The organism is Leptospira yanagawae serovar Saopaulo str. Sao Paulo = ATCC 700523 (assembly GCF_000332475.2).
Classification (GTDB): Bacteria; Spirochaetota; Leptospiria; order Leptospirales; family Leptospiraceae; genus Leptospira_A; species Leptospira_A yanagawae.
This window is the reverse complement of record NZ_AOGX02000032.1, coordinates 114,443-157,545: the sequence shown is the minus strand read 5'-3', so window position 1 is coordinate 157,545 and position 43,103 is coordinate 114,443. Positions and strand designations below refer to the sequence as shown.

Sequence of the window (43,103 nt, the reverse complement as noted above, 5' to 3'; positions counted from 1 at the left end):
CATTTATAGAAAGTTTCAATGGTAAACTTAGAGATGAGTGTTTGAATCTACACTACTTTAAAAATCAAAGAGAGTTAACCGATGCTTTGCGAATTTTCCAAAAGGAATACAACGACGAGCGTCTTCACTCTTCATTGAATTACTTGACTCCTTCAGAGTTTAAGCGATCTTATGGTTGAAATGTTTAGAGAAAACTAACTTATCCATTGGTACTGAAAATGGGGGCAGGTCATTGGCTGTCCGAGGGGAACAGGTATCTGATTTTCCATTGAATAACAAGTCGTTTAATTTAAGTTATGTTGGTTTTGATCTATGAGAGTATTATTAGAGATTCTGAATGTTTTTAGAAAGAAAAAGGTTATGGATTTTAATTCTGCAACCTATGTACATCCCAACCAACGTGGGATTCCCACTCCAACAAAGGAAATGCAATCGGGCTGTGGTACATGTAAGCTTTGTGAAATCGATTGCCCAACGAAAGCAATTGAAAGAAAGGGAATAGATGAACTCCATATTGATTATGGCAAATGCCTACAATGTGGACAGTGTGTGACAATTTGTCCTGATGGGAAATTGACTAACTCTGGATTTATATACGTGATCGCTTTACACAGAGAGGAATTTTACACTCAGTATAAAAAAGGAGTTAAAGAAACACCTCCCATCCTTCCATTCTCTCTTACTGAAAATCAGAAACGATTTCGGAAACTTACACAGAAACGAGGATTTTTATATAGGGAAGTGGCCGCTGGTGGGAACAATACGGTTGAATCGGAATTAAATGCCAGCTTCAATTCCGTTTTTGATTCGGAAAGAGAAGGGATTCGTTGTGTTGCAAGTCCGAAACATGCAGATGCCATTGTGTTTTCAGGCCCAGTGAGCCAAAATATGGAAGCCCCTTTACAAACTGCCTGGGATGTGATGAGTGAACCGAAGGCATTGATTGCCTGCGGGACGGAAGCGGTCAGTGGTGGGCTTTTTCCTAAGGGTAAACTTCCACAAGAACCAGACCTTTTCATTTCAGGAGATCCCCCTAGACCAGATGTCATTTTACAAGGATTTCGGTTATTACTTGGAAGATTTTCTTTCCAATTCCAAGAGGCGCTTCACAAATTTTTAGAGAGTGAAAAATAAGGCGCGTGGATTTAGAAAAAGAAGAAATCGTTCGTGTCATCGTCTTAGAACCTCAGAAAAAATCGTATGAAACAATTTCTGAATTACTCAAAGAATGGTTTGGAGATTATATTGATCTGACCTGGCGCTCTGTTTTTGAAAATGGTGCGGAAGAAATTCGGAAAGTCCAATATGATTTACTCATCACCGAAATCCAATTTCCCGAATTGGAAGTTCCTCCAGAAGAAGTTTTGGAACAAATTATGGATTTAGCAGGACCATCTGAATTACCAGTGGTTGTGTTTACGAAAGCAGAAGGGAAACAACTTCCAATTCATGCATTCCAATTAGGAATTAATGAATACTTCAGCAAACGTCGGTTAAAGAAAAATATTCTAGAACATCGATTCCGAAATTTATTCAGAGAAATTTATCGTAAAAAAGTTGTATCGATTCAAATGGACGATAGCCTAAAACGTTTTCAAGATTTATATGGAATGAACCAATCAGAAATCCAAGATCTAAATACGATGGTCAAAAAATTCAAAAAAGAGTTAGAGAAAGAATACGAAGAAAAACTAAATTTAGAAAACGAAAAGAAAAAAATGCAAAACGTATTTGGGATGTATGTGGATCCCATTATTGTTGAAAGTTTGATGAATAATTCACTTTCTCTGGATCAGAAAGGTAAAGAACAAGAAGTATCTGTTTTGTTTTCAGATATCAGAGGTTATACAACATTATCTGAAAAAATGAAACCGGAACAGGTGATTTCGTTTTTAAATGAATACTTTACTGCAATGACAGAAGTTATCTTAGGATATGGCGGTATGATTGATAAATACATTGGAGATTCCATTATGTGTTTGTTTGGTGCCCCAGTTTTTCAACAAGATCATAGACAAAATGCTTTAGACTGTGCAGTTGAAATGATACAAGTATTTGAGTTATGGCAACCCAAATGGGACCAAATTTACGGATTCACTCCGCAAATCGGGATAGGTGTGGCATCAGGAAAAGCCATTGTTGGGAACGTTGGTTCATTTCAAAAATTGTCTTATACCGCTGTCGGTGATACGGTGAATATGGCTAGTCGTTTGGAATCCATGGCCAAACCAATGCAGGTATATGTATCAGAAGGATTGTATAACCATCTTCCTGAAGAGTATGCAAAAAAATATAAATACGAAGAGTTGGAACCTGTTAAAATCAAAGGAAAAGAAGGTTTACATCGTATTTTAAGCGTAAAGCCTAACTAAAGTTATAGTGTGCTACAGAACTGATACAATTCATTGGATTTCAATTTCTCATCTTTTGCCGATAGGTATTCTTTTGTATCTTCAATGACAAGGCTTAAAGATGATTTATACTCCTCAAACTTTTCAAGGGAATTTGGTTCTTGTTTTCCATGCCCAGTGAGTTTTGCAATTGTTCCTGCAAAACCAATGATTTGACCGAGGGAACTTTGTTCCACTACCGGTTTTGATAAATCTTCGATCGTAGTAATGATAATTGCTGGCATTTTCCAAAGTTTCGCAGCCGCACTTCCCATTTCATAAGAATCAACACCAAACGCTTGTTTTTCTAAGGTAACTAAATTTGTATCGGAGGTTTGGAATTCAGTGAGTACTTCTACATATTTTTTACGATCAATTGTGTTTAATACAATTCTACCTAAGTCTTGCATGAGTCCACATGTGATTGCAAGTTCTGCTTCTTTTTTGAATTTTTTTTCTTCGCAAAGGATTTGAGCAAAAATCCCTTTGGCAACGGAATGATCCCAAACTTCGTCGCGGAATTTTTTATAATTCCCTTGGCTGAATAGGGAATCTGTCATCGACATAGCAACCATACTTCTTACGGTTTTAAAACCCAAACGAGTGATTACTTGTTTCATATTGGCAACAGGGTTTCCGCGAGAGAAAAAAGGAGAGTTCGCTAATTTTAAAAGTCTAGCAACTAAGACCTGGTCAGATTGGACTTTTTTTTCTAGTTCACCAAAGGATAGTTCATTGTCATCATCTAGTGAAAGTACGGATAATAAGACTGGCGGAACAATCGTCAGATCTTTGATTTGGGATAAGTATTCTTCCAGTGTTGCCATATGTTTTAGAACCTAAGGACAGATTCTAAAACTATCTGGCGAGGGAAACTAAAATCTAGGGGTTATTTTGAGACGATTCTTGCGAATTCGATCCCTTTAAAGTAATGTTGTAATATTTCTTTGTGGTTAAATTGGTTTTTTGCCATTGCAAAACTTCCCCATTGAGACATACCTACACCATGTCCCGAACCAAGTCCTTTTACATAGAATTCTCCTGAGTCTTCTTTTCGAATCCCAAAACGAGTTGATTTTAATTTAGTGGCACCAATTTTTTTGCGAAACTCAGTGGCTTTGATTTTTTTGATTCCTGAGGTTCCGATGATTTCTAATTCATTCACTCGGGATGTAGGAAAACGATTCGCAACAACAATGTCTTGCACTTCACCAATTCCTAAATCACTTAATCTTTGGTTTACATAATCAGTTTTCCATTTTTCTTCCCACGAATATTGGTCTCCATCTTTATCATACTCGGATGGAACAGGTTTTAAGTATTCCACTGGGTTTCCCCATACATTGGCAGGATCTTCTGTATATCCACCTGCATTGGAATGGAAAAAACTTTGAATGGGTTGTCCCTTATGGATGAGAATTAATCCTTCTGTTTCAAACACAGCTTCTGTAGTATTTTTATGTTCTTTGTTTTTACCCTTATATACTTGAGTGTTCGTTGAAGTATCAACATCAAACTCTTGTTTTTTGCGATTTAACATCTCTTTTACAACGTACGTTCTCGCACAAACCGCTTGTGCTTTTAATGCTTCTTTTGGCCAAGAGGCACTGACCTCAGAAGGAACAACGGAGAGTAGATATAATTCGATTGGAACCAAATTGATGATATAAACTTTACCATCAATCGGTTTGAGTAGTACTGTGCCCCGGTAACTTGTGCCTTTGTATTCGATCCATTCCGAGTTACTATGAATGGAGATCGGTGCTTTTAATGCCATTGGATTTAAAGATAAAAAATCATAAGCTCTTTTGATTGTTAAGTCGTTTGCATCTTTAACAACAAGTTCACCTGCCGTTTTGAAAATCTCTTCTTCACTCGCATAACCAAGTAATACGCGAACAGGTCTTTCTTTGAAATTGGAATCATCTGGAATCCAATTGGTCACCATCACACTCGCACAACCAATTTGCCAAAAAATGGCTAAATAGAAAAATAGAATTGATGTCCGTTTTTTCATAGTTCCCTCCTTTTCAATTTCGGCCAAATGGCAAAAACGGTGAAGGGAATTATCGTCCTTTTCTTCGAAAGTGAAGCACGGATTCGGTATGCGGAGTGTGCGGGTATGGATCGATGATGATTCCATCTACGTACTGATAGGCTTCTAAAAATAACCGTACATCTTCTTTTTGAGAATAAGGATTGCAGGAGACATAGAAAATATCTTTTGGGCCATTGTCTCGGATCCAATGGTTCACCAATTTCCCGGCTCCAGCCCGAGGTGGGTCTAGGATGAGTGTGGCTTTTTCCTTTGACTGTAAATTTTCAGTGGATAAAAACAAATTGGTTACTTGAAAGGAGTGGGTTTTTGAAGGGTATGCATTGGCAAAGAGAGTTGAGGCAATCGCAATGGAAGACTCGGTCAATTCATAACCATCCACATGTTGGAAATATTCGCCGTATAACAAAGAGAAGAATCCATTCCCACAAAAAAGATCCATGAGCACTTCCTTTTCTTCGGGTAGTCTTTCCTTGATAAAATGTAGGATGGGTAAAAATCCATTGGGGTTCGGTTGGAAAAACGAATCAAATGGGACTTCAAAACTTTGATTGAGGACTGTTTCAGTGAATGTAAGTTTTCCTCGTAAGATTTCCGGGCGACCTACGGCAGAGACTTCCGATTTCGGTCGGTTGTAACAAAAAATAAGTGAGTTTTGGGTCAGTTTCTCCAAACACAACGTTCGGAATTCATCCATCAATGGATGGTTTTCAAAACCTTCCGTAAATGTAAAAATCAACATTCCGTCATTGGTATTCTGAGCCTTTCGTATGGTTAGGTACTTGAGCCCACCGAATTCCGATTTTCGATCCCAAATCACATTAGGCATTTCCTCAAGTACAGACCGTACGCTTTGCAATGCAAAGTTTGCCCACTCCGATTGGATGGCACAGGTTGTGATGGGAACTACCTTTCGGAAATTTCCCCTTTGCCTTTGGCCAATGATGGGGCCTGGGAAAACAGAAAAATCCATCCGGGAACGATAGGCATAAGTTTGGGATCCGAGAACTGGTTTTATCGTAATACCTAAATCTTTTTGAAAGGATGTTAGGATCGGATCAAATTTTAAATTGATTTGTTTAGGATAGGGGATGTGTTGCCCAGTACATCCACCACATTCCCCAAAAACTTGGCATTGGACTAAATCCCATGGATGGTTTCGGATGATTTCGTGGACTTTTAATGACCTTTGCCTTGGCCTTCGTTTTACATATTCAACGACAAGTTCGTCTCCCGGGTGGACATAGAAAATATCCACCTTTTTTCCGTTAGGTGCAGTTACAATTCCTGAAAAATCAGGATTCAGTCCTTCGACTTTCACTTTGTCCAATGTTTTCTTCTTGCCAGTTCCACTACTTTTGAATACGATTTCTGACATGGTTTTTTCGAAAAGATACTTTTCACTCAGTGTAATTTCTTGCCTTTCCTTCTTTTCCCTAAACTCCCTCTCGGCACAGGTTCTATTGACGAATCAAATTTTGGATTTGAGGTCCGAATCCTCTTTTGGACAAAACATTCACAAATGGAGTTTTAAACCAGGTGATTCCCCAAGGATCACTGAAATGACAGAAGATGATGTCTATTTAGATGAAGATGCTGGCGAAATCAAAGCTCATATTTTTTCATACGCGCAACCAACATTAGAAGAATCAGTCAGGACCGGCTGGATTTCGGGATTCCAAATCCAAACAGGTTGGGATAAAGTCACAGATGGGGACGGTGAATTGTATTATCCTGATTTTTCAAAGTACATGGAAAAATACAAAGGGTATGGTTGGTATCGAACTGAAATTGTAATTTCGAATGATGACATTCAAAATAAATTTAAATCTAAAAATTTAACGGTTCGTTTGGGCCAAATTAGCCAAGCCGACGCAGTTTATTGGAATGGAAAATTCATCGGAGGAACTGGTTTGCATTTAGATACTGACACCAATAGTCAGTTAGATGATAAATCCTTATATAGTGACAAAATACGATTTTACCGGATCCCTTACCACCTTTTAAAAATTGACGAACCTAATGTTCTAGCAGTGCGAGTTTATGCAAAGTATCCACTCAGTCCAGGTTTATCTCACGATAAATTTTATGTTTCATCTAATAAATATTCAGAACGAGCTGAGTATTGGAATGATTTTAAGAAAATTTTCGTAATTGTTTTAACACTATTACTTGGAAGTTTTTACTTGTATTGGCAATTTTTGTTTCGAAATGAAGAACACGCGACTATCTATTTCGCGTTAGGTTCTATATTTATGGCTTTAAATACTTTGTTTCAAAGCCAAATCATTTATTCGATACTAAACGATGGTTTTTTGATCAAAAAACTTGAATATATGACTTGGATTGCTCTTGTGCACTTCTTGTTTAATTTTATTGTACGATTTGCACATGTGCGAAGCGGTTGGATCAAACTCACCAATCGATACATTGATGCCGCAGGTTTGTTATCTGCACTCATTGTGATTTTTGCTCCGAATTTATTCTTTTTATCTAAGTTTTTCTTTTATTGGAGTTTCGTCACAATTTTATTAGGTGCATCACTCTTTTACATCATATTCCTTGGTCGCAAAGTACCGTCTATGGGCACTGTGTCCTTTGGATTTTTTGCCTTTATCATGTTAATGTTAAATGATGTGTTCGTGGAAATGCAGTGGGAATGGTATCCGAGCCATACATTTGTAAAAGATTATGCATTTGCGGCATTCACAGTTTCTGTTGCATTATCCATTGTTAAAAATATGATCGATTCTCGGTTACTTGTTGAAAAACAAAAAGAGGAAAAAGATAGATTGTCTCGCTATTTTTCGCCTGCAGTGATGGAGACGATCGTCACCGATCAGATTAAGTTAGGTGGAGAAGAAAAGGATATTGCGACTCTTTTTTCTGATATCGTAGGATTCACAACGTTTGCAGAAAAAAATCCACCCGGTGTCGTCTTAAATCACTTAAATACAATATTTGAATCACTATCTGATTTGATATTTCATTATTCTGCCACCTTGGATAAGTTTATAGGTGATGCCATCATGGCCTTTTGGGGAGCTCCCAAACAAACTGAATTGGATGCATACCATGCAATTGCATGTGCTGTCGACATGCAAAAACGGATGGCGGAAATCAATCAGGAACTCGGGCTCGAGCCTGGCACCTTTCGTTTGCGGATTGGAGTCAATTATGGGGAAGCCATTGTTGGAAACATTGGATCTGTCAAACGAATGGATTATACCGTGATTGGGGATGCCGTGAATACCGCAGCGAGGCTTGAAAGCCATGGTATCCCTGGTAAGGTGGCTGTATCCGAAGCTGCTTTTCTTGCGGCAGGTGGTGAAACCTACATTGAATACGAAGATACGAAAGAATTAACACTGAAAGGAAAATCTGAGCCAGTCAAAGTATACTTTGTTACCAAGGTACACCCAAGAACTTAAATTTCTTTTTTGTAAGATAACCATTTTTTCCTTTCTTGGTCTTGTAGTTTTTCGATCGCATAACGTAACATTGTTCGAGGCATCTTTGTTACGTTCTGTTCCAAAAATTGAATTAAAACTTTTTTATCGCGGTTACCAATCTCTCTCAGCATCCAACCTGTGGCTTTATGGATCAAATCATGGGGATGGGATAAAAAAAATTCGCAAAGGTAAATGGTTTCTGCAAATTGGCCTTTCCGAATCCAATCAAAGGAACTAAGGATGGCGATTCGATTTTCCCAAAGGCTTTTGGAATTTTTTAGATCCAGAACCTTTGTTTTATCCTTTGGAAAAAAATAGTCTCCTAAGATTTTATCAGCACTGGCGTCCACCAAATCCCAGTTATTGATGTACCGAGTGTTTTCGAAATAAAAGGAAACAATCTTTTGTTTTTCTAAATCGGATATTCCTTTTGCCTTATACTTTAAAACCAATATTAAAAGGCAAGTGAGCCTTACTTCATGAAAGGGTGATTGGATCATGACTTCAAGATCATCTAAGGATAGTTTGTTTGCGTATTGTTTTGCGATTTTTCTTTGGTTGGGGACTGTGATTCCTAAAAACTTATCTCCTTCGCCGTATTCACCAGGACCTGTTTTGAAAAATCGGGGAAAAAAAGCGGCTTTTTTGGGATTTTTAACTTTTTCTAAGTCCTTTAAAAAACTCTGATTCAAACCACTCATATACCAAAACTCACAGTTAAATTAGCTTCTGTCATATGTTCTGCCACTGTTTCACATTCTTCCATACTACCTTGGAAACAAATTGCTTTTCCATTGGCATGTGCTTCCATGGCAATTTTTTTTGCCTCTCGTTTTGTTTTGAAACACAATCTCATAAGGCAATCCTCTACATAGGAAAACTGATGAATCGAATCATTAAAGAGAATGACAAAATACGAATAAATCGAATCAACTTTTAACTTGGTATCTTCTTCATAAATTGGTTTTGTTTTGTCAGTCATTGGAAGAGTGAGTTGGATTTTCCACTCAGTTCACCAATATACTCCAAATACGAATTCATTTTAAACTTCTTTTTTGTAGAATCGGACGACATAAAACGTACGTTTCCAAATACATTTCGTTCGGGAAACCATGGCCTGTCAAATAAACCAAAACACCATAATATCCCCGTATAAGAATTCGGATTTCTGCCATCATAAGCGTATTTATTATTGAGATGTTCTAAAATGGAGAATGCTTCTTCATATGAATTTGTCCATTCGATCACTTTTTTACCCCATAACATTCTCATGTAATTATGCATTTTTCCTGTTTTCACAAGTTCGATTTGAGCAGCATTCCAAAGTTCATCATGTGTATTTGCCGATTCAAATTGTTCGAGAGTGTAGGTATACTCTCTGTGATCCATTTTGTGTTTTTTGAAATTTTCTTTCACCCAATTCGGCAGATCATTTAAGTCAATTTTTTGGGGTTTATCTTTCCAAAAAAACAAATATCCTATATCCCTCCAAGTGATGAGTTCATCTAAAAAATGATTCGCTGCATGAGAGGGAGAATAAAAATTTTCGCGATCCCCTGGTTTTTGATGGCTCATTCGCTCAGGGTTCCATTTGCCTTTTGTGGATTGCTGTAAAACAGCATAAAAAATTTCTTCAAGTCCAATCCAACCAAAATGTAGATACGGTGACAATCCACTTGTAGCGGTTAACTCAGGCCGATTGGGTTCCGAACGTTTCGTCGCATAAAGGTCTAACTTCTGTTTAATAAATTCGTTTAATAAACGTAATGCTTCGCTTCGGCCTCCTTTAACACCTTTAACAGGAGAGACATCGTTTTGGAATGGAATCGTTTCTAGAAGCTCCAAAACATTTTTGGGTATTCCGATTTTTTGTGGGATTTTTCTTTTCCCATTTAATGTTAGTAAGTCTTCTTTTTTCCAAATGATTGTATTTGATTTGGGAAGATTGCGAATCAACTCTTTATGAATCCACAACCGAAGGATCCTTGCGGCACTTGCAGGTTTTTCAAAACTTGAAAAGGGGAGTAAAGAATTCCCGTCGACGGAAAGCAATTGGCATTGGATTTTTCCTGCCAGTTTTTTTGTTTGTTCGGGAATGATAAAACAAGGAAAATCATCTGTCACCACGACTGCGGCTCCTTCACAAATTTCCTTCAAAAGTCCTTTGGCCGGATTTTTTGGTGTTTCCAAATAAGGCCAATATTGGACCCCAAGTTCGTCTGCCCTTGTTTGGTTCTCTAACATTCCTTCCACAATGAATTGGTGCAAACGTTTGGAATTCCATGGGTAATCCATACGAAGTCCTTCGTATACGATAAGTTCTTTCTTCAGTTCCTTTGCGAGTTTCACCGCATGCGAAAAGGCATGGTTTGCATCGAATCGGCGATAGGCTTGCATCCAATACAAGACATAGGGTTTGTTTAACAAAACTTCTTTATCATTACAAATTCGAATGCGGGAAGGTGACACGACTATTAGAGGGGCACACCCATCTCTTTTCTCGATTTTTTTTAAAACCGAAAGATGAGGAAAAGCGATCTGCTTAATCTGTACGCTATTTGCATCGATTAAAGTCAATATGAGTATAGGAATGCGTGGATACGGCGATGGATTCAAGAAGTCAATATGGGTTTTTAAGGCAATATGGAGGGTTTTTAGGCAGTCGGGGATTTTTTTTATCTAAATTCCTTCGATTTTTTTACCTGGGTACCAATCTTGCATCGTTATTCAGCAAATAACATGGAAAGGATACATGGCAGTATGAAAAACTATTTCAAATCAATCGCCTTCCTTCTCCTGGTTGTTCCGATGTTCCTTTTTGCAGAAGAAGCTGCAACCGTCGCGAACCCAGCAGAAGAAACAGCAAAAGCAATCCAAACTCTTACAGTAGGACTAGACACTTTATGGGTGTTAGTTGCGGGTATGTTGGTATTTTTTATGAATGCTGGTTTTGCACTTGTTGAATCAGGATTTGCACAATCAAAAAATACCGTAAACATTTTAGCAAAAAACTTTATCGTTTTTGCTGCTGCTACTTTTTCCTACTGGGCAATCGGATGGGGATTAATGTTCGGTGATGGAACTCCATTTTATGCAAAGGACGGTATCTTCTTTTTAACTGGTCTTGATAACTCTCCTGCACTTGGAGATGATTACAAGGGAGTTTATTCTTCCATGAATTGGACCGGTGTTCCTCTACTTGCAAAATTTTTCTTCCAGCTAGTGTTTGCTGCAACTGCTGCGACAATTGTATCGGGAGCAGTAGCAGAAAGGATAAAATTTCATTCCTTTTTAATTTTCTCATTCATTTTAGTTGCTGTAATGTACCCGTTCACTGGTCACTGGGTATGGGGTGGTGGATGGTTAGCTGAGCTTGGTTTCCATGACTTTGCTGGTTCTACTGTGGTTCACTCTGTTGGTGGTTGGGCAGCTCTTGCTGGTGCTATCGTTCTTGGTGCAAGAAAAGGAAAATTTTTACCAGATGGTCGCATAAAACCAATCCTTGGTCACAATATGACTTCAGCAGCTCTTGGAACACTTATCCTATGGCTTGGTTGGTTTGGATTTAACCCAGGTTCCACTATGGGAGTTGGTGATGGTGTAACTATGGCACACGTGATAGTAACGACTAACATCTCTGCTGCGTTAGGTGCACTTGCTTCCACAGTCACTGCTTGGATCATCTTAAAAAAACCTGATCTTGGTATGATTTTGAACGGAACTCTTGCAGGACTTGTTGGTATCACTGCTCCTTGTGCGATTGTTAGCCCAACATCTGCGGCAATCATTGGCGCTGTGTCAGGGGTTCTTGTAGTATTGTCTGTTTTATTCTTTGATAAAATTAAAATTGATGATCCAGTTGGTGCAACTTCAGTCCACTTAGTTTGTGGTATTTGGGGAACACTTGCGGTTGCGATTTTTGGATACGAAGGCTCACCTGCAGGTGTAGATGTTCCTTCCATTTTAACGCAACTTTATGGAATTTTAGCTATCGGTGGATTCACTTTTGTTGTCTCTCTTGCACTTTGGTTTGTATTAAAACTAGCTGGTGGAATCCGAGTGAGTGAAGAAGAAGAACTTAGTGGATTGGATCTTGGGGAACATGGTGCAGAAGCTTACCCTGATTTCAATATCCGAGTTCGCGGTTAAGGTAATAGGAGTTAAACATTATGAAAATGATCATTGCAATCATCCAACCACATAAGTTGGAAGAAGTAAAAGCGGAACTTACCAAAAACGAAATTTATCGTTTAACAGTATCGGATGTTCAAGGTTACGGACAACAAAAAGGGAAAACGGAAGTTTTCCGTGGCCATGAGTATACAGTTAACTTACTTAGAAAAGTAAGACTCGAAATTGCTGTAAACGATGAATTTGTGAAACCAACTGTAGATGCAATCTTGAAAGCAGCGAAAAGTGGTGACGGAAAAATTGGAGATGGTAAAATTTTTATCACTCCATTGGAAGAAGTGATTCGCATCAGAACTGGCGAAAAAGGCAAAAGCGCCATTTAACATTCCTTACTTAGAGGAAAAATCGGAAAACGTACGGGTGAAACATCGCTCGTACGTTTTTTATTTGATGAACACCTCTAAAACATTTTCAAATTTATTTTGAAATGTTACTAAATCTATTTTTAATACCATAAGACCAGCTTTTCTATATTTATTTTCCATACGTTTGGTTGGAATTTTACTTCCATTCCATAAGATGTGTTCAATCAAACCTTTGTTTGTATGGACATGGTATACGATCTTTGTGGGCATACCAAAAATTTGTGTCTTGATTGTTAATCCATTTAATGATTTGGGTAATATCGGATCTATGATCAGTTTAGAATGGTAGAGTTGGATTCCAAGAAGGTGTTCTCGAAACAATTTCAAAAATATTCCAGGGCCACTGGAATACACCCTCCATCCACCTTCTAACGTAACTTTACCTGTTTTCACAGATTCATAGTAGGTTTCCGCATCATATCGATTTAAAAATGTTGCATCAGAGCTTGAAAAATAACAATTGGATTGCCTAACGTTTGCAGATGGGATTCGTTTCGAAATTCCAATTGGATTCGTTCGATTGAGTTCTATAAAAAATTCATCCGATTTTCCCATATATGCCAAGGCTTCACAGTAACGCAGATGAGCATGTGTGTACATCAAACCAATTTCTCTTCCAAAAAAACTTGCAGTTTCTGCACGCCTAAAAAACCTTTCTTGTCCATGAAAGTATGAAACAGGTTTATCAAATAATCGTACCCCATCTGGACCTGTTAAGTGGTCATTAATGAGTGTTATGTGTTTGTTTGCTTCTTCCAGGCTAAAAGCATTTGATAATATTCCATATATCATGGGTAGAACACTGTAATGGATCGAAGTAGTTTTGTCCAATGGGTGGAGTAGGTAGGTATTTGCAGACGACTCATTAAATTTTACAAGGCCTGCGGCAATTCCATTTGGCATACAAATGGAATGGATTTCATCTTGTAGTTTTTTTGCCAAAAGTTTGTATTGTTTCGTAAGTGTTTGATCACCTAATGATTCATAAAACCATTCTAACTTTTTATAGAGGATGTATTGTAATTCTGCAGTCCAAACACTCACTGCTTTTTTCCGGAATTCTTCTTCTTTGGGTTGCATGGAGTCATTCCAATCACCATGTCCATACATTGGCAAATTTGTATTGGGTATAAATCGGTTTTGAATTTCTTTTAAACTCGTCTCCAAGGCATCACGAACGGTTTTCTTTTTTTTTGAAACAAAAGTTGTGAAGGTTTCATTTAAAATAGAGAAATTTTCGGTTCGTTCTAAGTAGGTTAAAAGAGAAAGGATCGGCCAATAGAGAATGTCTCCGTGCGAATCATTAGCTCGGATATTTTTATCCCTTTCGTATAACATAAACCACTGTGGCCAATCTCCATCTTCATTTTGTTCGCTGAAGACATGTAAAAGAAGTTCTCTGATTACGAGAAAATTTCCATGGGCCAAAAGGAATTCGAATGCTCCCTGGCAAACATCTCTTGTCCCCCATCCGCCTCCAGAAAATTGTTCCAAACCTCTTGGATTTAGATAATGGATTTCGGCATTTTGATTGTACCAGGGAAGGATAGTCACCATTTCTAAAAAAGTTGGGTCTTTCAAATCCATTGCTGAGGAAAGTAGGTTAGGGAAACTTATATCGTCCTCGTTAGGTGGGATTTCCATTTTAGGTGGAATGGTTTCCAAATCACCTTTGATGGTGAAAAGGAGTTTCCCTTGGACTTTTGTTTGGATGGTTAGGTAGGAATTAGATAAAGATGGTTCATTCGCAAAAAAAACACTTTCATCTGATATGTGGAACTTCTCTAAGTGATCACTTACAATCTGAAAACCTTTTCCGTGGAGTCTTGTAAAAAGAGGGCTATTTGGATTGGGATTGATTTGGATTTTGTTATCCAATTTTTGGACGATAGGGGGGAGATTGTTGTCTCCATTATCACCGTCTAAACCAATTGAGAAACTCAGTAGGATCTCCAATGGATTGATTTCATCATTAACGATCGTTAAATATAGTGAGTCATCATCATTTGCGGTGATGGAAATTTTTAGTTCCTTGTTTTGGTTCCAATACACCCATTCTAAGTATTTTGGTTGGAATCGCATATAAGATGGTGTTTCAAGTAAAAACCAAGTATCCTTTTCTTTACAAAAGATCCGAAGGCCTTTACTCATTTGTTTTCCCAAACGATTTTGATTTCTTGTAAGTAACAAATTGAGGCTCGTATGGCCTTGTGTGAGTTGGGATAGGAAAATACCGGAAAAATAGGAAGTAAAAGTCAGAGACGATTCCGAAGGAATTTGATCCTTTCCTGTGCGAGTCACTTGGCCTTCGGGCCTTAGACAAAGTTTTTCTTTACGAGAAAGGCTAATATAAGTTTCATTTTCAGTAAAGAAAGACAAAAGATTTCCGTTTTTGTCTCGCTCCACTGCACGCCAGTGATTTGGAAATGTTTTTTGTAATTGGCTTTCACCAAATTCCTCTCCATTACGGAAACTTGGATTTTCAAACAAAGATTTGTTTGATTTCTTTTTATCAAGTTTAGGCAAAACTTCCATTGGAAACCCATTCCAATAGGAAGGATTGAAATCAATGTTGTTCGGATAGGAAGGGATCGCATCTAGGTTTGGAAAAAATACAGAGACAATTTCAAATGGGTAACTTTGATTTGGATTCATCGAAATGGATTCTGTTCCCAAGGCAATGACGGAATGTTCGCCTTGCCTTTGGCGATTGGGGAGAGAAGTGAGCATTCCATCCTGATAGATGTCTAGTCCATCAGTCGCATACTGGATCATCTTTTGTTTTGCTATATGGAATATTGATGGATGGTTTCCGAAAACTGATTCGTTTTGTCTTGATAGAATTTGGATTCCAAACGAAGGATCTTCCATAATTTGGTGGTGGATGTATTGAGAGACAAAGGCTTCATTCAACCTTGCCGCTTGGTAATCGCATAGTCCCAAGTCTAATACAAAAATCAATTCACAAACAATGGGTATCTCTTCTTTGTTTAAAACGTTCACTCTATATTTCCATCGATTTTCTTTGGGATGGAGTTGGATCGAACACTCGAGTTTTATCTTCTGGAAAACATGAGTGATGCATAACATCCTTTCGGAAGATTGGATCGTAGTTTGGTCCATTATGGAGAATAGCGGGATGGTGTGGCGACTGGAGTTAAATTCCAAACGTAAAAAAAGATTGGAAACACTTGTTTCCAAACGATTTCCGACGTAAAGGTTTACAAAGGTATTTTTATGAAAAATGGAATGGAGTGAGAGATTGGGATGATACTTGATGACAAGCCCTGATTCATTTTGTAACTGGTACATCATTCTCCTTTCGGAATGGATTTAGGGTTGTTACATTCCATTTTCCTAAATGATCCAAATTCAAATGGTAATCATATTCCAATGCTGTTTCTTCTCCCTTTGCCAATACAATGGTAGTGATTCCTAAACTGTAAAATTTTTTAAGGAATTTGGAAATTTCAAATTTTCCCACGCTGGATGTAGGCCTATCGATCACAAGGAATTTTGGTTTTGCATATTGGATGCGAATTGTAGAAATTTTGAACTTTTCAGCTAACGACAGTTCATCGTCCCATTCTTTTAGGGCTGAAAGTCCACCTAGTCGTTTGACTAAAGTATCCAATCCATGATTTTTTAATTCTTTCATGACTTGGGAATCGGATACTGTGTTTCCAAGGAAAGCAGGTACAATTACATTTCGTAATCTACCTGGCGGTAAATAAGGTTGTTCTGGTAAAAAAAAGATTTCGTCTCGATTGGGTTTGAATAATTTACCCTCTTGATGATTCACAATCCCTGCAAGGGCACGAAACAAACTGAGTTTGGAAGTATCATCAATTGCTGTGACAAGCCATCTTTCTTTTGTATGAATGGTCACATTTAAATTTTCTATGATGAATTTTGACTTATCGTTAGCATAGATACTAAAGTTTTCAAATTTGATTTCATTGGAGAGATAATTTGTTTTTGATATTTCTTTCATTTTCTCTTCAGAGAAAACCATGGCTGTATCTAAGGTTTGTAGCCGTTTGACTACGGCTGTAAAGGAAGAAATGGACTGAAATTGAGTGACAATGAGAGAAAATGCATTGAGTAGAGTTGTGAATGCAAGCCCTGCTTGGGTGATCACCCCAAATTCAATTTCACCTTTCATATAACTAGGTACAATGAGAACCATGGGAATGATTTGAATGAAATAATTGTAACTATTGGTAAACAAACTCAATCGTAGATTGACCGAGATCAATTTTTTAAAGTTCGTCACTAGTTTTTTTAGTTTTGATTTTAATCGAACGGACATTCGTAGTTCTCGATGTGTTAATGCAATCGATTCTGCATGTTGTTTGATATGCAATAAATCAGATCGATAATTCGCTTCGAGGTCCAACTGGTTGTAGTTGATTTGGATCAGTTCCTTACCTAAAAAAATTGTCGCCAAAGTTCCCAAACTTGCATAGAGAATGGCTACCAAAAATAATAATGGATTGATTGTCCATAAAACCCCTGCAAAGGAAATGGCAGAGAATAAACCACCAAGAAACAAAAGGATAAAAGACAATGTGGTTGTAGTAAATGTTTTCACATCATCCGTAATTCTTTGGTCTGGATTTTCAATTCCTTTTTGATTTAAAATCGTATGATATGTTTTTTCACTTAAATAAGATTCTGTAAGGCGCCAAGTCAATTGTTCTCGCCATAAAATCCCTAATCTTTCTTCGATAAAACGATAGATGGAACCAATTCCCGCTGAAATGAGAAAAACCAAACCATAAAGAATTGCATTTTGGTAAAAAGCAGTTTCATTTTTTTGTTCGATAGAGGAGATAAAATCCCTTCCTACAAAACTATTATATACGTTGAAGCCGTTAAAACCAATGACAAGAAGGATGAGAAAGATCCCATAACGAATCGCAGATGGACCTTGTTTTGAATGAATCAATTGGCCGATGATTTTGAGTAAATGTTTACCTGTGGATTGTTTTGAATCTTTTTTCGCCATGTAAACTAATATCCAACAGAAGAAACGATTCTTCAGGAAAGGCAAGGCTTATTTTAATACTTCTCATGGTTGGCTTCTGGTATGAGTTCCAAGATGTTCGTTATCTTTCTCATTCTTTTTGTTCCATCCTATACCTTCCACTATAGGAGATTTTCAAGGGAAGGTGTTGGTTTTTAGATGGAAACGTTCAAAACGAGTAAAAAATTTCCTTTTTTAGTTTTCAAAATGAAAAAAATTCCATTCTTCTGAAAAAAACTAATTGCATTAGTTAAAAAACTAACTATATTAGTTTTATGAAATTCGTTACCCATTATTTCCCTTACATTTTTGCGATTTTTTCCCCAATGTTTCTTTTTGCTGAATCAATTCATTTCACACAAAAAATAGAAACCTCCTTTTTCCAAACCAAAGAAGGAAAACTTGCTTACACAAAGTTGGGTTTTGGAAATAAAAAATTCATTTTACTCCCAGGCATCGGAGATAGGAAGGAAAGTTATCTCCCTTTAGCAATGTTACTGGCAAAAGAAGGAACCGTATATTCATTTGATTTGCGAGGTCTTGGCGAATCGGATACCAGTTTTACATCATATGGACCCAAGGAAACCGCTTTGGATACCATCAGTTTTATCCAAGAGAATCGATTAGAAAATATCTACATCATAGCCAATTCTATGACAGCGGCATCGGCAGTCTACATCCAATCACATGAAAGGAAACGTGTGTTAGGTCTAATTTTATCGGGTCCTTTTGTCAGAGACAAAGAACCTATGTCCTTTGGTTTAAAATCAATGCTCCAAATAATGTTTCGTGGACCTTGGGGGCCAAGTGCCTGGGTCAAATTTTACGAATCACTTTTTCCGATCCAACCACCCAATGATTTGGAAGAACGAAAGGATAAACTCAAAGAAAATTTAAAAGAAGAGGGAAGGATGTTTGCCCTACGTTCTATGTTATTTGCTCCCAAAACTGAATGTGAAGTTGAGTTATCCAATGCGAAAGGGAATCATATCATCATCATGGGATTAAAAGATCCTGATTTTCCATCACCTGAAGAGGAAGCACTTTGGATCCGTGATACAATTGGTGGGAAAGTTTATCTCTATGAAAATGGGGGGCATTATCCATTTGTGGAAGAACCAAATCGTTTTTTCCGAGACATCCAAACTTTATGGCAAAAAAAGTAAAAAATAAAATCGGAAGGCCTAAAAAAGGGCAAGTTCAAATCAACCGTAATTTGGTTCTCGATGTGGCATGGGATACGATTCAAAACGTTGGATTTTCGGAATTCAGACTATCAACTGTCGCAGAAACGTTAGGAATCAGAACCCCTTCCTTATACAACCATATTACGGATACAGAAGATATCTTCCGAGAAATGAAAATTAGGGCCTTGCGGTTATTAGGTGATAATCTAAACGAAGTGTTGAAACAAAACCAAGTTAGGTCCAAACGAATTTCCAATTTTTTACAAACCTATAGAAGGTTTGCAAAAGAATACCCACATTTGTATCCACTTGTCATCTCCTCCACTGAGTTTGATCCTGAACTCAAACGTTTTGGAGATCGAATTTTACAACTTTGTTTGGATGCGTTTCATTTTGTCAATTTGGACAAGGAAACAGTTCACAAGATTCGAATCATACGTTCATTCGTCCATGGATTCATCGACCTAGAAAGGGAAGGTGGATTCGGGAGAAAGGAATCTGTAGATGAAAGTTTTCAGAAATTAACAGAATCTCTCGAAACAGGAAAACTCTGGTAAAACTTTACTTTTCGGGAGAATGCGCGTGCGAAAACCTGGGAATACACTTATGGCAGCACTAACGATTACACTACCCGATGGAAGTTCCAAAGAACTCGAATCAGGAAAGTCATTTTCTGATTTTATCCAAAACCAACTGCCTTTCTTAAAAGAGAAAGCTCTTGCCGTTGTTTTGTCCAATGGACGAACTGTTGATTTATCTTTTGTTCCGACCGAAAACACCACTGTAAAATTTCTCACCTTTGATGACAAAGAGGGGAGGGAAGTATTCCACCATTCATCAGCCCACTTACTGGGGATGGCGGTCCAAAGGTTATGGCCTCATGCAAGGCTAACTGTCGGTCCTGTCATCGAAAATGGTCCTGGGTTTTTCTTTTATGACATCGATTTTGGAGACACCGTCATCACAGTGGACGACCTTCCCAAAATTGAAACTGAAATGGGAAAAATTGTGAAAGAAGACCTAACAGTGAAACGTTGGGAGCTTTCCAAGGAAGAAGCCATTCAGAAATTCAAACAAGAAAACGAACCTTACAAAGTAGAACTCATCCAAGGTTTTGATTCCGCATCGGTTTCGTTATACGGACAAGGGGAATGGTATGACCTTTGTCGTGGGCCTCATGTTGCCCGCACAGGCCAACTCAAAGCCTTCAAACTCACGGCGATTTCAGGTGCGTATTGGAAAGGGGATTCCAAAAACAAACAACTCACTCGGATTTATGGAGTTTCATTTCCCTCAAAGAAACAGTTAGATGAATATATATTTCTCATCGAAGAAGCAAAAAAAAGAGACCACAGAAAACTTGGGAAAGAACTTGATCTGTTTAGTTTCCAAGAGGAAGCACCTGGTTTCCCCTTTTGGCATCCAAAGGGTACTGTGCTTTGGAACACCCTTGCTTCTTTCATTAGAGAAGAATGTTTTCGGCGTGGGTACCAGGAAATCAAAACACCTGCGATTTTAAATTCTTCTCTTTGGAAAAAATCAGGCCACTGGGATAATTTTAAGGAAAACATGTACTTCACTGACATCGATGAAAGTGAGTTTGCGGTAAAACCCATGAACTGCCCCGGTTGTTGTTTGATTTACAAATACCATATGCACTCGTACAGGGAACTTCCTCTCCGTTTTATGGAGCTTGGTAACGTACATAGGCATGAAATGTCTGGAGTATTGCATGGCCTCTTTCGGGTTCGTGCTTTTACGCAAGACGATGCCCATATCTATGCTCCTTTGGAAAAAGTAGAATCAGAAGTGGAAGACATCATTGACTTTACATTTGATGTGTATAAAAAATTTGGATTTACGGAATTCAAAACCTTCATTGCCACAAGACCTGAAAAATCACAAGGAAGTGATGAAGATTGGAATCTCGCCACACAAGCATTACACGATGCCTTAAAGAAAAAAGGAATCGAATATGGAATCAAAGAAGGGGACGGAGCGTTTTACGGGCCAAAAATTGAATTCAATATCAAAGATTCCCTGGGAAGGCTTTGGCAATGTGGAACCGTTCAAATTGACTTTTCCATGCCAAACCGATTTGAACTCGACTTCACTGCATCTGATGGAAAAAAACATGCACCCGTTATGATCCACCGGGCAATTTATGGTTCCTTGGAACGTTTCATCGGGATCCTCATCGAACATTTTGAAGGAAAATTTCCACTTTGGCTCAACCCAACACAAATTCGTGTTTTGACTGTGGCAGAAACTCATAGTGAGTACGCGAAGGAAGTATACCAAGATTTGGTAATGCAAGGATTTCGTGTCGAACTGGATGTCCGAAACGAAAAGATTGGAAGTAAAATTAGGGATTCCATCATGAAGCGTAGCAGTTACACTCTTATCTTAGGAGATAAAGAGAAAGAAGCTGGTACTATCTCGTATCGTCGTATGGGCGAAGAAAAAACGGAAACAGTTTCACGTGATGGATTCCTATCACTCCTCAAAGGGGAACTCAATTAAAGAAATTTCTTGACTAAGTTGTGAGGGAAGTTATCCTTCCCTCCAATGTCCAAGAGTCAAGTGTTGTCCACCTCACAAGAACCAGTGACTCTTCATCTGGATCTTCCCATCCACCCACCGTATGATGTCTGTGATGCGTATGATGCCATTCCTATGCAAAACCTTCCCATCACTACGGGAGTCACACTTGGTTGGAAGGTGAGTCGGATGCAATTTGTGGATGGTTTGGGAAAAGATGTCCATTTTGATTGTCCTAATATTGTTTTCGCCGGTGGCCAAAACGAAACAAACCAATCCGTATCTTTTTATGTTGTGGCTGCTTTTTACGATGCCAATGATCGGCTTTTGTCTTGCCAAACTTCCGAACACTCTGTCCATCCATGGGAACGTTTCGATGTACCTGGACTTTGGAGTCGATTTCCCTTTTCGATTTCTGAGATTGCCAAAGTATCCCTTCGGATCACAATCTCTGGCCCCTGTACTGATCTCATTTTACCCCATCCGAGTCCAACGCTTCCGAAAAATGCCAACCGAAGGGAATCCAAACGAGAGTGGAACCGGGCAAACCATGTCGTGGGCATCCATGGTTGGCAACACTGGAATCCTGGAAACGGGGAACTTTTGTATGCCACAGAACCCCTTACCAAACAGAACCGCCTTCGGTTCCGACTGGAACGGAAACAAAACCAAGGATTCCATTACCTAGCACTTGTCCAGTCACTCGATCCCATCCGAGGGGACAAAAAATGGGACAACCTCATCCAATATGTTTTGTATGACGGCAGTGGAAGGATTTGCCATGGTGGTTCGTGTATGGGGATGGGAAATCACGGGGAATACCGATCCCTTGTTCCTATTTTGCCAGAAATTTTAGGAAAAGGATCCCTTTCCATTGAATATGTGGTCTGGGAAGGCCCTTCCGGCACGCTTTAGCTCCAGAAGCTTTGCATTTGCAAAGAAATGTACTTGCGTGCCTAGTTTTTCATCCGAAATTGGAAATTGAAAGAAATTTCGGAGACTGAATGCAGAAACGGCCCAACCCTAGAGGGAACCCAAACCAAGATAAATTCGCCCACATCAGAATTAACGAACAAATTACCAATGTAGCATCGATCCGACTCGTCTCAGACGAAGGGTCTGATATCGTTACTCTGGACGAAGCTCTGAGAAGAGCTAAGGAAGCTAACCTTGATTTGGTGGAAGTCTCGGGAGACCAAGATGTTCACGTCTGTAAGTTGATCGATTTTGGAAAATACAAATTCGAACTTCTTAAAAAAACAAAAGAAGCGAAAAAGAAACAACACGTTGTCACGGTGAAAGAAATTAAAATCCGCCCGCGGATTGATAACCATGACTTCGAGATTAAGAAGCGTCATGCTTTAGAATTCTTGCAAAAGGGTGATAAAGTAAAAGCGACTCTTCGATTCCGAGGCAGAGAGATGGTTCACTCTGAAATTGGAATGAATATTGTTAACCGGTTTGTCGAGGACCTAAAAGAGCATGCCTCTCCCGAAAAAATGCCGGTACACGACGGAAAGACGATAGTGGTCGTGATGAACCCAATTGGTGAAAAACCTAAAGGATAAAAACAACTATGTATAAACTAAAAACAAACAGGGCAGCAGCCAAACGTTTTAAGTTTACCAAATCAGGTAAAATCAAACGCGGATGTGCGTTCCGTAGACATATCTTAGAGAAAAAATCTCCTAAGATGAAACACCAAAGCCGTGGAATGCACCTCATCCATGAAACCGATTACAACCGTGTAGAAAAACTTCTACCTTACGGAGGTTAAACGATGCCACGCGCAGTCAACGGAACCATCCATAAGAATCGTAGAAAAAAAGTTCTCGCTAAAGCAAAAGGTTTTAGAGGCGGACGTTCAAAACTTTTCAGAACAGCAAAATCTGCTGTGATGAAAGCGGGTCAATGGGCATACCGTGACCGTAGAAAGAAAAAGTCTGAATTTAGAAAACTTTGGATCACACGTATCAATGCCGCAGTCAGAGAAAATGGAATGTCATATTCAAAATTCATCCACGCTCTCAAAACTCACGGAATCAACTTAGACCGTAAGACATTGGCTGACCTTGCATACAACCACAAAGAAGTATTCAACGCCATCGTTGAAAAAACCAAAGTCGCTAAGTAAATTAGTGCTTGATTGGAATGGAATAGCTCGTCTATTCTATTCCATCGGATTGTTATCATGTTAAAAATCGAAACCATTGAAGAGCTAGAAAGTAAAGTTGTTAAGGCCCTTGAGCTAATCCAAGACCTTAGAACAGAAAACGCACGCCTAGAGACGGAAAATGAATCCCTCCGCGCGGAAAATGACCAAATGAAGCTCGCAATGGAGGAAAAAGAACGCGAATTAAAAACATTGCGTTCGCAGCTCCAAGACGCGACGGACGAACTCAACCAACTTCGTGAAAGGGAAGGTTTACTCGAGTCCAAAGTCCACCAACTCCTTGGAAGATTAGATGGACTTCCAACAACGGGAAGTTCCACTCCCAAATCCCAAACTCCACCAGCTACGGAAAGCCCTGTGGCTCCGGTAGCAGCGGCAGCAGCAGTCGCTCCTAGTCTTACCTCAGAAGACGACGATGAAATCATTTTACTTGATGAAGACGAATCTGAATTCCAAGTGGAAGAAGTTTTAGAAAAAACACCAGCATCTGCATCTTTTGAAAAGGAAGAACTTGTTGTGGAATCAGAAGATGAAGTCCCAACAGTGGAAATCGATGAAGATGATGATATCATCATTGACGATGAGGATGAAGCAATCAGTGTTTTTGATGCAGATGATGACGATGATTTTCTCATCATTGAAGACGATCCAAAATAAATGATATGGCAGAATCTGCCCCAAACTCTCATAAAATAACCAAACAAATCTTTGGTGAGACATATACGATTGTTGGCGAAGCATCTTCGGGTTATATATCCGAGGTGGCCGACTATGTGGAATCTCGTCTTTTAGAACTGGGAAAGGTTTTGCCAAATGCCTCTAAAACCAAATTGGCAGTGTTATGTGCCCTAAACCTAGCAGACGAATTATTCCAAATGCGAGATCTTAATTCCAAAACAAGTATCAATCCTGAACTAGAAGAACGAACCAAAAAAATCATCTCACTTCTAGAAGAGGGGATCATTGGGGATCATTTTTGAATCCAATTGCCAAAAAAGACGCAAGGGAAATTCTAAAAAACAATATTGTTAAACTCACGGATCGTGAAGAAATTGAATCCGCCATTTTAAAACGTTTATTCCCACTCTTACAAGGCAAATCAAAGATCATTACCTATGTTCCTGATATCCAATATGAAGTGGATGTCCTACCTGTGATCGAGTCCTCTCCTTTACCGAGACCCACTGGATTTATCGAAGCCCGTCATTCTGCAAAATGGTACTTTCCGAAAGTGGAAACAGACCATGTTTTACGATTCATCCGCCCTTTTTCCTTTTCAAAAGGACCTCATGGAATTTTGGAGCCTGTGGGAGATGAGGAGATATCCGTAGAGGAAGCGGATTTAATCTTAGTCCCTGCTCTTGGGTTCCATAAGGATGGCTATCGTTTGGGCCGGGGTGGTGGTTATTATGATCGCATCCTTGCTCCTTTGGAAGTGCAAAAGAAAACCATAGGCTTTAGTTTTTCTAAATTTTTTCCCGTCCCATTCCTCAGAGAAAGTCACGATGTGAAAGTCGGAAAAATGATTACAGAATTTCAAATTCACTCGTTTTTCGATTGAATCCACGTAGGATTCTGACACGATTCGAAGAAGCATATGGACCAAGAAAAACTCCTTACATCCCTTGCAGAAAAAACCAAAATGGAACAAGAGTCTGATTTAGGGGACTTGGAACAGTTCCTTACTTTCACAATCGAGAAAGAATATTTTGGGATCCGTCTGTTATTGGTTCATGAAATTTTAAAACCTGTTCTCATCACTCGTATTCCGAATGTGGACGATTATATTTTAGGAGTGATCAACCTTAGAGGAGAGATCATCCCCATCGTAGATCTCAAAAAAAGATTCCACTCCATCGATTCAGACATCCACTCGATTTCTCGTATTGTTGTGGTCATGTTAGAAGAAAAACGAATTGGGATTTTAGTGGATGAAGTCAAACAAGTGGTGAAAATACAAAAAGACTTTATCAGTTATACTACAGATGACTTGTCGTTAAACTACAGTAAGATGGTAGAGTCGGTTTCAAGATACGAAGACCATTTGGTTTTGAATTTGGATTTGGAACAAATTGTAAATTTTGTTTCGTCCACAAAGTAAGGAATAAGGGATACGACATTGGCTGGAATTTTAGGTGAATACACAGAAGTTTTCCTGGAAGAATCCGAGGACCAAATTGAGGAACTCAATTCCAATTTGGTAAAACTGGAAAAAGATCATGAAAATCCAGAAATCATCAATGATATCTTTCGTGCGGCTCATTCTTTAAAAAGTTCTTCCGCTTTCGTGGGCCTGTACAATTTGTCTGACCTTGCCCATACGATGGAAAACCTTCTCCAAAAAATCCGAGAAGGGAGTTTGGAAATCAATGTTAAACTCGTTAATTTATTATTTGAATGTTTTGATTTGATCAAACAGGTGATCGAAGGTGTCGCCAATGGTGTGAAAGTAGAAACTCCTTTCCACGATATGATCAAAAAATTGCAAGATTATGAAGTTTCCGTTTCTTCTGGAAACCTATCAGAGAAACCTTCGCAAAAAAATACCAACACCAAACAAAGTGTAGCTGCTGTGACAACCGCTCTCGGAAATCTTTCGGACGAAGAAATTTCTGAAATCAGAATGGCATTAAAAGATGAAGACGGTTTGTCTGCTTATACGGTAGACTTACAGTTAAAAAATGATACACCTATGCAGAATCTCCGATTGTTACTGATTCTGCAATCGGTCACACAGTCTGGTGTTGTCATCAAATGTAATCCATCAGAAGAAGCATTGGACAATGGTCAGGGGAATTTTGCTTTATCCTTTGTCACTGTCACAAAAAACTCTAAAGACGAATTGTATGCCCAGTGTAACATCGATATGGTGGAGTCACTTTCGGTCAATGAAATCCAGCTTCCTGAAACAGAAATGGAGGCTCTTGAAAAAAGAGTGGATGTCACACCCGTTGCCCATACAAACCCCATGGAAAGTGGATCCAATGATTTAGAAGATAGGATCTCATCAAAGGGTTCTCTTAATTTTGAAAAAGCAGTGACAGATTCTAAAGTTGTCATGCGAACCATAAAAGTATCTTCAGACAAACTTGACCAACTTATGAATAATGTTGGGGAACTTGTCATTACCAACTCTGGATTCCAAAAGATCTATGATGACTTGGTAGCACAGTTTGGGGAAGATTCTCTCTTTAACGAACTCAAAGGGAAAATTGACCAAATCAATCGAATTTCCAAAGATTTGCAAACAGGAATCATGAATATCCGAATGGTTCCAATTGGCTCCGTATTCAATCGATTCACAAGGCTCATTCGTGATTTGTCTCTTGAAACTGGCAAACAAGTCAACTTGGTCCTTCGAGGTGAAAATACTGAGTTAGACAAAAAAGTAATCGATGCGATTGGGGAACCACTCATCCATCTCATTCGAAATTCTGTTGATCATGGAATTGAATCACCGGAAGAACGAAAACTGGCAGGTAAGTCAGAAGAGGGGACTGTTGAACTCAATGCCTACCAAGGTGGATCCAATATCTTGGTTGAAATTCGTGATGATGGAAAGGGCTTAAACAAAAACAAAATTCTAAAAAAAGCCATCGAACGTGGGTTAGTCACTGAGGCAGATTCCCAAAATCTATCCGAATCCGATATCTTTCAGTTTATATTTGCTCCAGGGTTCTCCACTGCTGACAAAATTTCTGACATCTCCGGCCGAGGTGTTGGAATGAATGTTGTGAACAAACTCATCGAAGAGTTCAAAGGGAAAATCATCATCCATTCGGAGGAAGGAAAAGGATCATCTTTCACCTTGTCTTTCCCACAAGCACTTGCCATCATCCCTTCCATCCTAGTGATTATGGAAGAAGAAGTGTATGCATTCCCATTATCAGAAGTTTCAGAAACAATCAAAGTCAATTTAGACCAGATCACAACTCTGGAAGGCCACGAAATCATCAACTTACGTGGTGAAGTCTTACCAATTTATCGATTGAATCGTATTTTGGGTCTTGCTGACAAACAGGAAATGACCGAAGTTCCTGTTGTCATCGTAAACTACAAAACTCGAAAACTAGGATTTATGGTAGATGACCTAATTGGAAAACATGAAACTGTAATCAAATCTCTAGGAAAAAATTTCCAAGATGTCCAAGGATTAACAGGTGCTACCATTATGGGAGATGGAACCATCATTTTGGTTTTGGATATCCCTGGCCTTGTGGAAATTGCCGCCGACAAAGTGGATTGGTCTGATAAATTAGTTGCGGGGGAGATGATGAAACGTTCCTCCACCATCCGTTCGCTTGAGATGTCTGATTCTGAGTATATCTTTAAGTCAATCCATCCTACCAATCGATACAATGCAAAATTAATCGAACTACGGGCAAAAGACAAATCACGTATCAAAAAAGAAAAACATAAAATTGAAAAACATATCATTGTCACCAAAGAAGAAGTGTTTACTGAAGAACCGGTAACCAATCAAAAAATCACGACAGAATTGGCGAAAAAGGATAAGGCTGTCAATGGACATTCGGAAGACCATTCGCATTCAGCAGATGCCACTACTTCCACATTGGTGCTCGACCATAAAACCGATGAAATCCATAGGCTTGCCGATGTTGCAAAAATAGACAATGTCAAACTTACGGAAAGAGAACAGGCTGCAGAAATCATCAAAGGATTTGTGGAACAAAAAGAGGAACGCCTAAACCAAGTTTCTGCTCTAAATACTGATGCGATCAATGAGATCATGTCTTCAAAAGACATCAAAAAATTAGAAAACATTGTGAATACTGGTATGATGAATGCTGGTGTCGTGCTTTCTCAGTTAGTTGGTAAGGAAGTTGAATTATTCATACCTGAAATTAAGTTAACCGATCGCGATGGTTTGGCAAAAGAGTTCCGTTATTCCATGGATCAGTTTTTTGGAATGAAAATCCGAATGACTGGGGATTTAAACGGAAATTTACTTATGATGTTTTCTGAAGAAAATGGCTCCGAAATTGCCAAAGAATTATTAGGTTCAGAAGATGCAAAATATGCAGATAACAGCAATCATAAATTGTCAGAAGATATGATGTCTGTTTTATCTGAAATCTCGAATATAGTTTGCTCCAGTGTGATGAACTCACTTTCCAACAAATTAAAAAAAGAAATTTTGCCTTCCGTTCCTGAAATGATCACTGGTAGTTTTATGGAAGTAGTAGACATCGTAAAACCAGAACGGACCAAATTTTTGTCGATGCATACTGAATTCAATCACCAAGGAAGCAACCTAATCGGTGTTTTGGTATTCCTACCAGATTTTGACGAGTTAGTTGAGTTAATTCATAAATCATGAACAAAAAACCAACTGTTGTGATCATTGATGACTCACTACTTGTGAGAAATATATTAAGTGATGCCCTCACGAAAAAAGAGGAAGTTTCTGTTATTGCCACTGGCAAAACAGCAATGGATTGCATAGAACTTGCCGAGAAACTAAAACCCGACTTTATCGTTTTAGACATTGAGATGCCGATTATGGATGGGTTAACAGCCCTTGCCGAAATCAAAAAAAAGAAACTGCCAAGCCATGTGATCATGTTGTCGGTCCTCACCCAACACGGAGCGGACGCTACTTTTAAGGCATTGGAACTTGGGGCAGTGGATTTCATCCCAAAACCTTCAAGTGGGAACCAGTTCTCTCCAGAAGACATCGCCGCTGTTTTATCTCTCAAAATCAAAGGGTTTTCAGACTCCAAACCTGTGAGTGCCGATTCCGAAGTGCGTCCCGAACGCCCGGAACGCCAGATAAATAAAAGTTTTCAAAAACCGATCCAAGTAGAGGCTATCGGTATTGGCACTTCCACGGGAGGGCCAAAAGCGTTACAAACCGTTTTTGCAGGGATTCCAGCTGATTTTCCTAAGCCGATTTTTGTTGTGCAACATATGCCAGCAGGTTTCACAAAGGCTTTTGCTGACAGATTGAATACTTTGTCTAAAATACATGTGAAAGAAGCAGAACAGGGAGATTTGGTGCAGGTTGGTACTGCATACATTGCCCCTGGTGACTACCAGATGAGGGTAGTTTCAAAAGGAAAAGACCGGATCATTGAACTCACTCACTCGGAACAGGTGAATGGCCATAGGCCATCTATAGAAGTTTTGTTTGATAGTTTGGTGGAATCTTATGGAGCAGACCATTTATTGTCCATGATCATGACGGGAATGGGTAAAGATGGATCACATGCCATCACAAACATACATACGAAAGGTGGGATCACCTTGGCACAAAATGAAGCAACTTCTGTTGTGTATGGGATGAATCGTGTGGCAGTGGAGCTCGGGGGAATTGATTTTGTTCTCCCTGTTGAAGAATTAGTACCAAAAATGATTGAATTATTAAAGTCGAGAGGGAATTAACATGGCAAGAATTTTGGTTGTAGATGATGCAAAATTCATGAGAACGCTCGTAAAAGATGCGTTAGTTGGAGCAGGTCACGAAATTGTTGGTGAAGCAGAGAATGGTAATATTGCGGTGGAACAATACAAAAACCTCAAACCAGACTTAGTTACTATGGACATCACGATGCGTGAAAAAGATGGAATTGAAGCTACAAAAGAAATTATCAAATTTGATGCTTCTGCAAAAATCATTATGGTAACGGCTCTTGGTCAAGAAGACCTTTTGGCAAAAGCAATTAAAATGGGTGTAAAGGATTTTGTTGTGAAACCTTTTCCACCTGAAAGATTGCAACAAGCAGCCGCTAAAGCATTAGGTTTATAAGTCGTGTCCCAAACCCCGGAGTTTATCGTCCGGTGGCAAAACCAGGACGGTGGATTGACAGAAGGACCTTTAACGGTTTTATGGTCTCTGATTGATAGTTATAAGGTTGATATTTTTGAAGTCTCCCTTTCGCGTATCACATCTGATTTCATTCAATTTTTGAGAACGAGCCAATCCTTATCCATAGAACTGACATCTGAGTTTGCCGTGATGGCGGCTCATTTGGTTTATTTAAAATCAAAAGCTCTCCTTCCTGATCCTGGTTTCGAGGAAGAAGACTATGACCCACCACTCCCCAAGGAACTTGTGGACAAACTTTTGGAACACAAAAAATTCCAAATGGCAGGCCAACGATTGGCCGAGTTGGACAGATTGACCGCCGGTATGTTTACCCGCGAGACCAACCAAGTTTTAGATGAAACAGAAGTATGGCTTGATGTGAGCCTTGTAGACTTAATTTCCGCTTTTAACTCCATTTTGGAACAGGAAAGTTCGAACGAAGAAGAGGAACTTGTGCCCATTTATGAGGGGGTTAGCCAGTATTCTGTGGAAGACAAAATGGCTTACTTGCAGGATTTGATCCAAACTCGTGGTGAAATTCATTTTATGGATTTGTTTGAAAATGACAAACCAGAAAAAAAAGAAATCGTCGCAGCCTTCCTTGCCGTATTAGAAGTTGTTAAAATCCGAGTTTGCCGAGTGATCCAACACGCAGTTTTCGGAGAAATCAAAATAGTCAAGGTTTAGATCAATTTGGAAGAAAGAAACTATACAAAGGGCCTTCTTGAGGCACTTCTCTTTTTGTCTTCGGATCCAATCAAATTGTCAGCACTTGCTAAGTCTTGTGGAATTGAAAAAACAGAAGCAAGAGAACTTTTGGATGAACTCATCCTTGATTACCAAGAAAGAGAAGGTGGATTTTTACTCCGCGAAATCGCAGGTGGTTACCAATTCATCACAAACCAAAAATACAGTGAAATCCTCTCTCATATATTTAAAGATAAAAAAAGGGAAACTTTATCTCGGGGAACCTTAGACACCCTTGCCATCATTGCTTACAAACAACCGATCACCTTAACAGAGTTAGATGAAATTCGCGGGGTATCTTCCAGGGCCATGGTCGCAAGTCTTATGTCCAAAAAATTGGTGAAAGCTGTTGGGCAAAAAGAAGTTCCTGGGCGGCCAACTTTGTATGGAACTACCAATGAATTTTTGTTACACTTTGGCCTAAGTAAACTCACAGATCTTCCAACACCAGTGGAAGTGAAAGAACTCAAATTTGAGGATTTTTCACCCGAGTCCATTATTGTTACAGAAGAAACAGGAATGAATCCAGACTTTGATTTAGAGAGCCTTCCAGAAGAATTAAAAGAAGAGAAAATCAATGAGTAATGCAGAAGAAGAATTAAAAAAACTCCGATCTGGTATTGACTCTCTCGATTCTGAAATCATTGAACTCATCCAAAAACGAGCTGGATTTGCACAGGAAATTGGTCGTGTGAAAAAGGAGTCGGGTGGTCCCATTTATCGACCCGACCGTGAAAAAGATGTGTATGAAAAGGTAACGAAATTATCAAATGGACCACTTCCAGCATCTGTAATCCGAGCCATTTACCGTGAAATGATGTCAGGAACCATTGCCTTAGAACACCCGTTAAAGATTGGTTTTTTAGGACCAGAGGGAAGTTTTTCTCATTCAGCCCTTCGTTCAAAATTTGGTACATCGATAGAAGCTGTACCACAAACTTCAATTCCAGATGTCTTTCGTATGGTAGAAGAAGAAAAATTGGATTATGGGGTCGTACCTGTTGAAAATTCGACAGAAGGTCAGGTGAGTTCCACGTTGGATATGTTTTTGGAAACCGACCTTTTCGTATATTCAGAGTTATACCAAAGGATTTCTTTTTCCTTATTGGGATTTGAAACTGATCTTGCTTCAGTCAAACGAATTTATGGAATTCGGATTGGGAACGAACAATGTCGTAATTGGATATCGGCCAATTTACCTAATGCGGAAGTGGTGGATACTTCTTCCACTGCAATGGCTGCGAAACTAGTTTCTGAACGAAAAGATGGTCTCGCCATTGCCTCCAAAATTGCGGGTGAAATATACAATTTAAATGTAATTGCCGATGGAATTGAAGATTATGCAGGGAATACAACTCGGTTTTTGGTGATTGGAAAAAGTGAATCTCCCCAAACCAAAGAAGATAAAACTTCCATTGTGTTTTCCATTCCAAACCAAACTGGTTCACTGTTTCAAATTTTAAAAACATTTCACGATGCATCAGTGAATCTAACTAAAATTGAATCAAGACCACTCAAACGAAACTTGTGGGAGTATCATTTTTTCATCGATTTTATTGGTCACAAAGCAGATCCAAAAATCAAAAGCCTTTTGGAAACAGTAAAATCCCAATGTACTGTTTTTAAATTATTAGGATCTTATCCCACTGCGGGATCTTTTCCCACATGAAATTAAACAAAGTTTTGATTTATGGAATGGGCCTTATGGGTGGTTCCTTATCTCTAGCGATACGAGAGATTTATCCCAGAGCAGAAATCACAGCCATTGTTCGATCTGAAAAAAGTAAAAAATCAATTGTCGAAAAACAATTGGCTCATCAAGTTTTTACGATTTCAGAAACCACAAATATCCAATGGAATCAGTATGATTTTGTTATTTTTAGTACTCCGGTTGCAACTTTATTAGAAATCATTCCTAGTTTACCCAAAACAGGAGAAACAATCTTCATTGATTTGGGTTCCACCAAACAGACGATCATTGATGCTGTAAACAAACACTTCGGAGAAAACGAACACCAATACATTTCAACGCATCCCATGTGTGGATCCGAACACACTGGACCAGAATCGGCAATCCATGGATTGTACCGTGAGAAACTTTGTATCCTTACCAAACCAAAATTGGCGAAAGAAACAGTTATGGAATCGGTAAAACGTTTTTGGGAATCCATTGGTTCTTGGACCATTCAAATGGACGCCAAAAGCCATGACGAAACATTGGCTTATGTATCCCATTTACCACACGTGATTTCTACCATTCTTGTGAATGTGGCAGGAAATAACAAAACTACAATGGATCAAGTTTCCTCTATCGCAAAACCAATCACAGGTGGGGGATTTCGTGATATGTCAAGGATTGCTGGTTCCAATTCAGAAATGTGGACTTCCATATTCAAAGAAAATAGGTATTTTCTTCAAAATTCAATAGATGATTTCATCAAACAACTGACAGAATTTCGGAATTTGTTTTTAGAAGAATCCGAATTGGATACATCCAAAATCCATTCTATTTGGGACTTAGCCCTCAAACAAAAAGAAACCATTCAAAAAACAAAATGAAGTTTTTAAAAAACATTCAAAAACTAAGCGGTTGTCATGCGGCCATATTAACTAACCAAAGTGCTTTTGGTTATCAAGGCAAATACCATTTCCAAACATATTCTGAGATTTTTGATTTAAAAACGATTTTTTTACCAGAACATGGCTTGTTTGCAGAATTACAAGACCAAGTGAGCGGTGATGAATTGTCCTATCTTTTTGGTAACATGCAAATTGTAAATTTGTATGGCAAAGAAGAGAGTAGTTTGGTTCCCCCACGAGACTCGTTAAAGAACATAGACCTTGTCATCATTGATATTAAAGATGTTGGCTCAAGATATTATACGTTTTTAACGACTGCTTATTATATATTAGAAGAACTTTCAAAATTAAAAAAGGAAACTGGAAAAGCTCCGATTTTTTTAGTCATCGATTCACCAAATCCCATAGGCACAAAAGTTGAAGGAAGTCCGTTAGATGAAACCTATCAATCGTTTGTGGGTGTGAAGTCTGTTTTGCATCGCCATGGACTTACACCTGGTGGATTACTTTCTTATTATAATGAAACTTTTTCGTTGCATGTAGATGTTGTTGTGGTTCCTGTTGGAGTTTTTCATCCAAAACATATTCCTTCCTTTTTATGGGTTCCACCATCTCCAAATATTCCTACGCAAAACACTTGTTTTGTATATCCTGGAATGTGTTTGTTAGAGGGTACCAATCTTTCGGAAGGAAGGGGAACAACAAAACCATTTGAAACATTTGGAGCACCTTACCTTTTAGGAAAATCAAAAGTAGAACTGGACAAACGAATGTCCAACCACCAAAAAGGAAAGTTTCAATTACGAAATTTGCGTTTTTTACCTACATTTCATAAACACGTAGGAGTGATTTGTGAAGGATACCAACTCATGGTAACAAAACCAAAACAGTTTCATTCTCTTTACTTTACATTGTATTTCTTAAAACAATTAGGAGAATTGTTCCCAGATCAGTTTTCTTATCTAAAAGGTGTTTATGAGTTTCGTTCAGACCGTCCAGCAATAGAGTTACTCGTCGGAGATGCATTTTTGTTGGAATACTTGGACGGCAAACATTCTGATTCTGTGTTAGAATCCTATCTCTCTGAAAAAGAAAATGATTGGTTAAAAGCCGTAAAACCCTACCGGTACTAAATTTTTTTAATAAATTGGTGTTGCAGACCGACTAATGATTAGGTATACAATGACCATGACAAAACTGTTTCGAACCATCATTCTATTTTCCCTTATGACTACACTTTTTACCAATTGTGGTTACAACCGTATCCAAGAATTGGATGAAGAAGTGACTGCTTCTTGGGCAGAGGTTTTAAACCAATACAAACGTAGAGCAGACTTAGTTCCCAATTTGGTCTCCGCTGTAAAAGGTTTTGCCAACCAAGAAAAAGACATCATGAAAGGAATTGCCGATGCGAGAGCAAGAATCGGATCCATCCAAGCAACTCCGGAGCTCATCAACAATCCCGAGAGCTTAAAACAATTTGACCAAGCACAAGGCCAACTTGGATCAGCTTTATCAAGACTCCTCATGATCCAAGAAAACTACCCACAACTTAAGTCTGACCAACATTTTTCTGATTTAATGGCACAATTAGAAGGAACGGAAAACAGGATCACAGTTGCAAGGAATCGTTTTATCAAAGCAACCAAAGAGTTTAATGTATACATTCGCCAGTTTCCGGCCGTCCTGACTGCAAAAGCATTTGGTTATGAAGCAAAAGCAACCTTTACTGTTGAAGACCAAAAGACAATTGAAAATGCTCCAAAAGTAGAATTCTAAGGGAATTCAAATTTCTGATTTTATAAGGGAGGTTTTGTGCCTTTCTTCTGGAAATCTGAAAGCGAGGTATCGATGGATTTGTTTCATCGATACCTTTTTTTTTGATTCATTCCCTTACTTGAATCAAGTAGAGCAACGATCTCTAAACTCCTTAGAATTGGAAATAGAGAAAGGGGCTTGAGACAGTGACACTATAAATGATAAAAGACATTACATAGAGTAAAATGCATGTAGGGATTAGAAAGTACAAATTGTCCGTGATGAAGGCAAATCGATCTTCTTTTTGGTCCTGCATGATATCGATAAAAAATAAAAATCCCACGAGTACTACCAAACTTAAACTCATTTGCGGCCAACCACCAGAAGCTCCCGTGAAAGCACGTTCTAACATAATGTTTGTTATTCCCATCCCGGTAGGAACTTCCGGTGTGGCTTTTGCGCGAAAGAAAAAACATGACAATACAAAAACTCCCACAGGATAAATGGGTTGGATAATCCTTGGCACCTTGTTCCATGCGTTGCGCATAGTTTCAAATTTAAAAACAAATTTTTCTACCACCATCATCGTTGAGTGGAGGGTTCCCCAAAAAACAAATGTCCAATCGGCCCCATGCCAGATCCCGGAAACAAAGGTTGTAATGAATAAGTTCACATAAGCTAAAATTTCGCCTCGTCTATTTCCACCTAACGTAATGTATACGTAATCACGCAACCAAGAGCTAAAGGATATATGCCAACGTCTCCAAAGTTCACTAAGGGTTCCTGACAAAAACGGTCTGTCAAAGTTTTTAGGAATATGGAAACCTAAAATCCTTGCTGTGCCGATGGCGATGTCGGAATAACCAGAAAAATCACAATAAATCTGTACAGCAAAGAGAACCGCAGCGATCCACATAGCGATCCAATTGTATTCGGTAGGATTTGCGTAAATGGGATCGATAACATAAGATACAGGATCAGCAATAAATGTTTTTTTAAAAATTCCCCAGAAAAGTTGTTTTAACCCTTGTTTTAAATTCTCTTTTGTAAATTCTTTAGAATCTAAAAATTGGTGTAAAACATCACTAGCACGAAGGATCGGGCCTGCCACAAGTTGTGGGAAAAAAGATAAAAAGAGTCCAAAATGGAAAATGGATTTTGCCCTCTCCACTACACCTTTGTAAACATCAACTGCATAAGAAACAGCTTGTAGGGTAAAAAAACTAATCCCCATTGGAAGTAGTATCCCTGACTTTTGCACAAACTCAGGATCACATGGTGTAAACGAAAAAGTTTGGTTCCATACCGTTATGGAAAAATCCAAATACTTAAAAACAAATAATAAACTCAAATTACTCCAAACAGCAACATTTAACCAAAATAACTTTTTTGATTTGGAGTTTGTTTCCTCCATATAATCCACACTCAGTTTTGTGATGACAAATGAAAAAACGAGTAATATCAAAAATGGAATCCGAAAGATTGCATAAAAATACAAACTAACGATGAATAACCATAAACCTTGGAAACGTTTAGGTATTAAAAAATAAATAAAAATAACAACAGGTGCAAAAAGTAAATAATGAACGGAATTAAAAAGCATTTGATTTCGTTTCCTTTAATGCAGATCGAATGGATTCAGAAGCCCAAAGATTTCCAAGTTTTGTTAGGTGACCATCACCTGGGATATAATAATCTTGGATACCCGCTTTTTTGGTCTGACCATGAAAGGTAAATTCGCGACCACACATTTTATCTGTGTAGGGTAAAATTTCTAAGGTTTTGATGCCTTTTTTGTTTAGATATTGTTTGGCTCTGAGTGCATAATTGCCTAAAACATTGTATTTGCCAAGCCCACGACAATACACTTCTTCAATTTGCATCGGCAAAATGACTGGGACAAACTCATATCCTTTTTCTTTCGAATATGCGATCATTTGGTCATATGCTCTTGTTGTTGTTTCAGGCAGAGGCTCTAAATCATTTGGGTCAATGGGTGAATCGGAGCAAACAATTTGTAAATTTGGGATCGGAGTGGGACAAAGGAAACTTTCTTTGTTTTCGCAGGATTGTTTTTTTACAGGGACAAAAAAAGATTCTTTTAAATAATCTAACGGAGATTCGGTGATCTGAATTGAATCCTTAGATATGATGTACTTTGTTTGGGCAAACTTTACTTTTGTTTGCTCATATGCAAGTTTTAAGGCTTGTAAGAGATAGGAAACGCGAGTGAGTTCAAATTGCAGATGGAACTTTTTTTTCCACTCTAAATCATTTTCATGTAATGCATCATTTTCATCATCAGGTAAAATGCCTTGAGCCCGTAGTTCATCAGGCATAGTGAAATCATTTGGTGATATAAAAAATAGTATCTTTTTGATATTGTCAATTTTCCCGGAAAGGTCTTTTAATCGTTTGTAAGAACCAAGGGATCCATATGCATCCACTCCAAAATTCAAACTTTGGTAGGTGATTCCATTTTCTTCGTACCCATCCAAAAGTGAACAAAATGTATCTTCATCTGACACACCAAAACCCATCACAAGGCTATCTCCCAGACAAACTAGTTTGGGTTTGTTTGGAATCGGTTCTGAAAGCCCACGGAGTCCATAGGAATTGGTCGTAAACTGGCCTTGCCAAAGGTCTGCATAGTGGCGAACAAATCGGCTTTCGTTTGGTGCAAGTGTCACTCCATATTCGGGATGGTAAGCGTGGAGTAATTTGACATTGCGGTAATAACGCAAAGCAGGAGGATTGGCAAGTCGAAAGACTACTTCCAAAGAAAGTAGAGCGAACGGGAAAAATAGGACAATGGCTCCCCATCGTTTCCAGTTTTGGATCATATCCCTCTAAAGTTTAGAAAACGGGTTAGGAATCAAGCATTTCTATTGGGAGTTTTTGTAGTCCTTGGCGATGGCACTTGCAAAAAGTTCCGCCAAATCTTCATCTGGGTGACCATCTTCTGGAATATAAATTTGTTTCTTTTGGGCAAACTCGATTTCCGTTTCACGACGAAGGTCGATGGTTTTTATTTTCTGTGAGGTAAAAAAAACTTTCGAATGTTCATAATTGGGATCCCTCGTGTCAGGGGTTCCATTCGGAGCCATGCCCCAAGAGAATAGAATCCGGATGTGTTCTTTGTGATCAGAAGTTTTTCTAAAAAAATTTTTTAAGTTGGTATAAGTGGTATGAGACTTTGGATACAGGATCGGAGATCCTTCGTATACATTTGCTTTTGGAGAACGAATGGCGTAATTGTACAAAACAGAAAAACGTGAAAGGTAAAAGTGGATGGGGTAAATGAGTTTACGAAATCCTTTTTTTTCCCGTTCGTCATCGATAAAATCAGAGGGATTCCAAATCCAATAGATATGTGTTGGTTTTCCTTCTAAATTAACACGGTTGTAAATATCTAAATAAAGAGATAAAATTCCATTTGTTCCAATGGCATCCACAGCAAGGACACGAGTTTGGATATTGAATTTGTTTTTGAGTAAATAGGCTATTGATTTGTTAGTAGGCAATCCGTAACCCATTGCCATCGAATCTCCTATTAACCATACTTTGGTGGTCGAGTTCTCTGGGTTTTCCATAGAAACTGTTCTTTCACCCAAATGATTGGTTTGGATGTCCCAAGGTTTTCCATCCTTGCGCGTAAATGTTTCATTCACTTCCGGACATAACCGAATTTCACTAAACTGTTGGAGGCAATGGATTTGTTTGTAACGAAGTTCTTCCTTTAGATCTGGAAAATAAAAACGAACAATACCTTCTCCTAAGAAGAGAAGGAAAAAAATTCCGAAACCAATTTTTAAAACATATTTAAAGGATTTTTTCAATGAGTAGGTAAAAGAAAGATAGATTGCCAATGTAGAGAACCATCACTAAAAATCCCATGGCAACTTGTAATGGATAAAAAGAATAGGAAAACCCTTGGTAGGCGAGGTAAGCAGTAATTCCTAAAATCATTTCTGGTAGCAGAACATAGTAGGCAACATGTCCCCACATCTTTACATTTTGAGCATACCAGGAGCCCAAGATCCACATGGTTGCTTCGGATGTTCCAAAGATTACCAAACTCACTATCCCCACCCAAATTACGGTACCAATGATGGATACTGACCTTTCTTCCAATTTGATTCCTGTGTATACACAGATAAATAGTGGGATGAACCAAAGGCCTGCCATATAACCCGATACAGTTCCAATTTTGGAAAATCCATCTTCCGGAAACACTAAGATCTGTAAAACGGCTGATAAAAACCAATCGGGGAAGACCATAAAAATGGAAAGGGGAACTAAAAATTTCCAAATGCGATACGGTGTGTGCCAATGTAAGACAAGAGAAAGGGCAACAAAGCTAACATGGAAAAATGCAGTGAGTCCCGCGATTTTCACTCCTGCTTGGTAAGGAGTATAGAAAAGAACAATTCCAGAGAGAATGCTAAATACTAGGAAGTAAATCGCGAGTAAAAATTCTTCGGCCAAGAACTTAGGTTTCATCGCTTTCGAATTAGAATGAATGGAACAGGAAAGGCAAGCCGAAACTTTGTTTGGTGGAAGAAAAATCGGAAACTAAAATCAGAATTGGTGATGAGAACAAATCGGATCAGAATTCACTTGGGAGATACTGGGTTCGAACCAGTGACCTCTACCATGTCAAGGTAGCGCTCTAACCAACTGAGCTAATCCCCCAAGGTAAAACCACTTCACCAGAGTCTAGTCCACAGTAAAGTACGATTTCTAACCTTGTTCCAAAGGGAAAAATCTTCACTGAACCTGTCACAAAGGCTTTGGGGCTTTGATTCGGCATTGATGAGAACAATGAGATGATCCTTGGCGCGTGATAAAGCAACGTAAAGGATCCTTCGTTCTTCTTCCCAATCGATTGTGTTATGATCTTCACTCCAACCTTGGCTTAAGTCCACAACCACCGCTTCGAATTCCAACCCTTTGGCACTGTGGATGGTCATCACTTGGTTTTTGGGAACACCAACTTGGATCCATTCGTTTTTTCTGAAATTACTCCGAGTGAGAAGGGTAGGTTCTAAACCTAACGATTGGATTTTTTTCCAAACCGATTCTATTTCCATTTCGTTATTTTTGATTCGTATGACCCGGAAAGACCCTTTGTTTTTCCGATAAGACTTTGTTTGTTTTACAATTTGATTTTTGTTTTGTTTGATCGGGAGTAAACTTTTTTTGATGAGTGTAGGAGTCGAACGATAATTCGTGGATAAAAAATAGGAGATGGTTGTAGGAAAATGTTTTGGAAAATTTAAAAACGGTTCGGGTGTGGCTCCGCGAAACCCGTAGATCGCTTGCCAATCGTCTCCTACTACAGTGATGGAATCAAATTCCATTCGTTTGATGATCTCCAATTGCTCTCCATCTGTGTCTTGGAATTCATCGATGATCAGTGACTTCCAATTTTCTTTGGCGGTAACCGAATTTTCTGATTTTAAAAACTCCAAAAAAAAAGTAACAAGGTCGTCATACTCAAAGTAGTGATGTTTTTCTTTCCAATTACAAAAGCTGTTTTTGTACTCAAAATAAATTTGTTCTGAGATGGAACGAAGGAGTTGTCCATTGTGTTTGGTTAAAATAGGAAATGGAATTCCACCAATCTCAAATCGATAGGGATACAAAATGGTTTTGGTAATATCCCATTTTTTTGTTTCACCTAAAAGTTTGTAACGGAACCAGTTTTTCGAATTGTCATATCGTTTGAGAGAATCATAACAAAATGAGTGAAAGGTGGAGATATGATACTCTTTGGAAAGTCCATTTTTATGGCACCTTTCTTTAAATTCATTGGTTGCTTTTTTCGTAAAAGTAACAACCAAAGTACGATTTGGTGGAATAGTTTTTCTTTTTTCTCGTTCCTCTAAAAGTCCAACCATCGTTGCAGTTTTTCCAGATCCTGCCCCTGCGATTACTTGGATGATAGGATCTTTGCTAAAAATGATTTTTGATTGTTCTTCACTCCACATAACAAAGTAGGTGGTGAAGGTTTCATTTGGTTCTAAAAAACAAATGGTTAAAATTTGGATTTCAGTATTCGATTTGAAATTAAATTATAATTTGAAAACCGCAGAGTCTTCATCTTCCTCTTCTTTTAAGTCATAATACCCATAAATGAAATTGGAACTGGCTCTTACTTCCAAACCATAAAAATGTTCGGAGATACGCCCAGATTTTGTGACTTCCAATTTGTATTCTTCTGCGAGAAATTTCATTTTATCCATGGAAATCTTTTCATTAATTTTAGGACCAAAACCAGATTCCGTTTTTGACCAATCGACAATAAAAAGTCTACCTCCCGCCTTCATCGAACGAATGAGCCCGTCCATCGCAAGGCCTGGGTTGGGAAAGGTTGAGAGTGATAAAGAAGCAAAAATGATTTCTGGTACGGGAACCCACTCTGGTAGCAGTGGGTGATCGGATTGGTCCATATAAAAAGGAGTGAGTTGTTCAATTCCCTCCATGAGTTTTCGGCGTAAGATCTTATCGATGATGTCTTGTTGGCATTCGGCAGCCCATACCCAAACATGGGGGAACCACTTTCGAAAGTCTTGGAAGTAAAATCCGAGTCCACTCCCGAAATCTACTAAATTTGTCAGCCCCTTCCAATTAAAAAAAGCATACACATCTTCGGGAGGGCATACTTCTCTCCTGTGGCTAGAAAGCAGGTATTCTTGGTAGGTTTGAGAACGGTAGTATTCCGTTTCGGACATAATGACAATTCTTCCAGAAAAGAGAGGAAAGTACAAACGAAAAATTCAATTCGGACTAGAGTTCCACCGAAAATCTAAGTATGAAGTTCTCGATTCACCTCTGGACGGTTGTACTGCTATTCTCTCAATTCCCGGTTTGGGCAGACTCCGGATTTGAGGAAAGTCGGTATCCTACAATTGCAAAAGCGATTCATGCGAGCGTTCTGCCTGATAAAAAATCCATTCGCATTGATTGGGACCCTCCCAAACAAGAAGGTGAAATCATCGTTGCCAGATCCAATGTGATGATTGATAGCCCAGACAAATTGTACATTGCGGATTCCCTTGGACGTTACAAGGCTTCTGGTCCAAATGCCACACGTGTTTATTTTGATTATAATTTAAAACCAGGTACCTATTATTATGCGATTGTGATGGTAACAGATGTTCGTAGGCGCGAAGTGAAAATGTTTGCGAACCAAAACTACACAATCATTCCTGTTACCATCGCAGAAGAAAATGGAACACCAGTTGTAGGACAAAATCCAGACTTCCCTGCATTCCCAGAAGACACGAGTATCCAATCGATGGTGGGTGGGGTTTCTGGAATCACAGCCAATATCGAAAAACGTTTTATCCGATTGAATTGGACACCTCCCACGGGAGCCACTGCTGGTCGGACCATTTACACTGTGTACCGTTCCAATTCTCCCATGACCAGTTTGCCTCTCATGCAAAAGGCAGAAAAATTAACGGAACTCACACATCCTACAATCACTTTTTTAGACCAAGATCTCAGTAAATCCCAAACCTTGTATTATGGTGTTTCTGTAAAACAATTAGGTGGCGAAGAGACACTTCCCCTAGAAGACAAAAAATCGACATTACGTGTTTTTTATATCAAACAGTCCGAAAAAGCAAATGCGGAAGTCATCGTCGAAGAAACTCCAAAAAAACAAAACCCAGAAGTTGCATCCAACGAACCCACAACAAGTTTGTCAGGTGCCTTACATGTCCGAGGTCTTGGTTACGAAAGAGTAGGAAAGGGTGCCGTCATTAGTTGGCTCAGCCCAGAAGATGCGGATGAAA

41 protein-coding genes and 1 tRNA gene (1 of these 42 cut by a window edge) are annotated in these 43,103 nt (G+C 38.7%); 27 read left to right on the top strand and 15 right to left on the bottom strand.

The features are described from left to right. The first annotated feature begins 5 nt into the window (after positions 1-5). From LEP1GSC202_RS20515 to LEP1GSC202_RS15695, 3 genes are all read left to right on the top strand, one after another. Positions 6-179 (top strand): integrase core domain-containing protein, encoded by a 174-nt coding sequence (locus LEP1GSC202_RS20515; RefSeq protein ID WP_083930015.1) that lies wholly within the window; start codon positions 6-8, stop codon positions 177-179. 133 nt (positions 180-312) lie between these two features. After that, positions 313-1,134: an NADH-quinone oxidoreductase subunit B family protein gene (locus LEP1GSC202_RS15700; RefSeq protein ID WP_039929194.1), complete on the top strand. Its 822-nt coding sequence runs from the start codon at positions 313-315 to the stop codon at positions 1,132-1,134. 5 nt (positions 1,135-1,139) lie between these two features. Beyond that, positions 1,140-2,372 (top strand): adenylate/guanylate cyclase domain-containing protein, encoded by a 1,233-nt coding sequence (locus LEP1GSC202_RS15695; RefSeq protein ID WP_015678595.1) that lies wholly within the window; start codon positions 1,140-1,142, stop codon positions 2,370-2,372. 2 nt (positions 2,373-2,374) lie between these two features. Here the strand turns inward: LEP1GSC202_RS15695 and LEP1GSC202_RS15690 are convergent, their stop codons facing one another. The 3 genes from LEP1GSC202_RS15690 to LEP1GSC202_RS15680 form a co-directional block, all read right to left on the bottom strand. After that, on the bottom strand, positions 2,375-3,217 hold the full coding sequence (locus LEP1GSC202_RS15690; protein ID WP_015678620.1) for an HDOD domain-containing protein: 843 nt from the start codon (positions 3,215-3,217) through the stop codon (positions 2,375-2,377). 62 nt (positions 3,218-3,279) lie between these two features. Further along, a complete protein-coding gene (locus LEP1GSC202_RS15685) occupies positions 3,280-4,407 on the bottom strand; it encodes a SpoIID/LytB domain-containing protein (RefSeq protein WP_015678688.1) in 1,128 nt (375 codons plus the stop codon). Between the two features lie 49 nt (positions 4,408-4,456). After that, complete coding sequence (locus LEP1GSC202_RS15680) at positions 4,457-5,824, bottom strand: class I SAM-dependent RNA methyltransferase (protein ID WP_015678608.1); 1,368 nt, start codon at positions 5,822-5,824, stop codon at positions 4,457-4,459. On the opposite strand from LEP1GSC202_RS15680, the gene LEP1GSC202_RS15675 reads away from it, so the two are divergent. Continuing rightward, the gene (locus LEP1GSC202_RS15675) at positions 5,823-7,877 is read left to right on the top strand and encodes an adenylate/guanylate cyclase domain-containing protein (RefSeq protein WP_039929191.1); all 2,055 of its coding nucleotides are present in this window, start codon (positions 5,823-5,825) and stop codon (positions 7,875-7,877) included. The genes LEP1GSC202_RS15680 and LEP1GSC202_RS15675 overlap by 2 nt on opposite strands. Here the strand turns inward: LEP1GSC202_RS15675 and LEP1GSC202_RS15670 are convergent. From LEP1GSC202_RS15670 to LEP1GSC202_RS15660, 3 genes are read right to left on the bottom strand one after another with little or no spacing between them, the layout of a single operon-like run. Then, complete coding sequence (locus LEP1GSC202_RS15670; protein ID WP_015678692.1) at positions 7,874-8,599, bottom strand: DNA alkylation repair protein; 726 nt, start codon at positions 8,597-8,599, stop codon at positions 7,874-7,876. The genes LEP1GSC202_RS15675 and LEP1GSC202_RS15670 overlap by 4 nt on opposite strands. Continuing rightward, entirely contained in the window at positions 8,596-8,880 is a 285-nt protein-coding gene (locus LEP1GSC202_RS15665; RefSeq protein ID WP_015678719.1) for an ATP-dependent Clp protease adaptor ClpS, read from the bottom strand. The genes LEP1GSC202_RS15670 and LEP1GSC202_RS15665 overlap by 4 nt, the downstream gene beginning before the upstream one ends. Next, complete coding sequence (locus LEP1GSC202_RS15660) at positions 8,877-10,367, bottom strand: putative deoxyribodipyrimidine photo-lyase (protein ID WP_015678695.1); 1,491 nt, start codon at positions 10,365-10,367, stop codon at positions 8,877-8,879. Before LEP1GSC202_RS15660 ends, LEP1GSC202_RS15665 begins: the two co-directional genes overlap by 4 nt. Before the next feature lie 291 nt (positions 10,368-10,658). On the opposite strand from LEP1GSC202_RS15660, the gene LEP1GSC202_RS15655 reads away from it, so the two are divergent. Then, positions 10,659-12,047 (top strand): ammonium transporter, encoded by a 1,389-nt coding sequence (locus LEP1GSC202_RS15655; RefSeq protein ID WP_015678614.1) that lies wholly within the window; start codon positions 10,659-10,661, stop codon positions 12,045-12,047. Between the two features lie 20 nt (positions 12,048-12,067). Further along, the gene (locus LEP1GSC202_RS15650; protein WP_015678663.1) at positions 12,068-12,412 is read left to right on the top strand and encodes a P-II family nitrogen regulator; all 345 of its coding nucleotides are present in this window, start codon (positions 12,068-12,070) and stop codon (positions 12,410-12,412) included. 60 nt (positions 12,413-12,472) lie between these two features. Here the strand turns inward: LEP1GSC202_RS15650 and LEP1GSC202_RS15645 are convergent, their stop codons facing one another. Both LEP1GSC202_RS15645 and LEP1GSC202_RS15640 read right to left on the bottom strand, forming a co-directional pair. After that, on the bottom strand, positions 12,473-15,766 hold the full coding sequence (locus LEP1GSC202_RS15645) for a GH36-type glycosyl hydrolase domain-containing protein (RefSeq protein WP_015678630.1): 3,294 nt from the start codon (positions 15,764-15,766) through the stop codon (positions 12,473-12,475). Beyond that, complete coding sequence (locus tag LEP1GSC202_RS15640) at positions 15,747-17,465, bottom strand: ABC transporter ATP-binding protein/permease (protein ID WP_015678596.1); 1,719 nt, start codon at positions 17,463-17,465, stop codon at positions 15,747-15,749. Before LEP1GSC202_RS15640 ends, LEP1GSC202_RS15645 begins: the two co-directional genes overlap by 20 nt. Before the next feature lie 293 nt (positions 17,466-17,758). Here LEP1GSC202_RS15640 and LEP1GSC202_RS15635 point away from each other — a divergent pair, with 293 nt between their 5' ends. The 20 genes from LEP1GSC202_RS15635 to LEP1GSC202_RS15540 all read left to right on the top strand — a co-directional run bounded on the left by LEP1GSC202_RS15635 (position 17,759) and on the right by LEP1GSC202_RS15540 (position 35,319). Beyond that, positions 17,759-18,649 carry an alpha/beta fold hydrolase gene (locus LEP1GSC202_RS15635; RefSeq protein ID WP_015678612.1) on the top strand — a complete coding sequence of 297 codons (891 nt, stop codon included), beginning with the start codon at positions 17,759-17,761 and terminating at the stop codon, positions 18,647-18,649. After that, a complete protein-coding gene (locus tag LEP1GSC202_RS15630) occupies positions 18,634-19,227 on the top strand; it encodes a TetR/AcrR family transcriptional regulator (protein WP_015678653.1) in 594 nt (197 codons plus the stop codon). The genes LEP1GSC202_RS15635 and LEP1GSC202_RS15630 overlap by 16 nt, the downstream gene beginning before the upstream one ends. Positions 19,228-19,276: 49 nt before the next feature. Further along, entirely contained in the window at positions 19,277-21,193 is a 1,917-nt protein-coding gene (gene thrS / locus LEP1GSC202_RS15625) for a threonine--tRNA ligase (RefSeq protein ID WP_039929187.1), read from the top strand. A 60-nt stretch (positions 21,194-21,253) separates the two neighbouring features. Then, positions 21,254-22,126, top strand: a complete 873-nt coding sequence (locus tag LEP1GSC202_RS15620; RefSeq protein ID WP_244147750.1) for a hypothetical protein — start codon at positions 21,254-21,256, stop codon at positions 22,124-22,126. 89 nt (positions 22,127-22,215) lie between these two features. Continuing rightward, positions 22,216-22,779 carry a translation initiation factor IF-3 gene (infC, locus tag LEP1GSC202_RS15615; RefSeq protein WP_015678618.1) on the top strand — a complete coding sequence of 188 codons (564 nt, stop codon included), beginning with the start codon at positions 22,216-22,218 and terminating at the stop codon, positions 22,777-22,779. Between the two features lie 8 nt (positions 22,780-22,787). Continuing rightward, complete coding sequence (gene rpmI / locus LEP1GSC202_RS15610) at positions 22,788-22,988, top strand: 50S ribosomal protein L35 (protein ID WP_002988170.1); 201 nt, start codon at positions 22,788-22,790, stop codon at positions 22,986-22,988. 3 nt (positions 22,989-22,991) lie between these two features. Beyond that, entirely contained in the window at positions 22,992-23,345 is a 354-nt protein-coding gene (rplT, locus tag LEP1GSC202_RS15605) for a 50S ribosomal protein L20 (RefSeq protein WP_002975326.1), read from the top strand. A gap of 57 nt (positions 23,346-23,402) precedes the next feature. Further along, positions 23,403-24,041 (top strand): hypothetical protein, encoded by a 639-nt coding sequence (locus tag LEP1GSC202_RS15600; protein ID WP_015678616.1) that lies wholly within the window; start codon positions 23,403-23,405, stop codon positions 24,039-24,041. Between the two features lie 5 nt (positions 24,042-24,046). Beyond that, complete coding sequence (locus tag LEP1GSC202_RS15595) at positions 24,047-24,364, top strand: cell division protein ZapA (protein ID WP_015678672.1); 318 nt, start codon at positions 24,047-24,049, stop codon at positions 24,362-24,364. Next, a complete protein-coding gene (locus LEP1GSC202_RS15590) occupies positions 24,361-24,945 on the top strand; it encodes a 5-formyltetrahydrofolate cyclo-ligase (protein ID WP_015678621.1) in 585 nt (194 codons plus the stop codon). The genes LEP1GSC202_RS15595 and LEP1GSC202_RS15590 overlap by 4 nt, the downstream gene beginning before the upstream one ends. Before the next feature lie 36 nt (positions 24,946-24,981). Continuing rightward, on the top strand, positions 24,982-25,485 hold the full coding sequence (locus LEP1GSC202_RS15585) for a chemotaxis protein CheW (RefSeq protein ID WP_015678728.1): 504 nt from the start codon (positions 24,982-24,984) through the stop codon (positions 25,483-25,485). An 18-nt stretch (positions 25,486-25,503) separates the two neighbouring features. Then, positions 25,504-28,725 (top strand): chemotaxis protein CheW, encoded by a 3,222-nt coding sequence (locus tag LEP1GSC202_RS15580; protein WP_015678647.1) that lies wholly within the window; start codon positions 25,504-25,506, stop codon positions 28,723-28,725. After that, positions 28,722-29,789: a protein-glutamate methylesterase/protein-glutamine glutaminase gene (locus tag LEP1GSC202_RS15575; protein WP_015678634.1), complete on the top strand. Its 1,068-nt coding sequence runs from the start codon at positions 28,722-28,724 to the stop codon at positions 29,787-29,789. The genes LEP1GSC202_RS15580 and LEP1GSC202_RS15575 overlap by 4 nt, the downstream gene beginning before the upstream one ends. A gap of 1 nt (position 29,790) precedes the next feature. Continuing rightward, complete coding sequence (locus LEP1GSC202_RS15570) at positions 29,791-30,153, top strand: response regulator (RefSeq protein ID WP_002975323.1); 363 nt, start codon at positions 29,791-29,793, stop codon at positions 30,151-30,153. Positions 30,154-30,156: 3 nt separating this feature from the next. Then, the gene (locus LEP1GSC202_RS15565; protein WP_015678646.1) at positions 30,157-30,900 is read left to right on the top strand and encodes a segregation and condensation protein A; all 744 of its coding nucleotides are present in this window, start codon (positions 30,157-30,159) and stop codon (positions 30,898-30,900) included. 6 nt (positions 30,901-30,906) lie between these two features. Next, positions 30,907-31,545 carry an SMC-Scp complex subunit ScpB gene (gene scpB, locus LEP1GSC202_RS15560; protein WP_015678708.1) on the top strand — a complete coding sequence of 213 codons (639 nt, stop codon included), beginning with the start codon at positions 30,907-30,909 and terminating at the stop codon, positions 31,543-31,545. Then, positions 31,538-32,629, top strand: coding sequence for a prephenate dehydratase (gene pheA, locus LEP1GSC202_RS15555; protein ID WP_015678682.1), 1,092 nt, complete (start codon positions 31,538-31,540; stop codon positions 32,627-32,629). Before scpB ends, pheA begins: the two co-directional genes overlap by 8 nt. Then, on the top strand, positions 32,626-33,519 hold the full coding sequence (locus LEP1GSC202_RS15550) for a prephenate dehydrogenase (RefSeq protein ID WP_015678607.1): 894 nt from the start codon (positions 32,626-32,628) through the stop codon (positions 33,517-33,519). The genes pheA and LEP1GSC202_RS15550 overlap by 4 nt, the downstream gene beginning before the upstream one ends. Continuing rightward, a complete protein-coding gene (locus LEP1GSC202_RS15545) occupies positions 33,516-34,673 on the top strand; it encodes a DUF1343 domain-containing protein (RefSeq protein WP_015678699.1) in 1,158 nt (385 codons plus the stop codon). Before LEP1GSC202_RS15550 ends, LEP1GSC202_RS15545 begins: the two co-directional genes overlap by 4 nt. 55 nt (positions 34,674-34,728) lie before the next feature. Continuing rightward, a complete protein-coding gene (locus LEP1GSC202_RS15540; RefSeq protein WP_039929216.1) occupies positions 34,729-35,319 on the top strand; it encodes a LemA family protein in 591 nt (196 codons plus the stop codon). Between the two features lie 151 nt (positions 35,320-35,470). Here LEP1GSC202_RS15540 and LEP1GSC202_RS15535 read toward each other — a convergent pair whose 3' ends face one another. The 7 genes from LEP1GSC202_RS15535 to LEP1GSC202_RS15505 form a co-directional block, all read right to left on the bottom strand. Next, positions 35,471-36,901 (bottom strand): MBOAT family O-acyltransferase, encoded by a 1,431-nt coding sequence (locus LEP1GSC202_RS15535; RefSeq protein ID WP_015678724.1) that lies wholly within the window; start codon positions 36,899-36,901, stop codon positions 35,471-35,473. Next, positions 36,891-38,141: an LA_2490 family SGNH/GDSL-type esterase gene (locus tag LEP1GSC202_RS15530; protein ID WP_015678703.1), complete on the bottom strand. Its 1,251-nt coding sequence runs from the start codon at positions 38,139-38,141 to the stop codon at positions 36,891-36,893. Before LEP1GSC202_RS15530 ends, LEP1GSC202_RS15535 begins: the two co-directional genes overlap by 11 nt. A 42-nt stretch (positions 38,142-38,183) precedes the next feature. Then, entirely contained in the window at positions 38,184-39,167 is a 984-nt protein-coding gene (locus LEP1GSC202_RS15525; protein WP_015678602.1) for an LA_2486 family SGNH/GDSL-type esterase, read from the bottom strand. Continuing rightward, entirely contained in the window at positions 39,121-39,801 is a 681-nt protein-coding gene (locus LEP1GSC202_RS15520) for a DUF6989 domain-containing protein (RefSeq protein WP_015678729.1), read from the bottom strand. The genes LEP1GSC202_RS15525 and LEP1GSC202_RS15520 overlap by 47 nt, the downstream gene beginning before the upstream one ends. 118 nt (positions 39,802-39,919) lie before the next feature. Then, positions 39,920-39,993: transfer RNA gene (locus tag LEP1GSC202_RS15515), tRNA-Val, on the bottom strand. A 14-nt stretch (positions 39,994-40,007) separates the two neighbouring features. Beyond that, complete coding sequence (locus LEP1GSC202_RS15510; protein WP_015678735.1) at positions 40,008-41,291, bottom strand: UvrD-helicase domain-containing protein; 1,284 nt, start codon at positions 41,289-41,291, stop codon at positions 40,008-40,010. Positions 41,292-41,375: 84 nt separating this feature from the next. Further along, positions 41,376-42,035, bottom strand: coding sequence for a class I SAM-dependent methyltransferase (locus LEP1GSC202_RS15505; protein ID WP_015678691.1), 660 nt, complete (start codon positions 42,033-42,035; stop codon positions 41,376-41,378). Between the two features lie 80 nt (positions 42,036-42,115). Between LEP1GSC202_RS15505 and LEP1GSC202_RS15500 the strand changes: the two genes are divergently transcribed. Further along, a protein-coding gene (locus tag LEP1GSC202_RS15500) for a tetratricopeptide repeat protein (protein ID WP_015678599.1) crosses the window boundary here: on the top strand, positions 42,116-43,103 show its 5' portion. 698 nt of this gene lie beyond the right edge of the window; only the first 988 of its 1,686 coding nucleotides appear in the window; its start codon is at positions 42,116-42,118; the stop codon falls past the right edge of the window.

Bases quoted from the DNA above. Each gene is read 5' to 3' on its own strand.
- LEP1GSC202_RS15700 (WP_039929194.1), top strand. From the start codon at position 313: ATGAGAGTATTATTAGAGATTCTGAATGTTTTTAGAAAGAAAAAGGTT.
- LEP1GSC202_RS15690 (WP_015678620.1), bottom strand. From the start codon at position 3,217: ATGGCAACACTGGAAGAATACTTATCCCAAATCAAAGATCTGACGATT.
- LEP1GSC202_RS15685 (WP_015678688.1), bottom strand. From the start codon at position 4,407: ATGAAAAAACGGACATCAATTCTATTTTTCTATTTAGCCATTTTTTGG.
- LEP1GSC202_RS15675 (WP_039929191.1), top strand. From the start codon at position 5,823: ATGGTTTTTTCGAAAAGATACTTTTCACTCAGTGTAATTTCTTGCCTT.
- LEP1GSC202_RS15680 (WP_015678608.1), bottom strand. From the start codon at position 5,824: ATGTCAGAAATCGTATTCAAAAGTAGTGGAACTGGCAAGAAGAAAACA.
- LEP1GSC202_RS15670 (WP_015678692.1), bottom strand. From the start codon at position 8,599: ATGAGTGGTTTGAATCAGAGTTTTTTAAAGGACTTAGAAAAAGTTAAA.
- LEP1GSC202_RS15665 (WP_015678719.1), bottom strand. From the start codon at position 8,880: ATGACTGACAAAACAAAACCAATTTATGAAGAAGATACCAAGTTAAAA.
- LEP1GSC202_RS15655 (WP_015678614.1), top strand. From the start codon at position 10,659: ATGAAAAACTATTTCAAATCAATCGCCTTCCTTCTCCTGGTTGTTCCG.
- LEP1GSC202_RS15650 (WP_015678663.1), top strand. From the start codon at position 12,068: ATGAAAATGATCATTGCAATCATCCAACCACATAAGTTGGAAGAAGTA.
- LEP1GSC202_RS15645 (WP_015678630.1), bottom strand. From the start codon at position 15,766: ATGTACCAGTTACAAAATGAATCAGGGCTTGTCATCAAGTATCATCCC.
- LEP1GSC202_RS15640 (WP_015678596.1), bottom strand. From the start codon at position 17,465: ATGGCGAAAAAAGATTCAAAACAATCCACAGGTAAACATTTACTCAAA.
- LEP1GSC202_RS15635 (WP_015678612.1), top strand. From the start codon at position 17,759: ATGAAATTCGTTACCCATTATTTCCCTTACATTTTTGCGATTTTTTCC.
- LEP1GSC202_RS15630 (WP_015678653.1), top strand. From the start codon at position 18,634: ATGGCAAAAAAAGTAAAAAATAAAATCGGAAGGCCTAAAAAAGGGCAA.
- thrS (WP_039929187.1), top strand. From the start codon at position 19,277: ATGGCAGCACTAACGATTACACTACCCGATGGAAGTTCCAAAGAACTC.
- infC (WP_015678618.1), top strand. From the start codon at position 22,216: ATGCAGAAACGGCCCAACCCTAGAGGGAACCCAAACCAAGATAAATTC.
- rpmI (WP_002988170.1), top strand. From the start codon at position 22,788: ATGTATAAACTAAAAACAAACAGGGCAGCAGCCAAACGTTTTAAGTTT.
- rplT (WP_002975326.1), top strand. From the start codon at position 22,992: ATGCCACGCGCAGTCAACGGAACCATCCATAAGAATCGTAGAAAAAAA.
- LEP1GSC202_RS15600 (WP_015678616.1), top strand. From the start codon at position 23,403: ATGTTAAAAATCGAAACCATTGAAGAGCTAGAAAGTAAAGTTGTTAAG.
- LEP1GSC202_RS15595 (WP_015678672.1), top strand. From the start codon at position 24,047: ATGGCAGAATCTGCCCCAAACTCTCATAAAATAACCAAACAAATCTTT.
- LEP1GSC202_RS15585 (WP_015678728.1), top strand. From the start codon at position 24,982: ATGGACCAAGAAAAACTCCTTACATCCCTTGCAGAAAAAACCAAAATG.
- LEP1GSC202_RS15575 (WP_015678634.1), top strand. From the start codon at position 28,722: ATGAACAAAAAACCAACTGTTGTGATCATTGATGACTCACTACTTGTG.
- LEP1GSC202_RS15570 (WP_002975323.1), top strand. From the start codon at position 29,791: ATGGCAAGAATTTTGGTTGTAGATGATGCAAAATTCATGAGAACGCTC.
- pheA (WP_015678682.1), top strand. From the start codon at position 31,538: ATGAGTAATGCAGAAGAAGAATTAAAAAAACTCCGATCTGGTATTGAC.
- LEP1GSC202_RS15550 (WP_015678607.1), top strand. From the start codon at position 32,626: ATGAAATTAAACAAAGTTTTGATTTATGGAATGGGCCTTATGGGTGGT.
- LEP1GSC202_RS15545 (WP_015678699.1), top strand. From the start codon at position 33,516: ATGAAGTTTTTAAAAAACATTCAAAAACTAAGCGGTTGTCATGCGGCC.
- LEP1GSC202_RS15540 (WP_039929216.1), top strand. From the start codon at position 34,729: ATGACAAAACTGTTTCGAACCATCATTCTATTTTCCCTTATGACTACA.
- LEP1GSC202_RS15535 (WP_015678724.1), bottom strand. From the start codon at position 36,901: ATGCTTTTTAATTCCGTTCATTATTTACTTTTTGCACCTGTTGTTATT.
- LEP1GSC202_RS15530 (WP_015678703.1), bottom strand. From the start codon at position 38,141: ATGATCCAAAACTGGAAACGATGGGGAGCCATTGTCCTATTTTTCCCG.
- LEP1GSC202_RS15520 (WP_015678729.1), bottom strand. From the start codon at position 39,801: ATGAAACCTAAGTTCTTGGCCGAAGAATTTTTACTCGCGATTTACTTC.
- LEP1GSC202_RS15510 (WP_015678735.1), bottom strand. From the start codon at position 41,291: ATGTGGAGTGAAGAACAATCAAAAATCATTTTTAGCAAAGATCCTATC.
- LEP1GSC202_RS15505 (WP_015678691.1), bottom strand. From the start codon at position 42,035: ATGTCCGAAACGGAATACTACCGTTCTCAAACCTACCAAGAATACCTG.